Below are 44,953 nucleotides of genomic sequence, written 5' to 3'. Positions count from 1 at the left end.
GAGGCACGTTAGCCACCGTGCCCTCGACGATCTTCAATAGCGCCTGCTGCACGCCCTCGCCGGACACGTCGCGTGTGATGGAAGGGTTGTCGCTCTTGCGGGCGATCTTGTCGATCTCGTCTATATAGACAATGCCGCGTTCGGCGCGCTGCACGTCGCCATCGGCAGCCTGCAGCAAGCGCAACAGGATGTTCTCGACGTCCTCACCCACGTAGCCGGCCTCGGTGAGGGCGGTGGCATCGGCGATGGCGAACGGCACGTTGAGCATCCGGGCCAGGGTTTGAGCAAGCAGCGTCTTCCCGCATCCGGTGGGACCGATGAGCATGATGTTCGACTTCTGGAGCTCCACTTCATCGCGAAGTTGAAGTCCGGCCCGCACCCGCTTGTAGTGGTTGTACACGGCTACGGACAGCACCTTCTTGGCGCGTTCCTGGCCGACTACGTAGTCGTCGAGAAAGGCGAGGATTTCCGTCGGCTTGGGAAGTTCGGTGAACTCCAGTTCCTCGGTGCCGGCGAACTCCTCCTCGATGATCTCATTGCAGAGATCGATGCATTCGTCGCATATGTAGACGCCGGGACCGGCGATCAGCTTGCGAACCTGCTTCTGGGACTTGCCGCAGAAGCTGCATTTCAGAAGTTCGCCACCTTCACCGAATTTCGCCATGAACGATCAGCTCTCTTCCGTAACGGCCGCCAGTTCCCGTCTAGTCAACAACGCATCGATCACACCGTATTCGACGGCTTCGTCTGCAAGCAACCAGAAATCTCGATCCGTGTCGTCGGCAACCTTCTCGACATCCTGGCCACTGTGATCGGCGAGGATCTGGTTGAGTTGCTCACGCATCTGCATGATCAGCTTGGCTTGAATCTCGATATCTGTCGCCTGTCCCGAGGCTCCACCATGCGGCTGGTGCAACATGACCCGGCTGTGCGGAAGCCCGAAACGCTTGCCCTTGGCTCCGCCGGCCAGAATCACCGCTGCTGCCGAGGCGGCCATCCCCATGCAAACGGTGCTGACATCGGGCTTGATGTACTGCATCGTGTCGTAGATGGCGAAGAGCGACGTGATCGAGCCGCCGGGCGAGTTGATGTAGATGAAAATGTCCTTGTCTGGATCCTCGGATTCGAGGTGGAGGAGCTGCGCCATTATCAGATTGGCGACGGTGTCGTCGATGGGCGTCCCGAGGAAGATGATCCGGTCTTTCAGGAGGCGGCTGTAGATGTCGTAGCCGCGTTCACCGCGGCTCGTCTGCTCGACAACGGTCGGTACCAGGTAGTTCTCATTCGTCATCTACGGCCTCCGAGGGCTCTTCGTCAGAAGGCTCGACACCGGAATCCTCTACCGATTCTTCGCCCGGTGACAAGTCGATTGGATTGCCTTCACTATCTACGGCTACGGCAGCTTCTAGAAGCGCGTCGAGCGCCTTTCGTCTCAGGATATCACTGCGCAGCTCTTTCTCCTGGTTCGTTTCCGCGAACCGGGCGATCAACTCGTCGGTCTCAGAACCCGTCTGTGCGGCCAGCGCGCCGATGAGCTCTGCATATTCCGCATCTTCCACCTCGATTTCCGAATGCTTCACGACGGCATCGAGCAAGAGATTGGTCCTCACGTTGCGGTTGGCCTGGCTGTTGAGATCGTCGATGAAAGCCTGCTGATCCTGTCCGGTGATCTGCAGGTAGTCGGCAATCGAAATCTTCTGCTCTTCCAGCCGGTGCGAGAAAGAGTGGAAGATCGACTCCATCTCGCCGTCGATGATCGCCGCCGGGATCTCGATTTCCATTTCGTCGGCGAGAAGATCGAGGAGCTTGACACGGAACTCGTTGTTGACCGAGTTCAGCTTCATCTGGCGGATGCGAGCGCGCAGTGACCCGGTCATTTCTTCCACCGTGGAAAACTCGGTGACGTCGTCGACCCACTCGTCGGTCATGTCCGGCAGCTTCTTCTGCTTGACCTCTTTCACGAGAAGCCGGTAGGTCACCGATTGACCGGCTTTGTCACCAAACCCGTCCGGGAGCAGGCCTTCGAACGACACGATCTCACCGGCCGAGCTTCCCGTCAGTTCGGTGTCAATGCCCTCGATGAAGGACCCGGAACCAATCTCATAGAGAAGATCCTCAGCTGCGGCCTCCTCGACGATCTCACCATCCTGAGTCGCAGAAAGATTGATGCTCACGTAGTCCCCGGTAGAGGCGGCGCGTCCGACGGTTTCCAACTCGGCGAACTGATCACGCATCCGATCTACGTTCTGGTTCACCTCTTCGTCGGTCACGTCCGGGGAGGTGACCTCGACGGTCCTCCCTCGGTAATCGGGAGCAAACTCGAGGACCGGCCACAGAGTGACTTTGACGTCGACTTCGACGCCTTCGTCGATATCACGGATGTTCTCCACCGCGGGGGTCGCGGCGGGTTCGAGTTCGAGTTCTTCGAGGGCATCCGTTACGGCTGAAGGCAGCACCTCCTCGATGGCCTCAGACCGGAGCCTGTCGGCGCCTACGGTTGCCTCGACTACCGGACGAGGCGCTTTCCCCGGCCGGAATCCCGGAATCTTCAGATCTCTGGAGAGTTTGCGGGCGACCGTCGACTTCGCTTTGTCGATGTCGGCCTCTGCTATCTGCACGGTGACGAGTTTCTCGAAGGGTCCCGCGTCGGTGATGGTCGTGTTCAATGGTGCTCCTCAGCTGACGAACGGGCGCGCAGACGCCCGACTTGGGGTGACCGACGGGATTCGAACCCGCGACATCCTGGACCACAACCAGGTGCTCTAACCAAGCTGAGCTACGGCCACCATGTGGCGGAAGCGCCCCCGGAGGGATTCGAACCCCCGACCAAGAGCTTAGAAGGCTCCTGCTCTGTCCACTGAGCTACAGGGGCACAGGTCGCTACCGCGTTGCTATGAGGACGGCCCACCGTCCTCATAGCCGAGCGGGTGAAGGGAATCGAACCCTCATAGCCAGCTTGGAAGGCTGGAGCTCTACCATTGAGCTACACCCGCGAATGCGTCCGCAAGGATAACAAGAGTCGCGAGTCGCGAGTCATCTGCACCCTCTCATCCCGGACTGGAGTTTCTCCGGAGGCGAAACTCCAACATGCTCAAACCTCTGGTTTGAGCATGCGTCGGGCTGGCCGGATTCGAACCGGCGACCCCCTGCTCCCAAAGCAGGTGCGCTACCAAGCTGCGCTACAGCCCGTCTCTTCTCGGAGCAACGATACCGGTAGTCGAGCTACCTGCCATCAACCCGGGCCTGCCCCGCTCGCCGCTGCGGCACTCATTGTCGCATGTTGAGTTGCAATACCGGCAACTCAGCAAGGTTTCCGGAGCCCGGTACGACCGTTCGTGCTGGTCCGGACCGTTGTCTGCCTCGGCAGATCCCTATCCGAGTTACAGATGGACACCGCAAGAACCATCTAGCCCACGGGATCCTGCGGGTGCGAGCGAAACGCTCGACCGACGATTGGCATCGGGTCATGGGTTGGATCGATGGAGTCATTGCCGAAATGCTGGTTTCCGACGACTGCGGAACCAACGCTATCCTTGCGCCGGGTCGCTAGCTCAATTCGGCAGAGCAACGGACTCTTAATCCGCAGGTTCGGGGTTCAAGTCCCCGGCGACCCACAACGATCCCGGCACATGTAACAATGTGCCGGGATCACCACGTTCACGCGGGCGTGGCGGAACTGGAAGACGCGCCAGGCTTAGGACCTGGTGGGCAATGCCCGTGGAGGTTCGAGTCCTCTCGCCCGCACGCCTGTCGAGCAGAGCTCGACAGGTTCGAGTTTGCCGCCGGCAAACTCCCGCCGACCCAAACATCCCGTGAAACCTCCAGCTCGACAGGTTCGAGTTTGCCGCCGGCAAACTCCCACCGACCCAAACATCCCGTGAAACCTCCGGCTCGACGGGTGACCAGATGGGCCCGAGCCGGTCAATCGGCCAGCTTCTCCGCCAGTGCTCTCAGGGCCCGGGCACGGTGGCTGATCTCGTGTTTCTGGTCACCCATCTCGGCGAACGTCACTCCATCCACCGCGAAGACCGGGTCGTAGCCGAAGCCTCCACTCCCCCGACGAGCCCCGGTGATCTGACCTTCTACGACACCGTCGACAACCAGTTCGGTGTCGCCGACCACCAGCGCGATCGCCGTCCGGAACCTGGCTCGACGGTTCTCCTGCCCATCCATGAGGTCGAGCAATCGATCCACGTTCTCCGCATACGTTGCCTCGGGCCCGGCGAAACGCGCGGTGTTGACACCAGGAGCCCCGCCGAGTGCTTCGACCTCCAGTCCTGTGTCATCTGCGAGAGCGGGAAGTCCCGTCGCCCTGGCGACGGCTCGCGCTTTCAAAAGGGCATTCCCTTCGAGGGTGTCCTCGGTCTCATCGACATCTGGCCAATCCAGGCCCCCAACGACCCGACCGACGAGCCCCAGGTCGGCAAGCACCTTCTCGACCTCTGCGATCTTGTCCGGGTTCTTCGAAGCGACTACGAGTCGCTCGATCCTCATGCCCCAACCATCTCCTGCTGAACGGCGACAAGCTCCCGGATTCCCTGCTCGGCGACATCGAGCATCTGCTCGAGTTCACGGCGCGTGAACGGTTGGCCCTCTGCAGTTCCCTGCACTTCCACCAGCAATCCGCGCCCGGTCATCACGACGTTGAGGTCGACCTCGGCGGCAACATCATCCACGTATTCGAGGTCCAGCAGAACCCGTCCGTCGACAAGGCCCACCGAGATCGCAGCCAGTTGATCGAGAATCGGCACCTCGTTCACGAGGCCCTGCTCCTTCGCCCACGCCAACGCGTCGTGGAGCGCCACCCAGGCTCCGGTGATGGCGGCCGTCCGGGTTCCGCCGTCCGCCTGGAGCACGTCGCAGTCGACGCGAATCGTCAGCTGCTCCATCCCCTCCAACCGAACGACCGACCGAAGCGCCCGGCCGATCAGTCGGGAGATCTCCTTCGACCGGCCGCCCGTATAAGCGTCGCGGCGAATCCGCTGGGGTGAGGAGCCGGGCAGCATGCCGTATTCGGCCGTCACCCATCCCTTCCCCGAATCCCGCATCCACCTCGGGACATCCTCGTCCACACCGGCCGTGCACAGGACCCGCGTTTCACCCATCTCGATCAGGACCGAACCGGGTGTCATGTCTGTGTAGCCGCGAGTTATGCGGACTGGTCGAAGTTCGGTCGATGGTCGTTCACGGTGCCCCATGGGTCATCCTTCTCAACGCGGCGATTCCGGCATTCTTGCAGCGCTAGACCTTGACGGTGATACCGGGGACCGCCGGAGTGACTGGTCGCCCAAAGGTGTCCTCGGCCTCGGCAACGCTCCGCGACGGATCGAGCGTCGGCCAGATGTGAGTGAGCATCAACCGGCGTGCTCCGACTGCCCGGGCCAGCGACCCGGCTTCCCCCGCCGTCAGATGATGCGGCCACGGCTTCTCCGTTCCCGGTCCCTGATAGGTCGCTTCGCAAAGAAGCAGGTCGGTACCGGCGGCCAACTCAGCCAACCCCCCACCGATTCCTGTGTCGGCGCTGTAGGTAAGCGAGCGGTTTCCTGCCTCGACCCGCACGCACAGCGTGGGCACCGGATGGTCGGAAATCCCGAATGTCAGCGCCAGCGATCCCAGCACGGCTGTGCTCCCCGGCCCCATCACCCGAAAACCGATTACGTCCGAGAAGTCGCGATCTCCTCCTCCCAGGAAAGCCGCCAGACGGTCTTCGAGACCCTCCGGTACAAATGCAGGAACCGCCGACCGGGGGTTGCGGCCATAACGGGTTGCGTAATAGAAACCAAAGATGTCCAGGCAATGATCGCTGTGGGCGTGGGAGAGGACTATCCCATCGACTTCGCCCGGGTCGATCCGATCCTGCAGCGCCGCGAACGTCCCCGAACCGGCGTCCATCCACAGGTTGGTTCCCTCGTGCTCGATGAGATAACCGGAGGCCGGCCGGCCCGGCGTCCCGTAGGTTCCGTTGGATCCGAGGACGGTCAGTTTCACGCTGTGAAGTGTAGGGAGCGGGAGAGGCTCCCGGTCACTGGGAAATAGGTTCTGGGTCTTGCGGCGAGCGCGGCCTTTCAGGACAGCGGTTCTTCGGTCACCACTCCATCGCGAATCCGATAGGCCCTGACCTCGGGGGCGGAGAACTCCGCCATCCCAACGATCACATAAAGCCAGTCGGGCTCGAGAGCCTGTCGACGATCGGTGGACGACGGAACCGGCGGACTTGCAGTGTGGGAATGGAACACGCCGGCCAACTCCCAACCGTTTCGCTCTGCATGCTGCAAAGACCGGAAGTGTTCGTTCGGGTCTACCGTGTAGGAAACCGGTGAACCGTCCGCATTGGTCAGGCTGTAACACATGCGGAGAGCGCCGGTCTCGTCGGCCGCCAGCAGCCCACAAGCCTCATTGGGAAACTCGAATCGGGCGTGCGCGATCATCGCCTCGTAGATCAGTGCCGGAACGCGCATCGAACCACACGGAATCCGGACCGGTCGAAGCTCAGGTTCATGCCACCAGCGGGACTACCCACAACGACACGACTAGGTAGTGAGCCACGGACCCGGCGACGACCAGCACATGAAACAACTCGTGATGAGAAAACACCCGGGGAAAGAGCTTCGGGCGGCTCGTCGCGAAGATCACCATTCCGACCGTGTAGAACACACCACCCAGGAACAGGACCAGCAGCGCGGAAAGCGGCAATCGTCTCGCAATTTGTGCGATCGGCACGACGACGAGCCAACCCATGGTCGTCTGCAACGTCACCGAGAACCAGGTACCCACCTTGGGAAACAGGTACTTCTGGCCGACTCCGACCGCGGCGATCCCCCACATGGTGGCAAGGGTCGTCGTCCGCCATGCCCCCGTCAGCACGTTGTAGGCGATGGGCGTGAACGACCCGGCAATCAGCACGAAGATCCTCGAGTGATCGAGCCGCTGCATGCGCTTCTTCCAGGTGCCGTTCCACGGGACCGAGTGATAGAGGCTGCTGGTCGTATACAACGCGATCAGACTCACTCCGAAGAACACCATCGACCACATGCTCGGGAGGTTGTCGGCGGTGCGAACGATCAGATTCACCAGTCCGATGATCGAGGCGAGGGCGGCCGTCCCGTGCAGACCACCTCGGACGGGGTTCTGCATGCGTCCGAGGGTGATTCGCTCCATGGGTCTAACGATACCCTGAAGTCGAGGGTATGAACCGATGCAAACCGCCGTTCACGAACGTACACTCAGCCGAAGTGCGTGACCCCGCTGATCGCTTCCCAACTCTGCTCCGGCGGGGCATGACCCGCCGTTGTCCACGCTGTGGTGGCCGGGACATCTTTCCCGGTTTCCTGACCATGGTCGAGGACTGTCCAACCTGCGGCCACCACTTCGAACGCGACCACGGCTATTGGATCGGGGCCATGATCGTTGCGACGGCCTTCTCGATTGTCGGATTCCTCACCGCCTTCCTGGGCGGCCTGGTCGCCACATGGCCCGACGTTCCATGGAACGTGCTACTCCTCGTCACACTGGCGGTGACCGGTGTCGTCCCGGCGGTCACCTATTCATCCGCTCGCACCATCTGGGTTGCGATGGACCTGGCGGTACGACCGCTCGAAGACCGGGAGATCGAACGGGCAAGACGGAACCTCGAGAGCGCCTGAACCAGACAGTTCAATCACTCTCGGCGCGCAATAACTCCCTGGACATCACTTAGAGTGTTCGTTACTCTGCCGGCGGGAGGCGAAATGTTCGTGAAGCTGGTCAGTAAGTTGACCGCGGTGGTGACCGCGGTGGTCATGGTTTTCGGTAGCGCCCCGGCGGCGCAGGCGGCCGGCCAACGGGCTCTCTGGGTCTGGGACGGTCCCGACCCGGCCGTGATCGAGTTCGCACTGTCGAACGGCATCTCCGATCTCTACCTTCACACACCTCCCGGTTTCTCCGCAGTCGACGACTACCGGTCGTTCGTCACTGATGCACGAGATGCCGGCCTCCTCGTTCTGGCGATGGCCGGGGACCCGTCGTGGGCGACCGACTCCGGCGCCTGGAGCACCTGGGTCGATGAAGTAGTCGAAGCGGGCGGTTTCGACGGCGTGGTCTTCGACGTTGAGCCCTACACCCTCGCCGAGTGGAACTCCAGAAAACGCAACCGCCTGATCCGCTCGTACCTGGAGTCTCTCGAGGATGCCGTACTTCGCGCAGGCGCGCTCCCCACGTTCACAACTGTGCCTTTCTGGTGGGATGACCCGGCGTTCAACACGAGGAAACGCCCCCTTGTCGAGCAAGTGCTATCGATGTCGGACGGGATCATCGTCATGGCATACCGGGATCAGGCGCGCGGAGCCGACGGGATCATCGAACTCTCCCAATCGGAAGTCGATCTGGCGTCCTCCATGGGAAAGCAGATCGTGATCGGCGTCGAGACGGGACCGACGGCTCTCGACAAGGTGTCGTTCGCAGAAGAGGGTTCGGCAGCTATGGAAGAGGAACTCGCAGTTGTCGAGGCCGAGTTTGGGTCCAGCCCCGGCTACATCGGCATCTCGATCCACCACTATGGATCGTATTCGACGATGGCCCGGTGACGGCGTCGGTCACGGTCGCCGGAGAAAGGAAAGCACCTCTTCCCGGTCCGCAGTGATCGGCATCGGCGGGAGGGAGCCGAGCACAACCCTGCCGTACCGCATCTTGGCGAGGCGGGCGTCGAGCAACGCCACCACCCCCCGGTCGTGGGTTGTCCTGATCAAGCGGCCGACTCCCTGGGCGAGCAGCATCGTCGCTCTGGGAAGGTCGACCGTCTGGAAGGCAGACTGGCCGCGCCCCTCGGCGAGTTCCCGGCGCGCCACCCAAAGGGGATCATCGGGCCGCGGGAACGGAAGTCGATCGATCACGACGAGTTCGAGCGCCCTACCAGGAACATCGAGACCCTCCCAGAAGCCCATGGTGGCCACGAGCACGGAAGTCTCCTCCTGCTCGAAACGCTCGACGAGTCGCCGCTTGGGAAGATCCCCCTGGGCGAGCACTTCCAGATCTGTTTGCTCTCTCAGTTTCTCGACCGCCAGTTCGAGCATCCGATAGCTGGTGGTCAAGACCAGCGCTCTTCCGCCGGCCGCCCCGACCAGGGTGGCGATCTCCCCGACCGCCGCTTCTCTCCATTCCGGCTGCCTGGGGTCCGGCAGCCCGGCGGCCACGTAGATACGGCCCTGCGTCTCGAAGTCGAACGGGCTTCCAACCGAGAGCATTCCCGCACCGAGTGGGACTTCCTCGGGATCGGCACTGAATCCCAGACGTAGGGCGAGCGGCACGAGGGAACCGCCCACCGACAAGGTAGCGCTGGTCAGGATGGCAGGTCGCTCCGCGAGCAATCGTTCCGCCATCAAGGGCCCGACGTCGATCGGCGCAACCTTGAAACGTTTCCGCTCACCGTCGGGCTCAACCCAGGAAACATGGGAGTCGGGCGGATCCAGTCCCATTGCGAGATCCCCGGCCAGGTGGCCACCCAACCTGAGAGCCCGCGCTCGCGCGCCCCTCAGCCCGGGTGTCGCAGGCTCGGTGGCACGAATCCGTCCGTTTATCTCGGAAACGACCGTCGACAAGGCGATGAACTCGCCCCCCACCGCGGTGTCCTCCGGTCTGGGCACGTGCCCGTCCGATGCTCCGCCGAGCTGGGCCTCCAGTGCCCTGGCGCGATCTCGAAGTGGCTCGAGCAGTTTGCGGGCTTCAGCAGGAGGCATGACTCTCCTGACGAAGGCCGAAGCCGTCTGATGGAACTGCCAGATCCGCCCCGGATTGAGCTCGATTCCCAGTGCCGAAGCCATTGTGTCCTCGAGGCGATGGGCCTCGTCGAATATGACGACATCGTGCTCCGGCAGAACACCTCCGTCGAGAGCCATGTCGGCACCGTAGAGATGGTGATTCACGACGACAACGTCGGCAACGGCTGCTCTGTCGAACGCTGCCATGGCGAAACAATCTGCACCCTGCGGACACTCGTCCCTGCCCGGGCACTCCATGCCGGAGACCGACACATCCGACCAGATGTCGTCGGGAACGGCCATCGGCAGATCATCGCGATCACCCGTGTCGTGCACCTGGGCCCACTCGATGAGCGTCGCGATGAGGCCGGAGTCTGTGGCCTCTTCGTCGAACAGTCCCCCCTGGTCGGTGTCTTCCCGCAGTTCCGCGAGCTTGGACAGGCACAGATAGTTCTGTCGCCCCTTGATCGCCGCCCACGAAAACGAGACTCCCAGCGGTTCCAGCGCGCCGGCCAGAAACGGCAGATCGCGTGCCGAGAGCTGATCCTGAAGGCTCTTCGTGGCGGTCGACACGACAATCCTCTTGCCTGAGGAAATGGCCGGGATGAGATAACCGAACGACTTGCCCGTTCCGGGGCCCGCCTCGCAAAGCAGATGGGAATCCGATTGGAGCGCTTCGGCGATCGCGCGGGCCATCTCGACCTGGCCCGACCGGCGGGCGCCACCCTCCTTGGCTTCGACGACGGCCTCGAGGAGCACCTCGACGCGCTCGACGGGATCAGATGGCAGGGACGGCATCCGTGGGATAGTAGGTTCCCCTTCGCCGCAGCGGCACCATCGGGGTATGGTTTGTGACTCCCGAGGGGAACCAGAGCATGAATATCGGCATCCTGACCGCGGGTGGAGACTCACCCGGCCTCAACGCAGCCATTCGCGGCATTGGAAAGGCCGCGATCCGGTCTCACGACATGTCTGTCATCGGCTTTCGGGATGGCTTTCGAGGTTTGATGCAGAACCGCCACGTCCGCCTCGACTCGGACGACTTGTCTGGGATCCTGACGGCAGGTGGAACGTTTCTCGGGACGAGCCGGGACAAACCCTCCCGCATGAACGTCGGTGGTCGCGAGATGGACATGACGGGCATCATGATCGAGACGTACGAAGCCCATCATCTCGACGCGCTCGTGTGCCTCGGAGGAGGGGGAACTCAGAAGAACTCCCTCCACCTCGCTCAGGCAGGTATGAAGATCGTGACGTTGCCGAAAACGATCGACAACGACGTGGCGGGAACCGACATAACCATCGGATTCGACACTGCGATGGACATCGCCACGGAAGCAATCGATCGTCTGCATTCAACGGCGCACTCTCACCATCGCATCATCGTCGTCGAGGTGATGGGCCACAACGCCGGATGGCTGGCACTCGGTGCCGGCCTGGCCGGCGGCGCAGACGTGATCCTCATCCCCGAGGTTCCTTATCGCACCGAAGCCATCGCGGAATCAATCCTGGCCAGGCAGGCGGCGGGAAGCCGGTTCAGCATCGTGGCCGTCTCAGAGGGAGCAATCTCCGCCGATCACGCCGCCGACCGGAACCGCCTGAAGGAGGTTCAGAAGACGGGCGACGACGCCGACGAACGGGACACGGCCAGGCAGGAACTCCGGGATCTGAAGATCGCAGCTGCGGATGCAACTCACAGGCTGGCGGCACAACTCGAGGAGCGCACCAGGCTCGAAGCACGCGTGACGATCCTCGGCCACGTGCAGAGAGGCGGAACACCCTCCCCTCTCGACCGTCTTCTGGCCACCCGGCTCGGGACCGCCGCGGCAGACTTCGTCGCCGAGGGCCGCCACGGGATCATGGTCGCCAACCTCGGTGATGAGGCGGTAGCGGTGCCTCTCGAGGACATAGCCGGGCAACGCAGAACCGTGCCGCTGGATCACCCCTGGGTAGCCACGGCCCGAAGCCTCGGAGTGTCGCTCGGCGACTGAGCAGGAGCCGTTGGCCTCTGGGCTATCGCTCGGCAAGGAGAATCGTCCGGGCCCCGTTCTCGGCCAGTTCCAACCTGTCGAGAGCCTGAGCCACAGACATGCCGACGGTGACAACCCCATGCCGTTTGAGGATGACCACACTCGCTCCCCTACCCACCGCTCTCCCGACGTCCTCGGCGAGACGTTCGCTACCACTCGACTCGAACGGGTTGATCACAATCGAACCGACGACGTCTTCGAGTTCGGGCAGGAGTCTTGGAAACGAACTCCTTCGCAACCCGACCGCCGTCAACGCCGGAGAATGGGTGTGCAACACGCAACGGACTGCCTCGTCGGCCCGATACGAGGCGAGGTGCAGCCTGTATTCGGTGCTGGCCTGTTCCAATGCCTCCGAGCCGGGATAGTCCGGGCTGAAAACGACGAAATCGCCGGATGTCATCGTTGCCTTGCGGACACGACGCTTCGACATCACGACACGCCCATCGGCCAACCGGGCCGAGAGGTTTCCCGCGGTTCCGGCATTGAGTCCAGACTCGTGGAGCTGACGGCCCACCTCCAGCAACGCATCGACGGCCTCGGTGATCATGCGGATCCGGCTCCCAGCGCGCCGAGGCTCTCTGCGTAGGGCGGTTCATGTATGCCGTGTTCGGTGATGATCCCACTGATCAGCCTGGCCGGTGTCACGTCGAACGCGGGACTCCACACCGGAACGTTCGACGGTGCCGTCAACTTGCCGAAACCCCGTCGAACCTCGTCGGCAGATCGGAACTCGATGGGAATCGCGCTCCCGTCGGGAGCATCCAGATCGATCGTCGATGTGGGAGCCAGGACATATAGAGGGATTCCGTGTTGTTCGGCCAGCACGGCCAGGCCGTAGGTGCCGATCTTGTTGGCCGCGTCGCCGTTGGCGGCGATGCGGTCGGAACCCACGAATACGACGTCGGGAGGGTCGACGGCCATGAGCGTTCCGGCCATTCCGTCTGTGATCACCGTCACATCGACACCGGCCGCATCCAGCTCCCATGCCGTGATCCTGCTTCCTTGCAGGAGTGGGCGGGTTTCGTCCGCGAACACCCGAGTCTTGAACCCGCGTTCGTGTCCGACGTACACGGGCGCGAGGGCAGTGCCGATTCCTCCGGTGGCCAGAGCGCCGGCGTTGCAGTGCGTGAGCACAACCGAAGACTCCCCCAGAAGGCCGACTCCGTGCTCTCCGATGGCCCTGCACATCGAGGCGTCTTCGCTGAGGATCCGGCCGGCTTCTTCAACGAGCGCCGCGGCGATCTCGGTAGCGCTCCCCGCGTGGGCTTCGAGCACGACACGCATGCGGTTGATCGCCCACGCCAGGTTCACGGCTGTGGGCCGCGCCGCGGCAAGCCTGCCTGCCCACCCGGCGAAGCTGGTCCGCAAATCCTCCGACCCGGACCCCTGCCGGGCTTCTCCGCCGGCGAGGGCGGCCAGACCCATGGCCCCCGCGATTCCTATTAGAGGGGCGCCGCGCACTCGCAACGACTTGATCGCTTCCTCGATCCCCTCCAACGTGCTGAGAGTCACTTCTGCGACCTCCGCGGGAAGACGGGATTGATCGAGGATGACGATGCCGGTTCGATCGTCGTCCCATCGAATCTGTCCGAACGGGGCAGGTCTGTTGAGTTCCATCAGCTGAGACGATAAACGCGTGCCGGCCCGTCGCAACAACCCGCCTACTATCCGGGAAGGAGGTGCCGCAGTGCAATACAGAGCTTTCGGGCGCACCGGTTGGGAGGTGTCCTCAGTCGGATTCGGAGCTTGGGCCATCGGGGCCGAATGGGGACCCGTGGACGATGAGCAATCGATGGCCGCACTGCGGACGGCCGTGGAGGAGGGCATCAACCTCTTCGACACCGCCGACGTCTACGGTGACGGACGCAGCGAAAGGCTGATCGGACAACTGCGTTCCGACTACCCGGGGGAGAACCTCCACGTCGTCACCAAGGCAGGGCGGCGGCTCAGCCCACACACCGCCGACGGCTACAACGCAGCCAACCTCGAACGATTCATCGGGAGAAGCCTCCGCAACCTCCAGACCGACAGTCTCGACTTGGTTCAGCTCCACTGCCCGCCGACCGACGTCTACTACCGGCCCGGCGTGTTCGAAGCTCTCGATGGTTTGCAGACCCGCGGCTTGATTCAGCACTACGGCGTCAGCGTCGAACGGGTCGAGGAGGCACTCAAGGCCATCGAGTTCCCCGGCGTCAAGAGCGTGCAGATCATCTTCAACATGTTCCGCCAGCGTCCTGCCGAGCGATTCCTGAGCGAAGCCGAGAACCGGAACGTGGCGATCCTGGCCCGCGTGCCGCTGGCCAGCGGACTGCTCACCGGGAAGATGACCTTGCGATCGCAGTTCCAGGAGAACGACCATCGAAGTTACAACCGCCACGGCGAGGCCTTCGACGTGGGCGAGACCTTCGCCGGCATCGACTACGCGACCGGGCTGGAAGCGGTCGAGTCCCTGCGCAGCCTGCTTCCGCCTGGGATGTCCATGGCACAGTTCGCCCTTCGCTGGATTCAGATGTTTCCCGCGGTCGGCACCGTGATTCCGGGGGCCAAGAACCCGGCCCAAGTCAGGGACAACGCTGCGTCGGCCGATTGCCCGCCCATCCCCGCCGAGACGATGGAGGCTGTGCGCGCCCTGTACAACGCGCGTATTCGACCACTCGTGCACCAGCGCTGGTGAGATGCCGTCTCCGGAGGCGGCCCGCGGACGGCAGACCGTGCCGGCAAGTAGCCTCCGTTCTTCATGAGTGAAGGTTCACGCTCTATCTACCTGCGGGGTGTACGCGACTTTGCTCCCATCATCCTCGGCATCGTCCCATTCGGATTGGTTGCCGGGATCGCGTCGATCGACGCCGGCCTCGACATCTTCCACGCCGTGGGATTCTCCACAATCGTCCTGGCGGGCGCTTCACAGCTGGCTTCGATAGCACTGATCGGCCAGAACGCCACCTTCATCGTCATCGTGGCGACCGCGCTGATCATCAACGCGCGGTTCATCATGTACAGCGCCTCACTCGCAACCCACTTGGCGGGGTTGCCGTTGCCGCGCCGGGTGATGGCTGCCTACCTGCTAACGGATCAGTCCTACGCGTTTTCGATCATCCGCTATCGGAATGAATCGTGGGATGTCTCTCAGAAGCTCGCCTACTACGTCGGTGTCGGCACCACGCTCTGGCTCGTCTGGCAAGTCTCCACGGTACTGGGCGTGCTTCTCGGCGCGAGCCTTCCGGCGGAGTGGTCGCTCGACTTCGCCGTTCCGCTGGTGTTCCTCGCTCTGCTCGTCCCGGCCGTTCGCGACAGGGCAGACGGTGCAGCAGCCGTCGTGGCAGGAGTTCTCGCCGTCACGGCAGCCGGCCTGCCCTACAACCTCGGGCTGCCCATTGCTGCGGTTGCCGGCATCGGGGCAGGCGTGGCGCTCGGGAGAAAGCAACCGGCATGACGGACTACTCCCCCACCGCCATCTGGCTCTTGATCGTCGTAATCGGACTCGGCACTTTCGCGCTCCGCTTCTCGCTCATCGCCCTGGCGGGGAAGAACGACCGGATACCGGAACCTGCCCTTCGCGCCCTCCGATTCATCCCACCGGCGGTGCTCGCCGCGATCGCCGCGCCGGCATTTCTGCGGCAAGGGGGGGCAGTCGACGTCTCGTTCGGCAATCTGCGCCTGTTCGCCGGAGTCGTCGCCTACCTCGTGGCGGCGCGCACAAAGAGCGTCCTGTGGACCATCGTCTCGGGAATGACGGTTCTCTGGATCCTCGAAGCCGTCTTCTGAACGCGATTCGGACCTCCCGAAGGAGGTCCGATCGTCTCATGTCGGCCGTGGCCGGGCGGAAACCCGGCGAGGCCATGTCTGTCGTTGTTTCGGCGTTCGTTCGGTCTTCGCACGGGTGGGCTTGGCTGATGCGTAGCGTTCTTGTGCGATGGCGCGGACGGCGCGCGTGTCATACGGGTACATGACGTTCCTTCCCAGGTAGGTGGTCGGCGCGAACGCGCCGGTGCAGGGGTCTCGGGGCCGTAGAACGGCTAGAGAGCGAAAGAGACGCTCATCGAACCGGCCGGGGCGCCGGAAGTCATCGGGATCTTGATCATGTCGGCACCTCCTTTCGAGAGCGGTCTCGAACAATGTATCGCATTTCGCCGAAGCGCGCGGGGGAATAAACGCGAGTGGCCGGGTCATCGCCGCGAGTGGAGGTGCGGGCGCAGAGATCGGAACGTCTCCGGCGGTCGGAGAACGGACGTCGATTGATCGGGTGGCCACCCCGGCGCAGCCGGCGGCCTTTCCCATCAGGCGAATCGCGGGTATCCGGTCTTGAGTACGATCAATGCCATGGACACGCCGAGGCCCTGGTGGCTCAAGATCGTTGACTGGGTCACGACAATCCCGATGGTGATCGCCTTCGGCACCACCCTGGTTCTGGGCGACGTAGGTGCCCGTGTCGCACGCCTGTTCGGCCTTCGACCGATGGAGATCGCGGTCGGGGCCGCCCAGCGGGCACTGATCTGGACCTTCCGCATATCAGGAGTCCGGCTGACCATCGAGCGCCACCCCGCTGTCGTCGCCGGGAAGGGATTCGTCTTCCTCTCGAACCATCAGAGCCTGTTCGACGTTCCGATCTTCGGCGGGATCCTCTTCTCGAACTACCCGAAGTACGTTGCGAAGAAGGAACTGGCCAACTGGATTCCGCTCATCTCATTCAATCTGAAACACGGCGGCAACGTTCTGATCGACCGCGGGAATCGAGTCGGGGCGGTGCGCGCCATCGCGGAGTTCGGTGCAACCTGCCAGGAACGTGACGTGTCGGCCGTCATCTTTCCGGAAGGAACGCGATCCAGAGACGGCAACCTGCAGGAGTTCAGGAAGGCCGGAACGGCCGTCCTGCTCGAAGCTGCCTCGAAACTGCCGGTAGTACCGACTGCCATAGATGGTTCCTGGAAGCTGCTGAGCAACAAGATGTTCCCGGTTCCTTTCGGAACAAGCGTGCGGATCAGGTTCCACGAGCCGATCCAACGCGCAGAGGGCGATTCAGGCACCCTTATCGATACCTCTCTGGCCACCATCGCAGCCACGATCGAGGACTGGCGGGCGAATCCGCGATAGCCGGGTGCAGGGCGGATCGAAGCCTTCGCCTGCTCCCTCATTCTCTCTCGGTGCCGCTCCTGAGTGAGTCTCGGTCACATGTTCGATGTCGGGTTCGAGCACACAGAACATCTCCATCGCCGCCGACGCAGGGGAGGTCTCCACAACCGGCGGTCGTCGATGAGGTGGATTTCGTGTTCCTGCAACGACAGACGGCCATGACCCCGGGCAACCTGTCTGCTCACATCGGCAAGCTGGTCAAAGCCGGTTATGTCGAAGTGGACAAGACGTTCGTCGACAATCGTCCCCGGACGATCTACTCGCTGACGGCCCCGGGTCGAGGTGCCTTCGAGAGCTATCTGGTCGGGATGCGGTCGCTCCTCGACACAGCACCCGGCTGAGGCAAACACGTTCTTCGACGGAACGCCGGAAAGGGCCCCGATTCCACAATCGGAGCCCTTTCGCTGGTGGAGGTGCGGGGAGTTGAACCCCGGTCCGCTGAATCTTCGGCGCCGGCATCTCCGAGCGCAGCCTTCAGCAAGCCTTCGGAACGGCGGGACTCTGATGGCTAGTTTCCCGCTGCCCTATCCAGAGTTGGTCTTAGCCCCTCAGTCCCGGAATCCCTCGGGGAGCATCCTGCATTGCGACGCCTGGATCCGGCGGGGCAGGAACCCTCCGGGCAGACGAGCTGCGTTTAGTTACGCAGCCAGGGCGAAGTTATCTTCGGCACCTATTGGTGTTTCCCGGCTCTTTAACGAGGACTCCGGGGACCTCGGCTCGCTTCCGGCGCTTCAACATTCAACGTCGAAACCGTTTCACCCCCATAATGGGCGTTCCCACAGATACAACGTTACCGGGACTGCGGTATTCCGCAAGAGGAATGCGGTTCACGAGTCGCAGAACCGCGGAGGCTATCGTCACCGGACTGTGTTCTATTTCGCCTACGGCTCGAACATGTCGTCAACCGTGATGGCCGACCGGTGCCCGAATGCGCTCTCTCTGGGAGCTGCCCGACTGGACGACCACCGGCTCGCATTCTCGCTGCCGTCTCTCCGCTGGGGAGGGTATGCCGCCGACATCGAAACGGCCGAAGGCTCGGCCGTCTGGGGGGTGCTGTGGGAGGTGGCCACCACGGACTTCGCCACACTCGACCGCGTCGAGGCGCGTTACGACCGTTACCCGGTCAACGTCGTCCGGAACGGCTTCGAGGTGACGGCGACCACCTACCGGGTCAAGGCTCCTCTCGCGTCTCCAAACGGAGGACCGCCCGACACCAGGTATCTCGCCAGCATCCTCGCCGGGGCCACCGAACACGGACTGCCGCACGAATACATCAGAGCTCTCGGCTCGACGCATCGGAAGATCACCGAGGACGGAGCCACCTGATACCCGCCGCTACTGCCTACCCTTGCGGCGCATCGCCCTATCCATCTCGCGCTTTTGCTCTTTTGCCTTGAGAGACTGGCGCTTGTCGTAGGTGCGCTTGCCTCTTCCGAGCCCGAGTTCGATCTTCGCTGTGCCTTCCTTGAAGTAGATGCGCAGTGGGATCAGAGTCAATCCCTTTTCGGCGAGCTTGGACCCGATCCGATCGATCTCGCGTCTATGGAGGAGGAGTTTCCGATCGCGCTCAGGTTCGTGCCCGCCCAGGCGGGAGAATGCGTACGGCGCGATATGACATCCGATCAGCCAGAGTTCACCGGCGCGGATGGACGCATAGGAGTCCTTGAGGTTTACCTGCCCGTCCCGAAGGCTCTTGACCTCGCTACCGACCAGAACAATCCCCGCCTCGTAGGTCTCGAGGATCTCGTGATCATGACGAGCCCGCCGGTTGGTGGTGACTACCTTCATCAACCGTTGAGGAAAGGCATCGGGTCGACCGGAGTTCCAAACTCGCGAGTCTCGAAGTGGAGGTGCGGACCGGTCGAATATCCGGTCGAGCCGACGTAGCCGATCACCTCGCCGTCCGACACCGACTGACCGACGCTGACTGCCAGCTTGCTCTGATGGGCGTACAGGGTGGACAGTCCCGCTCCGTGATCGATGACCACCGCGTTGCCGTATCCCCCGTACCAGCTCGCCAGGATCACGACGCCGTTTCCTGCGGCAACGATCTTCACGCCCGAGCCTGCCGACATGTCGATGCCGGTGTGGAGCTTGCGAACGCCGGAGATGGGATGAACCCGGAAGCCGAACGGCGAAGACACGGAGCCGGCAACCGGCCAGCGCAAGGAGCCGAGCTTCTCTCCGCCGGCCGATTGAGCAGCCCGGATCGCAGCTTCGATCTTCTCCTGTTCTCGTTCGAGGGCGGTCAGCTCGCCTTCGACCTCACGGATGTCGGACTGGACTTCCGCCAGCAGATCCTTCACCGCTTCCAGTTCGGCGGCTACCTCTGCCTCTTTCTCCTCCAGAAGGGTGCGGTCTGCTACGAGGCCCTCCCGCTCAACCTCCAGGGCGGCGAGAATCTCCTCGGTTCGTCGTTTGTTCGCCTCAACCTGTTCCTGCTGGAGTTCTTCCTGGTGTTCGAGAACTTCGAGGCGACGAATCAGCGCCTCCGAATCCTCGATCACTTGACCGGCGTACTCCAGGCCAACGCTCACGTCTGCCATCTCGTTCACCGCCAGCAGCACGCCGCCGACGTTCAGGGAGCGAGACATGTACAGATCGACCGCGCGCTCCTGTACGGTTTCCTTGGTCTGGCGAACCTCCAGCTGCGTCCTGGCGATCTGCGCCTCCAAGCTCGAGAGCGACGTCTCGAGATCGACCAGCTCAGATTCCTGATTGGCGATGTCGAGTTCCTTCGAGTCGACCCGCCCCTGCACCTCTGTGATCTGGGCCTGGAGTTCTGCGAGCCGGCCGGCCACAGCCGCAACCGCGGCAGCCCGCTGGTCCTTGATCTCCTTCTGTGCCTTGATCCGCTGGTTCAGAGCATCGATTTCCTGCTCGACGTCGCTCAACCTCGCCTCGTCCGACTGAGCGCCGACCGGCACGCTGAGGGCAAGAAGCAGGAGCATCGCAACGGGGACCATCCATCGCCGCATCACATCATTCCTTCAGGTACCTGCGAACGCCCAGGGCCGAACCGAGAAAACCGGCCAGAGCACCGAACAGCAGGAAGAGTATGGTCCACCGCCAGAAGAACGAGTCGGCGACCTGGAAGTCGAAAAGCCCGATCGTGTCATCGATTCCCTCCAGACGCGTTCTGGCAAAGAAAACCATGACAACCGCGAACAACGCACCGACAAAACCCTGCAACATGCCTTCGAGGACAAACGGGACCCTTATGAACCAGTTCGACGCACCGACGAGTTTCATGATGCCGATCTCCTCACGGCGCGCATAGATGGCCATGCGGATGGTATTGGAAATCAGAACGACCGCCGACGCACCCTGAACGATCGCCAGGACGACGCCGATCATGTTGAGGACGTTGCTCAAATCGGCGAGTTGTTCGATGCTCTCACCCGGAGAAGTGACTTCCTTGACCACGGGCTGGTCGATAAGACGCAGCTGAACACCCCGGTACTCCTCGATGTTGTTGAGTTTGATGCGAATGGAGGCGGGCAAGATCGCAGGATTGACGTTTTCCAGCATCGCAGGATTGCTGGCAAACATCTCCTGGAACTCCTGATATGCCTCGGCCTTGCCGACGAAGCTGGCAGTGTCGACTTCTTCCCATCCGTTGACCTCGTCGAGCAAGCCCATCTGGGCCTCGAAGGTCACTCCATCGCGGACCTCATCTTTCAACCAGACGATCACGTGCACGCCGTCTTGCCATTGCAGCGTGTTGGCCTTGACGAGCTCGTTGAGAACCAGCGCACTGAAGGCGAGCGTCAACGAAACGAACACAGCCAGGATGGCACCGACGACCACCAGCGCGTTGCGGCCCATGTTGACGAGGGCCTCGCGGAGAAGGTAGGCGATCCTGCTCACGACTCGGGCTCCGTGACCCGGCCTTCGGCCGGTTCGACCTCGACGGAATCCTGCTCCAGGGCTTCCACCTCCGGAATCTCAGGCGCAACCTCGATGACTTCGGCGGTGACCGGCTCCTCGGACATCTCGTCACGGATGTGTTCGTAGCGGCCACTCGATTGATCACGAACGATCCGGCCGGCTTCGAGCTGCACGACACGACGGCGCATAGCGTCCACTATGGCGTGATCGTGGGTAGCCATGACGATCGTGGTTCCCGTTCGATTGATACGATCGAGGAGCCGCATGATCCCGACCGAAGTGGCCGGATCGAGGTTGCCCGTTGGCTCGTCCGCCAGCATGATCGGCGGCCTGTTCACGAACGCCCTGGCGATGGACACACGTTGCTGTTCGCCACCCGAGAGCTGCTTTGGTTTCCGGTCGGCCTTGCCGTCGAGGCCCACGAGATCGAGAACCTGCCCGACCTGGCGCTTGATGACCGATCGGGGCCGACCGAGGACCTCGAGCGCAAACGCCACGTTCTCGGCCACGGTCTTGTTGGGGAGGAGCTTGAAGTCCTGGAAAACGGTGCCTATCGAACGCCGCAGGAAGGGCACCTTCCAGGACGGCATCTTGGTCACATCTTTCCCGGCGACCCAGATGGACCCACGGGTCACATCGTCCTGCCGCAGCATCAGGCGAATGAGGGTTGACTTGCCCGAACCCGAAGGCCCCACCAGGAATACGAACTCACCTTTTTGCACGTTGAGGGTCGCGTCGCGAACGGCGACGGTGCCGCCCTCGTACACCTTGGTGACGTCTTGAAGTCGGATCATCTTCTCTAAATCTCCGGGTCTGCGCGCCGGGCGCGACGAGACCCCCTAGATACTCGGACCCCTACTCCATCCCGCCAACGGCAGGTTACCAACAGGGCGGATGAATGCGAATCATTGAAGGTCAGTTGGATGCTTCCTGACGCGCTCTCCGCCAGTGCAGATAAGCCTCCACAAGCGGTCGCAAATCCCCGTCGAGCACTCCCTGCACGTTGCCTATCTCGAGTTCGGTTCTGAGATCCTTGACGAGCTGGTACGGCTGCATCACGTAGGAACGCAGCTGACGGCCCCATCCTGCTTCCGTCTGCTCTCCGCGAATCTCATCGATCTGCTCTCGCTGCTGCTGTCGCGCGAGTTCGGCCAGACGGGCCTTGAGGAGCGTCATCGCCCTGGCCCGGTTCTGGATTTGGGAGCGTTCGGCCTGGCAGGCCACGACGGTGTTCGTGGGCAGATGTGTGATACGGACGGCGGAGTCGGTGGTGTTCACGTGCTGGCCGCCTGCGCCTTGAGACCGAAAGGTGTCTATTCGAAGATCGTCCGGTCCGATTTCGATCTCGATGGCGTCGGACACCTCGGGGATGACGTCGACTCCTGCAAAGGAGGTATGGCGGCGCGAGTTGGCGTCGAACGGGCTTATCCGCACGAGACGGTGCACACCCCGCTCTCCTTCCATGGTTCCGTATGCGTACTCGCCCTTGGCCGTGAAGGTGGCCGACTTTATCCCGGCCTCGTCTCCCGGGGTGATTTCATCCACCTCGACGGAGAACCCTTCGTTTTCCAGGAAACGCAAGTACATACGCAGCAGCATCTCGGCCCAGTCCTGGGCATCGACGCCTCCTGCCCCCGCATGAACCGAGACGATGGCTGCCGAGTCATCGTGTTCGCCGAAGTACAGCGACTCGATCTCCAGCTTCCCCAGTTCGGCATCGACGGCTGCCAGCTCCTTGGTGACTTCTTCGGCGGCACCGGCGTCTGATTCTTCCTCAGCCAGCTCCAGCAGCAACTCGCCGTCCTCGATCGCGGACCTCAAACGGTCGAACTGGTCTATCAGTCGCTCGAAACGGGAAAGTCTCCTCGTCACCACCGTTGCGGCGTTCTGATCATCCCAGAGATCCGGCGAAGCCGCCTGCTCTCTCAGCTCGGCGAGTTCGCGCTCCTTCGACTCGAGGTCAAAGGAACCTCCTGGCGTCGTGGAGCCGGGAGCGGAGATCTTGAAGAGCGGCTCGGGGGTCGGTGATGTTCATGGGTCTATCAGATGGTAGCCATCAGCAGGTGGCAAGTTTCCGCCGGCCCCGGATCAAGCGGCCGCCCCATGGCACTTCTTGTACTTCTTGCCCGATCCGCACGGACAGGGGTCGTTGCGGCCGACCTTGTCCGAATGCGCTTGTGCGCCGCTTGCCGGTCTGGAAACCTGCCCGCCGCCCTGAGCCACCTGCACCTTCGGCTTTTCCTCACTCTTGGCCAGCTGCGCGTGGAACAGGTAGCGAACCGAATCGCGTTTGATGGCATCGACCATCTCCGAGAACATGTCGAAGCCTTCACGCTGGTATTCAACGAGCGGGTCCCGCTGACCCATGGCACGCAGACCGATTCCGGCCCGGAGGTAATCCATCTCGGCCAGATGCTCGCGCCACTTGTTGTCGATGATCGACAGGATGACGTTCTGCTCGATCTGACGGAGGACATCCGGACCGAACTCCTCCTCGCGCCGGCGGTACACCCGGTGCGCCTCTTCGAGAGCAGCCTCAACAACATCAACCACCGCAATACCGCCCGGAGCGTCGATCTTGTCGCGGCCGAGTTCGGTTGGGTACAGAACCAACAGCTCCGCGATGAGTTCGTCCCAGTTCCACTCTGAAGGCGACACATGGTCGCTGATGGCCAGCTGCACGGTCTCATCGATGACCTCGTCGATCCACTCGCCGGCGAGCTCCTCACTCGACCCGCCCTCGAGGATGCCGGACCGCCACTCGTAGATCACCTGGCGCTGCTTGTTCATCACTTCGTCGTACTTGAGGACGTTCTTCCGAATCTCGAAGTTCTGGGACTCGACCTGCCCCTGTGCGCGCTCTATCGACTTGCTGACCATCTTCGCCTCGATCGGCATGTCCTCCGGCATTCGGAGGCGCTCCATGATCGAGGCGACCCGGTCGCCCTGGAATCTGCGCATCAGGTCATCCCCGAGGGACAGATAGAACCGCGACTCCCCCGGATCGCCCTGTCGTCCGGAACGACCGCGCAGCTGATTGTCGATCCGGCGCGACTCGTGGCGCTCGGTACCGACGACGTAGAGACCGCCGGCGTCAACGACGGTGCGATAGCCCTCTTCGAGCTCCCGGCTGAAACGCTCGAACGCTTCCTCGTAGCCTTCCTTGTATTCGGGAGAGGCAGGCACCAGTCCCTTGCGCTTCATCTCGCCTTTGGCGAGGCCATCCGGATTGCCGCCCAGAAGAATGTCGACTCCGCGTCCGGCCATGTTTGTGGCAACCGTCACCGCTCCGACCCGCCCGGCCTGGGCGATTATCTCGGCCTCCCTGGCATGCTGCTTGGCATTGAGGACCTCGTGCTTGACACCCCGCTTGCGGAGCATCGTCGACAGGCGCTCGCTCTTTTCAATCGAAACCGTTCCCACGAGGGTCGGCTGCCCCTTCTTGCTGCGCTCGGTGATGTCGTCTATCAGCGCATTGAACTTCGCATCCTCCGTCTTGTAGACGAGGTCCGGCTCATCGATGCGGGCGATCGGCTGGTTTGTCGGAATCTCGACGACCGTGAGTCCGTATATCTCCGCGAACTCGGCCGCCTCGGTCTTGGCGGTTCCGGTCATTCCCGCCAGCTTCTCGTACATACGGAAGTAGTTCTGGAGGGTGATCGTCGCCAGCGTCTGGTTCTCCTCTTTGATCTTCACGCCCTCTTTGGCCTCGATCGCCTGGTGCAGGCCTTCGGAATAGCGCCGTCCGTCCAGGACCCGGCCGGTGAACTCGTCGACGATCTTCACCTCGCCGTCGTCGACCAGATAGTCGACGTCTTTCCGGTACAGCGTCTTGGCCTTCAAGGCGACATCGAGGTGGTGGACCAGGTCGACTGCTGCGTAGTCGTACATGTTCTCGACCCCGAGAATCTCCTCGACCCGGGACACGCCCTCCTCGGTCGTGACGACCTGCCGCTTCGCTTCGTCGAGTTCGTAGTGTTCTTCGATCCGGAGCCTGTCAACGATTCTGGCGAAATCTCGGTAGTACTTGGCGGTGTCTGCCACGCGGCCCGAAATGATCAGAGGCGTCCTGGCCTCGTCGACGAGAATCGAGTCGACTTCGTCGACGATGGCGTATTGGTGGCCGCGTTTGACCATGTGCTCGGCCCGCATCGCCATGTTGTCGCGCAAGTAGTCGAAGCCGAACTCGTTGTTGGTGCCGTAGGTGATGTCTGCGCCGTAGGCGGGCCGCCGCTCCGCGGGGGTCATGGACGACTGGATCAAGCCGACGTCCATCCCGAGGAAGCGGTGGACTCCGCCCATCCACTCGGCATCGCGCGAGGCCAGGTAGTCGTTGACGGTCACGATGTGCACTCCGGTACCCGGCAGTGCATTGAGATATGCGGGCATGGTGGCAACGAGGGTCTTGCCCTCGCCGGTCTTCATCTCGGCGATCATCCCCCGGTGAAGCGCACCGCCACCGATTATCTGAACATCGAACGGGCGCATACCCAGCACGCGCCGGGAGGCCTCGCGCACAACCGCAAACGCCTCGATCTCCAGATCGTCGAGCGAAGCCCCGTTGGCCAGTCGGTTCCGGAACTCACCGGTCCTGGCCCGCAAGTCGGCGTCGGTCAGTGACTCGACGCCCGCTTCCAGATCGTTGACGGCGCGGGTCACCGCCTGGAGATCGGTGAATACTTTCCCTTCGCCGGCGCGCAGGACTTTGCTGAGAAGTGACATTAGAAACCAATCCTATCTCTGCCAGGGCTTACCGGAACCCTGCAGCCCAACATCGTCAGGCGCTCTCGAATCCCGAAACCTCTAGCAACGCGGCCGGATCGATGCCGGCTCCCGCCGGAGTGAGCTGATCGACGATTTCCCGCCCGATCATCGAGTACGGCTCAGGCGTCTCGAGAGGTTCACCGCCCGGCGTCCGGACCAACACCACCTCGGGATGGTCGGCCGCCTCTTCGTTGTTGCGCGTGACCATCACGAGTTCCCCTCCGCCCAATCGCAGCAATGAACCGGTGGGATACACGCCCACCATCTTGATGAAAGCGTGGACCATGTTCGGATCGTAGAAGCTGCCGGAACCCTGCAACAGCACCTGCAGCGCACGGTTCGGAGTTTCGGCACGGCGATACGACCTGCGGGTCGTCAGTGCATCGTAGGTGTCTGCCGTGGCGACCAGGCGGCTGAAGAAATGTCGTTCGCGATCGTAGACCAGCGACGGATAACCCTCCCCGTCGAACCGGGCATGGTGCTCGAACGCCACGACCGCTGCTACCTCCTGGCCGGGAGCTGCCGCGGCGAGAATGGCCGCCGCCCCTTCCTGCGGATGCAGCTTGATCTCTGCCCACTGCTCCGGGTTGAGTCGACCGGGATACTGGAGAGTCGAAGCCTGCACCCGCACCTTGCCGATGTCGTGCAAGAGTGCTCCTACCGCCAACAGTTTCAGTTCGTCTTCGGGCAGACCGGCGAGGCGGGCCAGTGCGATGGAGAGAATGCAAACGTTCACAGAGTGATAGAACGTGTATTCATCGTGACTCTTCATCGTCGAGAGGAGCAGAGATGCACTCGGCTGAGCGAGGGTGTGCTCGACCAACTGCTCGACTGCCCAGGTCGCCCCCGTGAGATCGAATCCCTCGTCCACGTCGATCGCAAGCGCCACCCCTCTCAACACGTCCAGCGAACGCGCATACGACCTGCGGAGGCCCGAGATGGCCTCGTCGGATTCGAGTTCCGCCCTGGTGAAGGGGCCTTCGTTCAGCCGGATCGTCCCCCCCGCCGGAATATCGCCCGAGAGCCCGGACGCGAAGGCGGCCAGGTCGTATACATCGCCCTCCGACACGGGGAACTCGAAGGAGATCGACTCGATGCCCCGATTCTGCAGATCGCGCAACAGCTTGTTGTACTCGAGTGAGGCATGGGCGAGCAGGCTGCGGTTCTCATAGAGCGAGTCGCCCAGGATCGAGAGAACGATCTCGCCGACCGCATCCCGCGCCAAATCGTTGGCGCTCTGCTGGAGTTTGCCCAGCACCTCGCCGGTCGCCGGATGATCCAGCGGGTACAGCGTTAGCTGCTTGGCCGCCGCTCTCAGCTGCCCAAGCACCGCTCGTGCCAATCGTTCGCTCATGCCGGGCTCCCCTTCAGTGCACCTCTAGCCCGCCGCCGCAATACCCGCGTCGTCGCGCTGAACGAGAATCGCCTCGCGGCGAGTTCTTCGAGCGCGGCCCGCGCCATCGGGCCCGTCCGCTCGGCGAGCAGTTCCACCACCCGCTCCTTCTCCGAGAGGTCGAGATTACGACGGTCCAAAGCGGCGACCAGCAAGCGCTCCGCCGTCTCGGTAGCGTGCGTGCCCAGCAAGGCGATGGCAGTCTGCCGGACGCTGGCGTGATCGTCACCGAGCGCCGTCTCGAAGAATGGGTCGGCTTCATCCCCGAGCATTGCCAGACCTCGCAAGGCTTCGAGGCGAACGCGGTGGTCGGAATACGAGAGAACGGGTCGCATCAACCGGATGGCGTCACGGTCACCGGTGTGGCGGAGGACGATCACGATGTTGCGAACGAGGTACCAGCGGGAGTCGTTCAACCGCGCAGTCAAAGGAGCCGGATCGCTGCGAGCGACGTCCGAGAGGATGTCGACCAGCATGCGCCTCCTGGCGGCGTCCTGTTCTTCCGCCAGCAGATCAACCAGCACGTTCACCGCGCCGGTTCCGAGCGCCGTGAGCAAGCGAACGGCCGGAGCCGCATCTCCGCCCTCGGCCGCCTTCTGGACGACGGCGCTCATGATCTCCGAGGAGGAGATCTGGGCGAGAGCCTCATCGATCTCCGGGCGCCGCCGCTCCGGGAACGTGCTGGCATCCAGCACTGCGCGCAGCCACAACTCGGCTCGCCGGTACTGACCGCGGCGCACGGCGGTTCCCACCTTGCCAATCCAGATGCGCATCAAGCGGCGGAATCGATCATCGCGATCCTCGGCATGGAGCAACCCGCGGAAGACTTCGAGAGCGTGGTAGAAGAAATGCTGCGGATTCGGGAACCCCGCCCGCAGCGCCTCCAGGTAGGCGGCTTTGCTGACCTCCGAGCCGGCCAGATCCCGGAGCCGTTCGTGAACGCTCACTGCCGCAACTTCACGCGCCGCCTGCACGGCGTCGGTGGTTTGGAGGAGCTCCAGGAGTTCCTCCGGACGGCCGTCCGCCTGATCGGTGGAAACGCGGGCATAGTCGAGCAGCAATGCCAATCCCTGCGGATCGAGCCGTGGAGCGAGTCGAGCCAGTTCATTGCCGGCGAACTGATCGAGGAATGCCCGTTCGTCATCTGATTCCCGCTGATCCAGGAACCGCGCAAAGACGGCCAGGTTGGCCGGTTCCGGAATGTGAAAGAAAGCCTCGACGAAAGCCTTGACGACCTCTTCCCGGCCCTGGTAGTCGTCATCGGAGACCAGCTCCAGTGTTTGCTGATACTCATCGAGGAACATCTCAGCCAGGAGTTCTGGATCGCCACCGGCCTTCTCTATCAGTGCCGCGGCGAATTCTTTGGGATCGGCACCGTGTTCGATCACCGATTGCACGCGCTCGTTGCGATCGACGGTTGTGTCTTCCGTGACGGTGCGCAGCTGGGTGCGCTGGACGACCGACATGCTGGCGACTCCGCTGCGGCGGAGCGCGGCCCCTATCCCACCGGCGGCACGGACGGCGTCTTCCTCCTTCGCCAACGACCCGAAGAACTTCGCGACGTCGACGGCGGTCGGAGCGCTCTCGAATCGAATCGACTCGACATGGTGAACGAAACAGCGCCGCGCCAGGCGCTCGGCCCCTTCCCGTTCGGTCTCGATATCGGCGCCGTCGAACAAGAAGCGAGCGCCTTCGATCTCGATCGCCATGTCGGATTCGACGACCTCGATGAGCGCCTCCACGGCGCGCCGAAAGGCCGGCTGCGCTTCAGGGTCCGGGTAGAGGCTGTGAACGGTCCAGGCCGTGCCCAGTGCCTCCACGGCGACGACCTGCGGGGGACGCTCCTTCGGCATCAGTCGATACGAATCAGGTCTTCACGCAGCGCATACATCACGGCCTCACCGCGGGAGTGCAGTCCCAGTTTGTCGAGAATGTTCCTCACGTGGTTCTTGACCGTGTTCTCAGAGATGAAGAGCATCTCTCCGATCTCCCGACTCGTCCGGCCCCGCGCCACTGCCTGAAGTACTTCGATCTCGCGACCCGTGAGCGCCGGCTTCCGACCGACGATCACATCTCGGTGGCGAAGCATTTGGGCAACCGTCTCGAAGAGCTTCATACCCATCGCCGGAGACACCACGGCGCCGCCGGCTGCGACATCCTGCATGGCCGTGACCAACTGGGGAAGCGGGGTCGTCTTCGTGATGTACCCGACACTGCCCGCCTTGATCGCCTTGAGGAGATCTTCCTCCGATTCGCTCGCAGTCAGCAGAACCACTTTCGTCGCCGGTGCCGCCTCTTTGAGCTTGTCGACCACCTCGAGACCGGAGATCCCGGGCATCAGAACGTCGAGTATCACGAGATCCGGCTGGTGTTCTCTGGCAACCTCCACGCCGGCCAGGGCGTTCTCGGCGGATCCCACCACCTTGAAGCCGGCGTTCTCCAGGGCTGCCGACATTCCGGCGGAGAAGAGAGGGGCGTCGTCGACGATGATCACACGTGTCATGCCGGCTCGATCAATCCAAGTGCACCGTCGCGCCGACGATAGAGCACGCTGGGCATGTCGCTCTCGGCGTTCTGGAAGAAGAAGAAACTGTGGCCGAGCAAGTCCATCTGGAGTGCTGCCTCCTCCGGCGTCATGGGTTTCATGACGAACTGCTTGACGCGAACGATCTCGGGGCCGCCCTCATCGGAGTCGTCCAACGCCGCGAATCCGGCCTCGACATCTCTGCGCCCCTTGCGGGACCGCTCGATGAGCCTCTCTTTCAGGCGCCTCAGTCGCTTCTCCATCTTGTCGATGGCCAGGTCGAGAGCAGCCTCAGCGGTCTCCGCGGAGGATTCGACCCGCATTATCTGGCCGGCCGCCCTGCTGGTGATTTCCGCCTTGAACCGCCCTTCGGCGACCCGCGGGTTCTGCGCTTCGGTGAACTCGACGTCGGCGTCGAGTAGACCATCGAAAAAGCGACCCGCGTGAGCGACCTTGCTCTCGGCCATCTCACGAAGTCGCTCGTCCACAGTGGTATTTCTACCGCGGACTCGAACTTCCACGCTCTACCTCCGATCTGGGAGTTCCGACTGATACAACGGCCCGGAAATCTCCTCACCCAAGAGACTAGTCACTTTTACGGTGCGGGTGGCGGTTGCCGCACCCACGGCCAGTCCGTTCAACTGCGTCGCTGCCGCCTGCAGAGTCGACCCCGTGGTGATCACGTCGTCAATCAGAAGTATCGGCCCGATTGCCGCCCTGCTGAAGAAGAACGGCGACCGTCTGCGAGTGGACTTCCTGGCCGTGTGGCCGGGTGCCCAAACCGGCGCACGCAACCACTTCCGGACCGGCCGGCCGGTTGCACTGCCCAACGCCTCTGCAAGGGCGAGGGCTGCGTCGACTCCGAAGCGGAGCCGCCGAACCGGCGTCCTCGGCACCGGGACCAGCACACCCGGAAGACCGTCGAGCAGCGGCGCCATGTGCTGGGCGAGCCAGCGCGCCGCGGGAATCAGGCCCTCGAACTTGAGCCTGTGAACGAGGTCGCGTGGTGCACCGTCGTGAACGAAAGCCGAACGAACCAGCAGGCCACAGGGAAGACGCTGCGTGCCGCCTCGGGCCGAGCGGCGGGTGCAACTCTCGCACACGGCGTCTTTGCTCCAACTCCGGCATCCCAGGCAGATCATGCGCGCAACGTACAGGACGCTTGGGACAGAAGGCACGGCTCACGGCTGCGAAGATGACGAGCGGCAGGCAAACCGCCGCGGGCCGTAGGGCGATCGCCTACGGCTGAATGATCATGTGCCGACTTGCCAGGAGGCCAGGTATCGCTTCTGTTCGTCGGTCAGCACTTCGAGCCCGCATCCCATAGTTGCCAGTTTGATGGCGGCGACCCGGCCGTCGAGTTCCTCTGGCAGGGTATAGATTCCCGGTTCGAGAGAACCGGCGTTCGCAATCAGCCATTCGGCAGCCATCGCCTGATTGGCGAACGACATGTCCATGACGTCTGCCGGGTGGCCTTCGGCTGCTCCCAGATTCACCAGACGGCCCTCCGCGGCAACGCAGAGCCGCCGCCCGTCTGCGAGTTCGAACTCTTCGAGGTTCTCCCTGAGAGGCCTCCTCGACACCGCCATCCCGATCAGGCCCTCGAGATCGAGTTCGATGTCGAAGTGCCCGGCGTTGGAAAGGATCGCGCCGTCCTTCATCCGCTCGAAATGGCGACCGCGCAGCACGTGCATGTTCCCGGTTACCGTAACGAACACATCACCGATCTCCGCCGCGTCGTCTGCGTTGAGAACCCGGTACCCGTCCATCGCAGCCTCGAGGGCCCGGATCGGGTCGACCTCCACGACGACAACCTTCGCGCCGAACCCATCGGCCCGGTCGGCGACACCGCGACCGCAGTCGCCGTACCCGACGACCACGACCGTCGACCCTGCGATGAGCACATTGCTGGCCCGGAGGATTCCGTCGATCGCCGACTGCCCGGTGCCGTAGCGGTTGTCGAACAGGTGCTTCGTCGCCGAGTCGTTGACCGCCACAACCGGCAATCTGAGAGTCCCGTCCTCCGCCATCGCCCGCAGCCGGATCACACCCGTGGTGGTCTCCTCGGTCGATCCCACCGGGTTCAGTTCGGTGCGCTCGGTGTGCAAGATGGTTGCGAGGTCGGCGCCGTCGTCCATCGTCACATCGGGTTCGGCGTCCAGGACCGCGTGTATGTGCCGGTAGTAGCGGTCCGAGTCCTCCCCGCGCACGGCGAATACGGGAATGTTGTCCTCCACCAGCGCGGCCGCCACATCGTCCTGGGTGGAGAGTGGGTTGCTCGCGCAGAGCAGTACACGGGCACCGCCGTCGCGGAGCGCCAGCATCAGGTTGGCCGTTTCCGCCGTCACGTGAAGGCAGGCGGCAACCGTCCGGCCCTCCAGCGGACGCTCGGAGCGAAAACGTTCCCGGATGGTCTCGAGCACCGGCATTCTGCGCCCCGCCCAGGCGATACGCCTGGCTCCGGCCTCAGCCAGGGAGGGGTCTGCGATGTCATAGTCCATGTTCTCTTTCCTCACTATTGAAAGCCTCTGGTTTCTGCGACGCTTGTGCGGCCCGATTTGAGACCGGCTGTGTCGGTGATGGCCGATTTCAACTCGGAGATTCTGCCTCATCGATGAGCATGACCGGTATCCCGTCGGCGACCGGGTACCTGAGCCCGCATTGCGTGCACTCCAGTTTCGAGTTCTCGATGTCCTCGCGCAGATCGCCGTGGCACTTCGGACACACGAGGATCGCTTTGAGTTCCGGCGCGATCAGTCCGGGCCCGCCGCCGGCTCCGCCGATAACGGCGCGAACCCGACCGACCAGCTCGTCGACCGCCACGTCATCGGGACCCTCCACGTTCAGCCGCAGGACCGGCTCGGTGTTCGAGGGACGCAGGTTGAACCACCGGTCCGGCCAGGAAACGGTCAGTCCGTCCGTCGTGTCGAGTTCGGCTGCCGCGAAATGGTTCTCGACGGCTGCCATCGCAACAGGTTGATCGTCGACGGCGAGGTTGATCTCACCGGAGGCGGAGTACGGCTCGACCTCGAGGCGCAACTGCGAGAGGGGCCGGCCCGACTCGGAGACAACCTGCAAGAGAACGAGCATGGCGAGCATTCCCGAATCGGCCCGGTAGTTGTCCCGGAAGTAGTAGTGGCCGCTGTGCTCCCCGCCGAACACGGCACCGGTTTCGGCCATCACCTGTTTGATGTATGAGTGACCGACCCTCGTGCGGATCGGCCTGCCGCCTGCCGCGGAGACTATCTCCGGCACGGCGCGGCTGGTGATCAGGTTGTGAACGATCGCCGCTCCCGGCTCACGACCGAGGAACCATCTGGCGATCAACGCCGTCGTGGTGCTGCCGGACAGAGGTATTAGTTGATCGTCGATGAAGAACGCCCTGTCGGCGTCGCCGTCGAAAGCCACGCCGAGGTCCGCTCCCTCTTCGCCCATGAGCGCGATCAGATCGACGAGGTTGTCCGGGTTGAGCGGATCCGCCGGATGGTTGGGAAAGGTACCGTCAGGTTCGAGATAGAGCGGGATCAACTGCGCCCCGATGCGGGAGAAGACCTCCGGCAAGACGACCCCGGCCATGCCGTTGCCGCCATCGACCGCCACCAGCAAGTTACTGATGGCAGGCCCATTCACGATCGAGAACAGGTGCTCGACGTATCCCGAGTTTGCGTCGAAAGCCTCCACGGACCCCGTTGCGGCGGCGGCAGAGACGCCTTGCTCCGCCATGGCCCGGATCTCCTGCAGACCGGTGTCGTGCCCGATCGGTGCGGCGCCTGCGCGGCACAGTTTTATGCCGTTGTATTCGGGAGGATTGTGCGAAGCAGTGATCATGGCTCCCGGAACGTTCTCGGCGCCGGCAACGTAGTAGACGGTGTCGGTGGCAACCTCGCCGAGGTCTAGGACGTCGACGCCCTGCCCGGTGATGCCTTCGATGAAGGCGCCGGCAATGGACGGTGACGATGCGCGGCAGTCACGCCCGACCGCGATCCGATCGGCCCCGACGAAGGCGGCGAAGGCTGCGCCGATACCGCGCGCTCCCCCGGCGTCGAGCTCTCCGATATCCGTCCGTCCCCGAATGTCGTAGGCCTTGAAGATCCTGCCGAAATCGCTCATGAATACATCTCCTGCTCAGCCCGGATTGTAAGGCGTGAATGCGCCTGCAGTTTCTGCCCTACACTTCCTTCGCCCATGACCAGCATCGCGATAGTCATTCCAATCCACAACGAGGCGGGCTTCCTCGTCGACGCGTGGAACCGCCTGAGCCCGGAACTCGCAACGCTCGAGGCCGACGTGAGAGTGTGTCTCGTGGAGAACGGATCGACGGACGACACTCTGATGATCGCTCGGGGCCTCGACGCTCCCTCGGTCTCTGTGCTTGCTCTCGACCGGGCCGACTACGGGGCGGCGATGCGCTCCGGGTTTCTGGAAGTCTCGGATGCTGACTGGGTCGTGAACTTCGATATCGACTACTTCTCGGTTCCTTTCATCCGCAATCTGCTCGACGAGGAGACGGCCGACGTGGTCATCGCCTCCAAACGAGCACCCGGATCAGAGGATCGCCGATCGGCGTTTCGCCGGGTCGGGACGCTCACCTTCAACACTCTGCTGAGGACGCTCTTCGGTTCGCGGGTATCGGATACTCATGGAATCAAAGGCTTCCGAGGTGAGGTCATCCGTGAGCTCGTACCTACCACGACCCGGACTCAGGACCTCTTCGACACCGAACTGGTGCTGCGGGCAGAAATGGCCGGGTACCCGATTGCCGAAGTCCCCGTCGTCGTCGAGGAACTGCGGGAAGCACGCTCATCCTTCCTGAAGCGGGTACCGCGAACCTTGAAGGGCCTGCTTCAGTTGCGTAGATCCTTCTCGATCGAACGCCGGAACACCAGATCCCGGTAGCCGGCGTATTTCGGGAAGAGGATGAGGATCACCGCTGCGAACTTGGCGATGTTGAGCTGCAGCACGGTCAACGGCCCCCACAGCACCTGTGCCCCCTCGACGATCGCAAGCGTCGCAGCCAGGGCGATCGTGTTGACGACGTAGAAGGCCCCGGTCTCCCGGGAAGAGCCCCAGGTGCCGTCGAGTTCGAAGGTCCAGCGCCGGTTCAGCACATACGAGAATGCCGTGGCGGCGATGTATGAGATCGTCACCGCGACCGATGGCTCCCATCGCTCATCCGGCAGGAGGAGCAACAGGACGTTGAAGATGCCGAAGTCGACGACCGTATTCATGCCGCCAACCATTCCGAGCCGGAGGAACTGCCTGAGCGACTCTCGGTTCATGAAGGTCTTGAGGTAGTTCTTCACGTTCGCCTGATCTGTTGCCACACAAACGGAAGCGTGATCGCAAGGCCGACGACGGTGAGGACAATCCCGAACCACTCTGCCCAGGTGCGTTCGAAACGCAGCTCGACGTGCTCATCCGTCGGTACGACCACCATCAGCGAGGGCGTCGCCCGGTAGGGCCCGTCGGCACCCTCCGCCTTCCAGTTCGGGAAGTACGAAACCTTGACGAGATGGGGCACGCCGACGGCCGATGTCGTGAAGGAGAGGCTGTGGTTGGTGATCTCGGTGTCGCGAACCGGATCGTGCTCACCCAGCGGCACGAGGGGAAGCTCATCGAGGCTTTCTATCCGGGGCCAATCCGGTGGACCATCAGCGGCAACCCATCGGTCAAGCAAGTCGATCTCTTCGTACCATTCGAAAGCGAGATCACTGAAAGGAGCAGCGCGTTCCTCGCCTGTGAGAATCGACTGGGGCACACCCAACACGAGCGAGAACAAACTGGCCCCCCGGCCGTCCTCGTAAACGGCAGGTTGATGGGTCGCGACGTCAACGAGTTCGTAGCGGGGCAGCTCGAAGACGCGGAACGGACCGCTCGATGCGACCTCTTCGAAGACGTCGGGCTGCTCGGCCGCGGCGGCAAGCGCCTCCTCGCTGAACGCGACGTAGTAGCGGACTCCGAACGTCTCCAGGTGCTCGACACCACGGGCGAAGTCGAAGGTGTGGTACTTCAGCCCGGGTATCGGGTTCGAGGGCTTGCGGCTCATTTCGGCTGCGTTGAGGAAGTGGAAGGGGGTCGTCAAGGACGACTCGAAGAACAGGCCTTCCATCGAAGGATGCCCTTCGGACCAGTACGGGAACAACATCAAGGACATCGAGGTGCCGTACTGGTCCAGGTAGTCGGAATCGACCTCCCATTGAATCCGCCCATCCGGCAGTTCGTCGATCGTCTCCATCAGCGCCTGGTATTCGGGCCAGGGACCCTTCCCCTCGTAGCCGGAATAGTTCCAGGTCGCCCACCCGGACAGGAAGGCGATTCCGAGACCGCCGGCAGCAACGAAACCGACAGAACCGGCCAGCACGAGGACTACGGCGGTCCTCGCCTCGACGGCAAACGCCATTGCGGCTAATGCCGCCAGTGCGGCAGCTCCCGCCACGATGAGAGCAACGTTACCGTCCCCCGGTCTACCGAGGCCGGCTCCCGCTGCGACGAGCAGGGCGATAACGACCACACCGGCGATCGGCTGCCAGAGCGAGATGTTCCGGGGCATCCGCCTGGCCGCGGCCGTCAGCAGCGAGCCGACCGCGACTCCGGCGAAGAGCGAGAGCCCGAAGAACCAGTAGGGAAGCAGCCTTCCGTTCCAGAGCTTCCACGGCTCGTCGGCGAACGCAACCGGAAGCCAGAAATAGATGAACGGGATCAGGGTCAGGCCGACGACGGGCACGGCTCTGGCCGTCCGCCGGACCGCCCACACCATCCCGGCCACCGCCAGCGGAATGATCGGCCAAATCTCGACCGGAAACAGCTCGTCCCAATCCTTGAGAGGAGACCATGCCATGTCGGCGGTCATCCCGAATCTGGTCAAGAGCGGAAGCGCCCAGAAACCGGCAACCGCGAAACCGGCAATCCAGGTGAAGACGATCCGCCCTGCAGCCCGTCGCCAAGCCAGCATCGGCAGAGTCGCCACCACGATCACGATCGTCGAGATGACGTGGGTGAGAGCTGTGAGGCCCAGCACGAGAGCAGCGACGGGGAGAAGCGACGGGGAGTCCCGCAACCCGCGGATCAAGAGCCCCAGGTAGACGAGCGAAAAGGCAAACGACCACGAGAACGAGAACTCCCCTGCCAGGGTCGAGGCGATGTTCGCCCCGTAGATCGTGAAGCTCTCGATGAACACGAAGCTCCCCCCGGCCGCCCCGGCGACCGTGGAGATCGCCCGGCTGATACCCATCGACCGCGCCAGGAAGTAAGCGGCGGGAGGCGTTGCCAGCAAACCGGCCACAGTCACCAGCTTGAAAGCCACTCCGTAAGGCAGGGCGAGGTCGAGGAACACGATCACCAGCGACGGAAGCGGGAAGTAGAAGTAGAAGATCGGGAACCCGGCGAACCAGCTGTTGCTCCATCCGAGTATGCGCCCGGACGGAAGCAGTTCGTCGCGGAGGAATGCCGGGCCCAGCACATGCGCGCCCATGTCGCCACCCGCCGGTGTGTTGGCGGAGAAGATCAGATCGGGGCGCATGACTCCCAGAATCACCAGACTGACGATGCCGATCCCGACCAGGGGAACCCAGGTGGGTGTGGGATCAGAAACGGTTGAGGGTGAGCGACCCGATGAAGTCATGCCGGGAGGCTACCGGGTCCGGTCAGGAACGCGGTTTGCGAACCAGCTCGAGAACGTCGCGCAGTTCGATCGACTTGCCGGCGCGATCCCACCACTTCTCATCACATTTGTGGCACGAGAAGAAGTCGACCTCCGTTCCATCCGGAAGCTTCTGGTGGATCTCGATCACTTCTTCGACACCGCAGCTCGGGCAACGCATGCTGGTGTGTCCCTTCCTTGAGCCTGACCGGCGACAACGATAGTCGCCCGTCGGGCGAATCTCACTCTTCCTCGAGCAACTTGCCGACATACCTGCTCTTGCGGCGGCCGTCTTCACGCCAGTAGGCGTACCAGTAGGGACCGTGCGGGCAGCGACCGCAGTTCGGCTTGCCACAGCGAACATGCTGCTGGCGGAGTTTCACATCTTGCCTCGCACCCGGCGGCAATGCCCCCTTACGCTCCAGATGGGCGGTCGCCAGGATCAGCAGGCGGCGAAGCTCATGCTGGTCTAGATCCCGGACCGCGTCGATGAAGTCTCGGTCGAGAGCCACAACTCGTCAGGCGACCTCTAGCGGAGCAAACAGCCGAGCGGCAGTGCGACGGTCGGTCAGCGTCCAACCGAGCGGCGGAGTCATCCGATCTGAGTGCTGACCGCACATGAGATAGCCGGCACCGGGCGGCACACCCTCGCGGATGTCGTCCAGCCATATGGCACGTTCGCCGTAGTTGTAGGACATTATCGAAGCTGCGGCGGTTCCACATCGAGCACACGATCCAATCATGGGGGTCAAGTTAGGCGCTGAGCCCACGGACACCAAGGATTTCGTCTTACGCGCCCGATCGCGCGTAAGACGATTTTGTCATTTGGAGTTGACCGTCGCCGGTCGCGAGTTGCTCGGTTCTGGCCTACGGCCTGCGGCTTCGAAGCATCCACCCATACCATCATCACCGGATTCGATGATCACGAATACGGGGCAAACGGCCGGTGGCGGGCAGCCGGTAGCCGACCGAGCGCACCGTGGATTGACGACCAATAAACGGCTGCCCGAATCGCGAACCGCGTCCTCTTATCCCTCCGGGAGAGGGACCGGCGACAGGTAGGCGACCGCGTTCCCACGTCGCATGCTTGCGCCCACCGAGATCGGATCGGTTGCCTGCACGAAGATGCCGGCGACGTCTGTGATTCCCAGGTTGACCCGGCGGACCGACCCCGCCGCCACCGCCACCTTCCCGGAACGGTCTGTTCCGTTGGGATTCAGAGCAGCGTAGGTCACCGTCACCTGTTCCGCCGACGTGTTGAGGATCCAGAGTTCATGCTCGGCGTCTGCGAGCGCCCCGAGTCCGGGTATGAGCCATGAGGCCGACAGGGTGGGGGCCCCTGCTGTGACGGCACGAGCCTGTTCGCTCTCGCCCACCATGACGGCCCCGATCAGGCCTTCGGCCCGTACCTGGAGTCCGGATGGTTCGGTGAGCAGCTCGGATAGCCGGATCCGAACATGTTTCCCGGCTTCGATCACGCCTTCGATGAGATCGGTTTCCGAGCTCCGTGTGCCGAATCGATCAACAGCAAAACCAACGTCCAGAGAGTTCGGGTTTGACAGCACGAGAGTTGCTTCCAGCCCGCCCGTCGTCACGAGCGGGAACTCCCACCCTTCCGACCGTTCTACGCCGGCCCACAGGGCTGAGTCCTCGGGGCCGGTCTGGAGGAAGGCGGGGATCACGACGCCCTTCTCGACCTCGACCGTCGCCGACAGTGACTCGCGCAAGGGAAGCAGGGCGGAGATGTCGATCGTTCGCCAGCTGAGGGCATTCACGGTGACGGCTTCGAGAGACGGCTCCGGCTCGAAGTCGTTCTCGTTCGTCATCACCACGGTGACCCGTGCGTCCTCAGGGAACGGGTTGAAGAGCTGCAGTTCCAGTATTTCACCCGGCCGGGTCGAGCCTCCGGGGAGCAGCCAGATCTTCGGCACCGACGAAGGGCATCCGGCTCCCAACAATGAGACGTCGTCGTAGGCGAGCACCCCTACCGAAGCGTCGGCGGTGAACTCAACGATGAGAGGCATCTGACCCTCGAACGGCATCGATCCGAGATCGAAGGTGACTCCGGCCAGACCTTCGAGGTCGAGCCGGCGTGTATCGCGCACCTCTCCCGAAGACGGGAACGTGAGGGTCGCGGCCGCATCGTCGGGAGCCATGATTCCCAGCTGGCCTTCGAGAGCCCCTTCGGTCGATGCCCAAGGGCACAGGGCAAAGGCCTGAATCGATGGTTCGACATCCGGGATCGTCGTCGCGACGGTCGGAGTCTCGTCAACTACCGGTTTCGGCATGAAGAACACGATCGTGAACAATCCACCGGCCAGCAAGAGCATGAGCAGTCGCTTCATCTTCCCGTCTTCCTGCCGAGCACGGCCACCGCGGAGAGCAAGACCAGCAGACCTCCGGCGAACCATGCGTACAGTGCCTTCTCAGAGTCTGGGGAGAATGCGGCGCTACCTTCGGAGGCGGCCACGGTGACCGCCCAATCGGAGGCGGCCGGGTCGGGTTGCCATCCCGCGTCGGCGTTGGAGGCGATTCGGACCCGGCCTGCGGACGGAGGTCCGGTATAAGCGTTTCCGGTTCTCACCCACGGATCTCCCTCGATCTCAGCCGCGACGGGGCTCGGCACGATGTTCTCATACACGGCCTCGAATCCCGTGAGAGGAAGCGGCTTGACGTCCAGCTTCGAGGCGAAAGCCTGCTCGAGCGGTGACGGTTCGCTGAAGACGATCCAGCGGATCCCAAATGGTGCCAGCAGCTCACCCGGTCGGAGTGATTCCTCGTCACTCATCCCGATCAGCACTTCTCTCAAGGCGACGTCGCCCTCCAAGACCGGATGAACCCTCGCTTCGAGCATGGTCGGTTCCGGAGCCTGAAACAGCCGGTAGGAGACATCCCCCGCCGTCCGCGCGTCGCCCGGCAATCCGCCGCCGATGAACAGAACACGATCGGGACCGTGCTCCGCCTGTCGGGCCGATGTGAACTCAAATGATTGTGCGAGCCGATCAGGCCCGAATCCCAGCGCGCCGTCGGCCATGACGAAAAGGGAAGTCCCGGTCAGGGCGATGCCGCCTAACAGCGCAGGCACGGCACCGAGTCTCCTCCAGGCCCGATGGGAGTCGAGTTGGTGGAGCGAGTCGACTGCGGATCCGGCCACGATCGCCAATCCTACGGCCGCCGTCGCCAGGCCGGCCAGCGCGGGTTCTACGCCTCCTCCCAACTCGGAGGTGCGGGCGGCCGCCGCTCCGACACCGGCCAGCAGGGCACCCCAGGAGGCGATGGCGGCGGTCTTGGATGATCCGGCGAGAACAGACACAACAGCAGCCACAGCGAAGGCGACGGCAGTCCAGATCGGCGGCTCCCAGAAAAACGGCCGACCCGTCTCCAACAGGTACTCGAAATCGATGAAGATGATCCAGGGTGCCAGCACGGGCAGAGCTACAACGGTGGCCAAACCGGCCCGGGCCAGCGAACTCCAACGGCGGCCGAAGCCGACGATCATCCAAAGCACCGTGGCGAGAAGCGGCACGATCACCGCCAGCGGAGCGAAAACGGCCACCACCGCCACCGGCACAACGTCTCCGGCAAACCGCCGCACTCGCCTGAGCCGGGTCTCGGGCCAGGGAAGCAGAAAGGTGCCGATCGCAAATGGGAGTGCCGCCAGGGCGGGTATCCCGGGCCACAAGCCCGCCTCCGTCATGGCCAGCGTCGCCGGCCCGCCGATGGCAACCAGTGCCGCGACGAAACGCCCCCCAGTCCCGACTCCCAGCAAGCGCATCAACCGGGAGGTGCCCACGAAGGCGAGGGCGGCTCCGCCGACCGTGAGAGCCATCTCGGCCAGACCGGCTCGCCCGAGCAAAACGAGTTGAACCAGCGCCGATCCGCCGACGGAAGGATGCAGAGGCCGTGGATTCCCCAGGTCGGCGGGATTCCATCCCCCCGCGTACGCCTTCAGCGTCTCCAAGACACCATCGGGCAAATGCAGGGCATAACCGGTCGCGGGCAGCCGGCCGATGATGATGCTCCTGCTCGCCGCGGCGACGAGCACGAACCCGATCAGACCGATGACCACCCCCGGCTGCTGCCATACCTGCCTGCCGCGCTGCACCAGGTCCGCAATAGCCGAAGAACCGTCTGTCACGGTTTGTCCGCGTACGGTCTCGGTGAGATCGTCACCAAGACGCCGCAGGAAGGACGAACCCCGAACCTGATACCGGAACAGCTCGGCATCTCCGACCTGGCGTGATCGCCTCATCTCCCGCCTGGCGGCAACTGTCGATCCCAGCTTCGAGAGATTCCACGCCCACGAACGAAAGACGTCGACGATCGATGTGCGCGGTCCGATGGCGAGACGGACGACGCCGTCGAGGAGTTCGATAAAGGCACCCACCGGGATCAGCCAGATCAGTGTCAGAACCGAATAGACCTTGAGAGCGGATCGAATTCGACCGGCCCGACTCCTCCATCGAGGGACGCTCTCGCCGCAGGTCGGCTCGTGCAGAACCTCGGAAGACGGCACAACGACGACCCGTCCGCCGGCTGCTCTGGCCCGCTGAGAGAAATCGATGCCGGCCTCGAGCGGAGGCAGCGAGGCGTCCTGTCCACCCAGGCCACGGAGGAGATCACGCCTGACGAGAAGCGAGGCACCGGGTATGAATGCCACATCGCGGACCACGTCGTACTGTTCCTGATCGACCTCGCCCTCATCGAGGCCCGTATACGGCATGCAGAAGACGTCGGTCGCTCCCCCGACCGATTCCAGCACTTCCGGATGATCGGCGTTGAGGAGCTTGGAACCGGCCACCGAGGCATCGACCCTTATCGACTCTGTAGCCAGCGCTTTGAGCGCATCCGGCCGCGGGCGCGCATCATCGTGCAACAACCAGACGTGCGTTACGGCCCGATCGAGCCCATCCAGAAAGGACCGGGGCGTCGCTTCCCAGCGGACACCGCGCTCGGCTGCACCCGAACGCGCCTCTTCCCCGCCACCCACCACAACGACACTCTGCGGTTCGTAGACTTGCCGGGAGATCGCGTCGAGGACGGCGGCAAGATGATCTCCGCCGGTGGCAGAGATCGCCGCGACAATATTCGCTTGTACGGTAGATGCGTCCTGGACGATTGGACGCGTAGGAACGGACATCAAGGCCATTCTGGAACGGACGGGCGCCGGCCGCAATGTCGGACGGCTCGAGAGGAGCGGAATGAGACTGGTAATGCTATCCGGCGGAGTCGGCGGAGCACGCCTCGCCAGGGGTCTCGCCGCCCTGGACGGCGTGGAGCTCACCGTCGTCGTGAACGTCGGCGACGACGACGAACTCTACGGCCTGCGTGTCTCACCCGACATCGACACCGTCACGTACACCCTTGCGGGGATCGAGGGCCCGCAGGGTTGGGGCCTCACCGACGACTCCCACATCGTCATGAACCACCTGGAAGACTTCGGGGTGGACACCAGGTTTCGTATCGGTGACGGCGACCTGGCCACAAACCTGTATCGAACGATTCGTCTTCGAGACGGGGCATCCCTGAGTCGGGTGACCGGGGAGATCTCCGCCGTCCTGGATCTCCCGGCCAGGATCCTCCCCGCCACCGACGAACCGCTCCACACGGAGGTCCTGACCGAGGAAGGCCACTGGTTGTCCTTCCAGGACTACTTCGTCCTCAGGGGTCACGGGGACGAGGTACGGGACGTGCGATTCACCGGAGCGGCTTCCGCAGCTCCGGCACCCGGCGTCTCCGAAGCTATCGCCGGCGCCGACGCAGTGATCGTCGGGCCGTCCAATCCGCCTCTGTCGATCTGGCCGATTCTGGCGGTTCCGGGGATCTCAGATCTCGTGGCCGCCGCCCACCGGGTGATGGCGGTGAGTCCGCTCTTCGGTGGGCGGGCGTTGAAAGGGCCGGCCGATCGAGTTCTCGCCTCACTCGGACTGCCCGCAGGGAACGAGGGGGTGGTTGCGGCGTACGACGGCCTAATCAGCGATCTGGTCATAGACCAGTCCGATGCGGGCGAACGCGGAAAGCTCACCGCTCTCGGAGTGGGAGTCCATGTGCGCAACACCCGGTTTCCCGACCTTCCCTCGGCACGTGAGTTCGGCGAATGGCTGGTCGAGCTCATATGACCGTTCATCTGATACCGGTCGAAGGAATAGGCGAAATCACGAAAGGCGACGACCTCGCCTCCGTGATTCTCGAATCCATGGCTGCCGGCGGGCTCTCCCTGCAGGACGGGGATGTGGTCGTGGTGACCCACAAGATCGTCTCGAAAGCCGAGGGAGCGGTGGTCGCCGGAGTCGAATCGGAAGCGGAGTACCGGCAGGTCGTCGAACGGCAAGCCGTCTCCGTCCTGCGCAGGCGGGGTGATCTGATGATCGCCGAAACCCGCCACGGCTTCGTGTGCGCGAATGCGGGAGTGGACCGCTCCAACGCGTCCCCCGGCACCGTCGTGCTGCTCCCGGATGACCCCGACCGCTCTGCCCACAAGATTCGCAACAGGCTCGAGAAGACGACGGGTAGATCGATCGGCGTGGTGATAACCGACACCTTCGGTCGCGCATGGCGTCGTGGCGTAGTCGATTTCGCCATCGGGATCTCGGGGGTTGCATCGATCGTCGACTACCGCGGTCTCGAAGACATGCAAGGCCGCGTGATGGAAGTCACAGAGGTGGGGATAGCCGACGAGATCGCCGCAGCCGCCGATCTCGTGATGGGAAAGGCCGAAGGGATCCCGGTCTCCATCGTGCGCGGACTGGATCTGCAAGCACCGCCCGGGCGCGGCGCTGATCTAGTCAGGCCACCAGAAGAGGATCTGTTCAGATAGTGGAGAGAGTCGCTCGTCGCGAGTAGCTGGTCGCGAGTCCGGCCGGATGTCGGCGTCGGGCCATTACAGGCGATGGCCCACGAGCTACTCGCGACTCGCTACTCGCGACTCGCGACTCGCTACTCGCGACCCGCGACCCGCTACGATCGACCTGAGGTCCGCGCCTCGTTCTCAAACCACTCCAGCGTCCGGGTCAGTCCCTCTTCGAGAGGAGTCCACGCTTTCCAGCCGAGGAGGCGTTCGGCGGCGGACGGGTCGAGCACCGAACGCCGGACGTCGCCGGGTCGAGGGTCGGCGAAACGCGGCTGCTTCCGGAAACCTGCAGCTCTCGCAATCAGGTCGTACAGGTCGCGGACCGAAGTCTCGACGCCGGTGCTGAGATTGAGATTGCGGCCTTTGCCGCCCGAGGCCGCCCGCAAGAACGCATCGGCGACGTCATCTACGTAGACGAAATCCCGGGTTGCCGTGCCGTCCCCGAAGATCGTCGGCTGCCTACCGGCGGCGATCGTCGAAGAGAACACGGCGACCACTCCCCCCTCGCCGGCCGCGTTCTGACGCGGTCCGTAAACGTTTGCCGGAGTGAGGACCACGAAGTCGAGGCCGTGCTGGAACGAGTAGACGCGGGCGTAGCTCTCGACGGCGTTCTTGGAGGCACCGTACGGTGAATCCGGCCGGCGCGTGTACGACTCTTTGGCCGGGAGTTTCACGTTGCCCCCATAGGTGGCGGCCGAACCGGCCAGGACCACGCGTTCGGCTCCGGACCGCACCGCCGCCTCGAGCACATTGATGGTCCCCAGAATGTTCACCTCCGCATCGGCCCGGGCATCGTGGACGGAACGTGGAACAGAAACCTGGGCTGCCAGATGAAATACGACGTCGGGACGGAAGTGCTCGGCGGCCGCGATCACGGCATCGTCGCGGACGTCGATGGTGTGGAGCTTCAGCCGTCCGCGCCGGCGGGCCTCTTGCAGGTTGTCGGCATGGCCGGTGCTGAGATCGTCGACGACCAGGACCTCCCAGTGTTCATCGATCAG

The 44,953-nt window shown here is 63.3% G+C and carries 43 protein-coding genes, 6 tRNA genes, 1 other RNA gene and 1 pseudogene; 14 read left to right on the top strand and 37 right to left on the bottom strand.

Annotated features, from left to right (window positions below; translation table 11 throughout):
- From clpX to VLT15_06090, 7 genes are all read right to left on the bottom strand, one after another.
- Positions 1–664, bottom strand: a 664-nt coding sequence (gene clpX, locus VLT15_06120; protein HSR44788.1) for an ATP-dependent Clp protease ATP-binding subunit ClpX, incomplete at its 3' end; no start/stop codon positions are given.
- A gap of 6 nt (positions 665–670) precedes the next feature.
- On the bottom strand, positions 671–1,291 hold the full coding sequence (gene clpP / locus VLT15_06115) for an ATP-dependent Clp endopeptidase proteolytic subunit ClpP (GenBank protein ID HSR44787.1): 621 nt from the start codon (positions 1,289–1,291) through the stop codon (positions 671–673).
- Positions 1,281–2,666, bottom strand: a complete 1,386-nt coding sequence (gene tig / locus VLT15_06110; protein ID HSR44786.1) for a trigger factor — start codon at positions 2,664–2,666, stop codon at positions 1,281–1,283. The genes clpP and tig overlap by 11 nt, the downstream gene beginning before the upstream one ends.
- 42 nt (positions 2,667–2,708) lie before the next feature.
- Positions 2,709–2,786, bottom strand: a tRNA-His gene (locus VLT15_06105).
- Positions 2,787–2,799: 13 nt separating this feature from the next.
- A tRNA-Arg gene (locus tag VLT15_06100) sits at positions 2,800–2,872 on the bottom strand.
- 50 nt (positions 2,873–2,922) lie between these two features.
- Positions 2,923–2,993 (bottom strand) — tRNA-Gly (locus VLT15_06095).
- A gap of 122 nt (positions 2,994–3,115) precedes the next feature.
- Positions 3,116–3,189: transfer RNA gene (locus tag VLT15_06090), tRNA-Pro, on the bottom strand.
- A gap of 351 nt (positions 3,190–3,540) precedes the next feature.
- Here VLT15_06090 and VLT15_06085 point away from each other — a divergent pair.
- A tRNA-Lys gene (locus tag VLT15_06085) sits at positions 3,541–3,614 on the top strand.
- 47 nt (positions 3,615–3,661) lie between these two features.
- Positions 3,662–3,744: transfer RNA gene (locus VLT15_06080), tRNA-Leu, on the top strand.
- Between the two features lie 177 nt (positions 3,745–3,921).
- On the opposite strand, the gene rdgB is transcribed toward VLT15_06080, so the two are convergent.
- The 5 genes from rdgB to VLT15_06055 form a co-directional block, all read right to left on the bottom strand.
- On the bottom strand, positions 3,922–4,494 hold the full coding sequence (gene rdgB, locus VLT15_06075) for an RdgB/HAM1 family non-canonical purine NTP pyrophosphatase (protein ID HSR44785.1): 573 nt from the start codon (positions 4,492–4,494) through the stop codon (positions 3,922–3,924).
- Positions 4,491–5,198 (bottom strand): ribonuclease PH, encoded by a 708-nt coding sequence (gene rph, locus VLT15_06070; protein ID HSR44784.1) that lies wholly within the window; start codon positions 5,196–5,198, stop codon positions 4,491–4,493. The genes rdgB and rph overlap by 4 nt, the downstream gene beginning before the upstream one ends.
- Before the next feature lie 43 nt (positions 5,199–5,241).
- Complete coding sequence (locus tag VLT15_06065; protein HSR44783.1) at positions 5,242–5,988, bottom strand: MBL fold metallo-hydrolase; 747 nt, start codon at positions 5,986–5,988, stop codon at positions 5,242–5,244.
- 77 nt (positions 5,989–6,065) lie between these two features.
- Positions 6,066–6,458, bottom strand: a complete 393-nt coding sequence (locus tag VLT15_06060; GenBank protein ID HSR44782.1) for a M67 family metallopeptidase — start codon at positions 6,456–6,458, stop codon at positions 6,066–6,068.
- A gap of 37 nt (positions 6,459–6,495) precedes the next feature.
- Positions 6,496–7,158: a hemolysin III family protein gene (locus VLT15_06055; GenBank protein HSR44781.1), complete on the bottom strand. Its 663-nt coding sequence runs from the start codon at positions 7,156–7,158 to the stop codon at positions 6,496–6,498.
- Positions 7,159–7,232: 74 nt separating this feature from the next.
- On the opposite strand from VLT15_06055, the gene VLT15_06050 reads away from it, so the two are divergent.
- Both VLT15_06050 and VLT15_06045 read left to right on the top strand, forming a co-directional pair.
- Positions 7,233–7,643: a DUF983 domain-containing protein gene (locus VLT15_06050; GenBank protein HSR44780.1), complete on the top strand. Its 411-nt coding sequence runs from the start codon at positions 7,233–7,235 to the stop codon at positions 7,641–7,643.
- An 84-nt stretch (positions 7,644–7,727) separates the two neighbouring features.
- A complete protein-coding gene (locus VLT15_06045) occupies positions 7,728–8,561 on the top strand; it encodes a hypothetical protein (GenBank protein HSR44779.1) in 834 nt (277 codons plus the stop codon).
- Between the two features lie 9 nt (positions 8,562–8,570).
- On the opposite strand, the gene VLT15_06040 is transcribed toward VLT15_06045, so the two are convergent.
- Positions 8,571–10,529: an ATP-dependent DNA helicase gene (locus VLT15_06040; protein ID HSR44778.1), complete on the bottom strand. Its 1,959-nt coding sequence runs from the start codon at positions 10,527–10,529 to the stop codon at positions 8,571–8,573.
- 77 nt (positions 10,530–10,606) lie between these two features.
- Between VLT15_06040 and VLT15_06035 the strand changes: the two genes are divergently transcribed.
- A complete protein-coding gene (locus VLT15_06035; protein ID HSR44777.1) occupies positions 10,607–11,722 on the top strand; it encodes an ATP-dependent 6-phosphofructokinase in 1,116 nt (371 codons plus the stop codon).
- Positions 11,723–11,744: 22 nt separating this feature from the next.
- Here the strand turns inward: VLT15_06035 and VLT15_06030 are convergent, their stop codons facing one another.
- Both VLT15_06030 and mtnA read right to left on the bottom strand, forming a co-directional pair.
- Positions 11,745–12,308 carry a class II aldolase/adducin family protein gene (locus tag VLT15_06030; GenBank protein HSR44776.1) on the bottom strand — a complete coding sequence of 188 codons (564 nt, stop codon included), beginning with the start codon at positions 12,306–12,308 and terminating at the stop codon, positions 11,745–11,747.
- Positions 12,305–13,378, bottom strand: a complete 1,074-nt coding sequence (mtnA, locus tag VLT15_06025; GenBank protein ID HSR44775.1) for an S-methyl-5-thioribose-1-phosphate isomerase — start codon at positions 13,376–13,378, stop codon at positions 12,305–12,307. Before mtnA ends, VLT15_06030 begins: the two co-directional genes overlap by 4 nt.
- A gap of 70 nt (positions 13,379–13,448) precedes the next feature.
- Here mtnA and VLT15_06020 point away from each other — a divergent pair, with 70 nt between their 5' ends.
- From VLT15_06020 to VLT15_06000, 5 genes are all read left to right on the top strand, one after another.
- Positions 13,449–14,435 (top strand): aldo/keto reductase, encoded by a 987-nt coding sequence (locus VLT15_06020; protein ID HSR44774.1) that lies wholly within the window; start codon positions 13,449–13,451, stop codon positions 14,433–14,435.
- A gap of 63 nt (positions 14,436–14,498) precedes the next feature.
- Positions 14,499–15,194, top strand: a complete 696-nt coding sequence (locus VLT15_06015; GenBank protein ID HSR44773.1) for an AzlC family ABC transporter permease — start codon at positions 14,499–14,501, stop codon at positions 15,192–15,194.
- Positions 15,191–15,526: an AzlD domain-containing protein gene (locus VLT15_06010; GenBank protein HSR44772.1), complete on the top strand. Its 336-nt coding sequence runs from the start codon at positions 15,191–15,193 to the stop codon at positions 15,524–15,526. The genes VLT15_06015 and VLT15_06010 overlap by 4 nt, the downstream gene beginning before the upstream one ends.
- Before the next feature lie 555 nt (positions 15,527–16,081).
- On the top strand, positions 16,082–16,852 hold the full coding sequence (locus VLT15_06005) for a lysophospholipid acyltransferase family protein (GenBank protein HSR44771.1): 771 nt from the start codon (positions 16,082–16,084) through the stop codon (positions 16,850–16,852).
- Between the two features lie 50 nt (positions 16,853–16,902).
- Entirely contained in the window at positions 16,903–17,232 is a 330-nt protein-coding gene (locus VLT15_06000) for a transcriptional regulator (GenBank protein HSR44770.1), read from the top strand.
- Between the two features lie 64 nt (positions 17,233–17,296).
- Here VLT15_06000 and ssrA read toward each other — a convergent pair.
- Positions 17,297–17,654, bottom strand: a transfer-messenger RNA (tmRNA) gene (ssrA, locus tag VLT15_05995).
- Between the two features lie 104 nt (positions 17,655–17,758).
- Between ssrA and VLT15_05990 the strand changes: the two genes are divergently transcribed.
- A complete protein-coding gene (locus tag VLT15_05990; GenBank protein ID HSR44769.1) occupies positions 17,759–18,217 on the top strand; it encodes a gamma-glutamylcyclotransferase family protein in 459 nt (152 codons plus the stop codon).
- A 9-nt stretch (positions 18,218–18,226) separates the two neighbouring features.
- Here VLT15_05990 and smpB read toward each other — a convergent pair whose 3' ends face one another.
- The 13 genes and pseudogenes from smpB to VLT15_05925 form a co-directional block, all read right to left on the bottom strand.
- Positions 18,227–18,679 (bottom strand): SsrA-binding protein SmpB, encoded by a 453-nt coding sequence (gene smpB / locus VLT15_05985; GenBank protein ID HSR44768.1) that lies wholly within the window; start codon positions 18,677–18,679, stop codon positions 18,227–18,229.
- The gene (locus VLT15_05980) at positions 18,679–19,869 is read right to left on the bottom strand and encodes a peptidoglycan DD-metalloendopeptidase family protein (protein ID HSR44767.1); all 1,191 of its coding nucleotides are present in this window, start codon (positions 19,867–19,869) and stop codon (positions 18,679–18,681) included. The genes smpB and VLT15_05980 overlap by 1 nt, the downstream gene beginning before the upstream one ends.
- Positions 19,870–19,873: 4 nt before the next feature.
- A complete protein-coding gene (locus tag VLT15_05975; GenBank protein HSR44766.1) occupies positions 19,874–20,761 on the bottom strand; it encodes a permease-like cell division protein FtsX in 888 nt (295 codons plus the stop codon).
- A gap of 140 nt (positions 20,762–20,901) precedes the next feature.
- Positions 20,902–21,576, bottom strand: a pseudogene (ftsE, locus tag VLT15_05970) (cell division ATP-binding protein FtsE).
- A 121-nt stretch (positions 21,577–21,697) separates the two neighbouring features.
- A protein-coding gene (gene prfB, locus VLT15_05965; GenBank protein HSR44765.1) for a peptide chain release factor 2 occupies positions 21,698–22,817 on the bottom strand; the annotation gives its coding sequence in 2 pieces (ribosomal slippage) (positions 21,698–22,744 and positions 22,746–22,817; 1,119 coding nt in all).
- Between the two features lie 53 nt (positions 22,818–22,870).
- Positions 22,871–25,504, bottom strand: a complete 2,634-nt coding sequence (gene secA / locus VLT15_05960; protein HSR44764.1) for a preprotein translocase subunit SecA — start codon at positions 25,502–25,504, stop codon at positions 22,871–22,873.
- 55 nt (positions 25,505–25,559) lie between these two features.
- Positions 25,560–26,900 carry an HD-GYP domain-containing protein gene (locus tag VLT15_05955; protein HSR44763.1) on the bottom strand — a complete coding sequence of 447 codons (1,341 nt, stop codon included), beginning with the start codon at positions 26,898–26,900 and terminating at the stop codon, positions 25,560–25,562.
- Positions 26,897–28,792, bottom strand: coding sequence for a HEAT repeat domain-containing protein (locus VLT15_05950; GenBank protein ID HSR44762.1), 1,896 nt, complete (start codon positions 28,790–28,792; stop codon positions 26,897–26,899). Before VLT15_05950 ends, VLT15_05955 begins: the two co-directional genes overlap by 4 nt.
- Positions 28,792–29,442, bottom strand: a complete 651-nt coding sequence (locus VLT15_05945) for a response regulator transcription factor (GenBank protein ID HSR44761.1) — start codon at positions 29,440–29,442, stop codon at positions 28,792–28,794. The genes VLT15_05950 and VLT15_05945 overlap by 1 nt, the downstream gene beginning before the upstream one ends.
- Entirely contained in the window at positions 29,439–29,984 is a 546-nt protein-coding gene (gene raiA / locus VLT15_05940) for a ribosome-associated translation inhibitor RaiA (GenBank protein HSR44760.1), read from the bottom strand. The genes VLT15_05945 and raiA overlap by 4 nt, the downstream gene beginning before the upstream one ends.
- A gap of 3 nt (positions 29,985–29,987) precedes the next feature.
- Entirely contained in the window at positions 29,988–30,605 is a 618-nt protein-coding gene (locus VLT15_05935; protein HSR44759.1) for a hypothetical protein, read from the bottom strand.
- Positions 30,606–30,716: 111 nt separating this feature from the next.
- A complete protein-coding gene (locus tag VLT15_05930; GenBank protein HSR44758.1) occupies positions 30,717–31,964 on the bottom strand; it encodes an adenosylhomocysteinase in 1,248 nt (415 codons plus the stop codon).
- A gap of 88 nt (positions 31,965–32,052) precedes the next feature.
- Positions 32,053–33,573 carry a Trm112 family protein gene (locus VLT15_05925; GenBank protein ID HSR44757.1) on the bottom strand — a complete coding sequence of 507 codons (1,521 nt, stop codon included), beginning with the start codon at positions 33,571–33,573 and terminating at the stop codon, positions 32,053–32,055.
- Positions 33,574–33,648: 75 nt separating this feature from the next.
- On the opposite strand from VLT15_05925, the gene VLT15_05920 reads away from it, so the two are divergent.
- Positions 33,649–34,359: a glycosyltransferase family 2 protein gene (locus VLT15_05920; GenBank protein ID HSR44756.1), complete on the top strand. Its 711-nt coding sequence runs from the start codon at positions 33,649–33,651 to the stop codon at positions 34,357–34,359.
- Here VLT15_05920 and VLT15_05915 read toward each other — a convergent pair.
- The 7 genes from VLT15_05915 to VLT15_05885 form a co-directional block, all read right to left on the bottom strand.
- Positions 34,308–34,766, bottom strand: coding sequence for a GtrA family protein (locus VLT15_05915; protein HSR44755.1), 459 nt, complete (start codon positions 34,764–34,766; stop codon positions 34,308–34,310). The two genes, VLT15_05920 and VLT15_05915, sit on opposite strands and share 52 nt — an antisense overlap.
- Positions 34,763–37,084, bottom strand: a complete 2,322-nt coding sequence (locus VLT15_05910) for a hypothetical protein (protein HSR44754.1) — start codon at positions 37,082–37,084, stop codon at positions 34,763–34,765. The genes VLT15_05915 and VLT15_05910 overlap by 4 nt, the downstream gene beginning before the upstream one ends.
- A gap of 22 nt (positions 37,085–37,106) precedes the next feature.
- The gene (locus VLT15_05905; protein HSR44753.1) at positions 37,107–37,283 is read right to left on the bottom strand and encodes a hypothetical protein; all 177 of its coding nucleotides are present in this window, start codon (positions 37,281–37,283) and stop codon (positions 37,107–37,109) included.
- A gap of 61 nt (positions 37,284–37,344) precedes the next feature.
- Positions 37,345–37,614, bottom strand: coding sequence for a hypothetical protein (locus VLT15_05900; GenBank protein HSR44752.1), 270 nt, complete (start codon positions 37,612–37,614; stop codon positions 37,345–37,347).
- A 6-nt stretch (positions 37,615–37,620) separates the two neighbouring features.
- The gene (locus VLT15_05895) at positions 37,621–37,845 is read right to left on the bottom strand and encodes a DUF3499 family protein (protein HSR44751.1); all 225 of its coding nucleotides are present in this window, start codon (positions 37,843–37,845) and stop codon (positions 37,621–37,623) included.
- A 285-nt stretch (positions 37,846–38,130) separates the two neighbouring features.
- Complete coding sequence (locus VLT15_05890; protein ID HSR44750.1) at positions 38,131–39,447, bottom strand: DUF5719 family protein; 1,317 nt, start codon at positions 39,445–39,447, stop codon at positions 38,131–38,133.
- Positions 39,444–42,242: a glycosyltransferase gene (locus tag VLT15_05885; protein HSR44749.1), complete on the bottom strand. Its 2,799-nt coding sequence runs from the start codon at positions 42,240–42,242 to the stop codon at positions 39,444–39,446. Before VLT15_05885 ends, VLT15_05890 begins: the two co-directional genes overlap by 4 nt.
- 61 nt (positions 42,243–42,303) lie before the next feature.
- On the opposite strand from VLT15_05885, the gene VLT15_05880 reads away from it, so the two are divergent.
- Both VLT15_05880 and cofE read left to right on the top strand, forming a co-directional pair.
- The gene (locus VLT15_05880; GenBank protein HSR44748.1) at positions 42,304–43,221 is read left to right on the top strand and encodes a 2-phospho-L-lactate transferase CofD family protein; all 918 of its coding nucleotides are present in this window, start codon (positions 42,304–42,306) and stop codon (positions 43,219–43,221) included.
- A complete protein-coding gene (cofE, locus tag VLT15_05875) occupies positions 43,200–43,919 on the top strand; it encodes a coenzyme F420-0:L-glutamate ligase (protein HSR44747.1) in 720 nt (239 codons plus the stop codon). Before VLT15_05880 ends, cofE begins: the two co-directional genes overlap by 22 nt.
- A 140-nt stretch (positions 43,920–44,059) precedes the next feature.
- On the opposite strand, the gene VLT15_05870 is transcribed toward cofE, so the two are convergent.
- On the bottom strand, positions 44,060–44,953 hold an 894-nt coding region (locus VLT15_05870), incomplete at its 5' end, for an NAD-dependent epimerase/dehydratase family protein (protein ID HSR44746.1).

It is taken from the genome of Acidimicrobiia bacterium, from assembly GCA_035471805.1.
Lineage (GTDB): Bacteria > Actinomycetota > Acidimicrobiia > Spongiisociales > JAHEDJ01 > JAHEDJ01.
Note: the sequence above shows the minus strand (reverse complement) of the source record. Positions and strands in the feature narration are given on the sequence as shown.

Coding starts and splice junctions, on each gene's coding strand:
- clpP (HSR44787.1), bottom strand. CDS start 1,291: ATGACGAATGAGAACTACCTGGTACCGACCGTTGTCGAGCAGACGAGC.
- rdgB (HSR44785.1), bottom strand. CDS start 4,494: ATGAGGATCGAGCGACTCGTAGTCGCTTCGAAGAACCCGGACAAGATC.
- rph (HSR44784.1), bottom strand. CDS start 5,198: ATGGGGCACCGTGAACGACCATCGACCGAACTTCGACCAGTCCGCATA.
- VLT15_06060 (HSR44782.1), bottom strand. CDS start 6,458: ATGCGCGTTCCGGCACTGATCTACGAGGCGATGATCGCGCACGCCCGA.
- VLT15_06055 (HSR44781.1), bottom strand. CDS start 7,158: ATGGAGCGAATCACCCTCGGACGCATGCAGAACCCCGTCCGAGGTGGT.
- VLT15_06045 (HSR44779.1), top strand. CDS start 7,728: ATGTTCGTGAAGCTGGTCAGTAAGTTGACCGCGGTGGTGACCGCGGTG.
- VLT15_06040 (HSR44778.1), bottom strand. CDS start 10,529: ATGCCGTCCCTGCCATCTGATCCCGTCGAGCGCGTCGAGGTGCTCCTC.
- VLT15_06035 (HSR44777.1), top strand. CDS start 10,607: ATGAATATCGGCATCCTGACCGCGGGTGGAGACTCACCCGGCCTCAAC.
- VLT15_06030 (HSR44776.1), bottom strand. CDS start 12,308: ATGATCACCGAGGCCGTCGATGCGTTGCTGGAGGTGGGCCGTCAGCTC.
- mtnA (HSR44775.1), bottom strand. CDS start 13,378: ATGGAACTCAACAGACCTGCCCCGTTCGGACAGATTCGATGGGACGAC.
- VLT15_06015 (HSR44773.1), top strand. CDS start 14,499: ATGAGTGAAGGTTCACGCTCTATCTACCTGCGGGGTGTACGCGACTTT.
- VLT15_06010 (HSR44772.1), top strand. CDS start 15,191: ATGACGGACTACTCCCCCACCGCCATCTGGCTCTTGATCGTCGTAATC.
- VLT15_06005 (HSR44771.1), top strand. CDS start 16,082: ATGGACACGCCGAGGCCCTGGTGGCTCAAGATCGTTGACTGGGTCACG.
- smpB (HSR44768.1), bottom strand. CDS start 18,679: ATGAAGGTAGTCACCACCAACCGGCGGGCTCGTCATGATCACGAGATC.
- VLT15_05980 (HSR44767.1), bottom strand. CDS start 19,869: ATGCGGCGATGGATGGTCCCCGTTGCGATGCTCCTGCTTCTTGCCCTC.
- secA (HSR44764.1), bottom strand. CDS start 25,504: ATGTCACTTCTCAGCAAAGTCCTGCGCGCCGGCGAAGGGAAAGTATTC.
- VLT15_05955 (HSR44763.1), bottom strand. CDS start 26,900: ATGAGCGAACGATTGGCACGAGCGGTGCTTGGGCAGCTGAGAGCGGCG.
- VLT15_05950 (HSR44762.1), bottom strand. CDS start 28,792: ATGCCGAAGGAGCGTCCCCCGCAGGTCGTCGCCGTGGAGGCACTGGGC.
- VLT15_05945 (HSR44761.1), bottom strand. CDS start 29,442: ATGACACGTGTGATCATCGTCGACGACGCCCCTCTCTTCTCCGCCGGA.
- VLT15_05935 (HSR44759.1), bottom strand. CDS start 30,605: ATGATCTGCCTGGGATGCCGGAGTTGGAGCAAAGACGCCGTGTGCGAG.
- VLT15_05930 (HSR44758.1), bottom strand. CDS start 31,964: ATGGACTATGACATCGCAGACCCCTCCCTGGCTGAGGCCGGAGCCAGG.
- VLT15_05925 (HSR44757.1), bottom strand. CDS start 33,573: ATGAGCGATTTCGGCAGGATCTTCAAGGCCTACGACATTCGGGGACGG.
- VLT15_05920 (HSR44756.1), top strand. CDS start 33,649: ATGACCAGCATCGCGATAGTCATTCCAATCCACAACGAGGCGGGCTTC.
- VLT15_05910 (HSR44754.1), bottom strand. CDS start 37,084: ATGACTTCATCGGGTCGCTCACCCTCAACCGTTTCTGATCCCACACCC.
- VLT15_05905 (HSR44753.1), bottom strand. CDS start 37,283: ATGCGTTGCCCGAGCTGCGGTGTCGAAGAAGTGATCGAGATCCACCAG.
- VLT15_05895 (HSR44751.1), bottom strand. CDS start 37,845: ATGATTGGATCGTGTGCTCGATGTGGAACCGCCGCAGCTTCGATAATG.
- VLT15_05890 (HSR44750.1), bottom strand. CDS start 39,447: ATGAAGCGACTGCTCATGCTCTTGCTGGCCGGTGGATTGTTCACGATC.
- VLT15_05885 (HSR44749.1), bottom strand. CDS start 42,242: ATGTCCGTTCCTACGCGTCCAATCGTCCAGGACGCATCTACCGTACAA.
- VLT15_05880 (HSR44748.1), top strand. CDS start 42,304: ATGAGACTGGTAATGCTATCCGGCGGAGTCGGCGGAGCACGCCTCGCC.
- cofE (HSR44747.1), top strand. CDS start 43,200: ATGGCTGGTCGAGCTCATATGACCGTTCATCTGATACCGGTCGAAGGA.